The sequence below is a fragment of the Pseudoduganella lutea genome, from assembly GCF_004209755.1.
Lineage (GTDB): Bacteria > Pseudomonadota > Gammaproteobacteria > Burkholderiales > Burkholderiaceae_D > Rugamonas > Rugamonas lutea.
Window position 1 is genome coordinate 1,377,978 of record NZ_CP035913.1, and the last position, 57,671, is coordinate 1,435,648.

The 57,671-nt window shown below is 65.9% G+C and carries 46 protein-coding genes and 2 pseudogenes (2 of these 48 cut by a window edge); 24 read left to right on the plus strand and 24 right to left on the minus strand.

What is annotated here, in order from left to right; all coding sequences use genetic code 11:
• Nucleotides 1–811 (minus strand): annotated as a pseudogene (locus EWM63_RS05810) (patatin-like phospholipase family protein) (it extends 358 nt beyond the left edge of the window).
• 220 nt (nt 812–1,031) lie between these two features.
• Between EWM63_RS05810 and EWM63_RS05815 the strand changes: the two are divergent.
• A complete protein-coding gene (locus EWM63_RS05815) occupies nt 1,032–3,215 on the plus strand; it encodes an ATP-binding protein (protein WP_229487749.1) in 2,184 nt (727 codons plus the stop codon).
• A gap of 1 nt (nt 3,216) precedes the next feature.
• On the opposite strand, the gene ggt is transcribed toward EWM63_RS05815, so the two are convergent.
• The 10 genes from ggt to EWM63_RS05865 all read right to left on the minus strand — a co-directional run bounded on the left by ggt (nt 3,217) and on the right by EWM63_RS05865 (nt 12,871).
• Entirely contained in the window at nt 3,217–5,034 is a 1,818-nt protein-coding gene (gene ggt, locus EWM63_RS05820) for a gamma-glutamyltransferase (protein WP_130185684.1), read from the minus strand.
• 69 nt (nt 5,035–5,103) lie between these two features.
• Nucleotides 5,104–5,862: a 3-hydroxyacyl-CoA dehydrogenase gene (locus tag EWM63_RS05825; protein WP_130185685.1), complete on the minus strand. Its 759-nt coding sequence runs from the start codon at nt 5,860–5,862 to the stop codon at nt 5,104–5,106.
• Between the two features lie 54 nt (nt 5,863–5,916).
• On the minus strand, nt 5,917–6,489 hold the full coding sequence (locus EWM63_RS05830; RefSeq protein ID WP_130185686.1) for a hypothetical protein: 573 nt from the start codon (nt 6,487–6,489) through the stop codon (nt 5,917–5,919).
• Between the two features lie 95 nt (nt 6,490–6,584).
• Nucleotides 6,585–8,738 (minus strand): sodium-translocating pyrophosphatase, encoded by a 2,154-nt coding sequence (locus EWM63_RS05835; protein WP_130185687.1) that lies wholly within the window; start codon nt 8,736–8,738, stop codon nt 6,585–6,587.
• 241 nt (nt 8,739–8,979) lie between these two features.
• Nucleotides 8,980–9,636 (minus strand): adenylate kinase, encoded by a 657-nt coding sequence (gene adk, locus EWM63_RS05840; protein ID WP_130185688.1) that lies wholly within the window; start codon nt 9,634–9,636, stop codon nt 8,980–8,982.
• Nucleotides 9,637–9,759: 123 nt separating this feature from the next.
• Entirely contained in the window at nt 9,760–10,509 is a 750-nt protein-coding gene (kdsB, locus tag EWM63_RS05845) for a 3-deoxy-manno-octulosonate cytidylyltransferase (RefSeq protein WP_130185689.1), read from the minus strand.
• Between the two features lie 28 nt (nt 10,510–10,537).
• A complete protein-coding gene (locus EWM63_RS05850) occupies nt 10,538–10,714 on the minus strand; it encodes a Trm112 family protein (protein ID WP_130185690.1) in 177 nt (58 codons plus the stop codon).
• Nucleotides 10,695–11,735 (minus strand): tetraacyldisaccharide 4'-kinase, encoded by a 1,041-nt coding sequence (gene lpxK, locus EWM63_RS05855; protein ID WP_130185691.1) that lies wholly within the window; start codon nt 11,733–11,735, stop codon nt 10,695–10,697. Before lpxK ends, EWM63_RS05850 begins: the two co-directional genes overlap by 20 nt.
• A 52-nt stretch (nt 11,736–11,787) precedes the next feature.
• A complete protein-coding gene (locus tag EWM63_RS05860; protein WP_130185692.1) occupies nt 11,788–12,210 on the minus strand; it encodes an ExbD/TolR family protein in 423 nt (140 codons plus the stop codon).
• Nucleotides 12,211–12,265: 55 nt separating this feature from the next.
• Nucleotides 12,266–12,871, minus strand: a complete 606-nt coding sequence (locus EWM63_RS05865) for a MotA/TolQ/ExbB proton channel family protein (RefSeq protein ID WP_130185693.1) — start codon at nt 12,869–12,871, stop codon at nt 12,266–12,268.
• A 995-nt stretch (nt 12,872–13,866) separates the two neighbouring features.
• Between EWM63_RS05865 and xseA the strand changes: the two genes are divergently transcribed.
• The 6 genes from xseA to EWM63_RS05895 all read left to right on the plus strand — a co-directional run bounded on the left by xseA (nt 13,867) and on the right by EWM63_RS05895 (nt 21,024).
• Nucleotides 13,867–15,225, plus strand: a complete 1,359-nt coding sequence (xseA, locus tag EWM63_RS05870; RefSeq protein ID WP_130185694.1) for an exodeoxyribonuclease VII large subunit — start codon at nt 13,867–13,869, stop codon at nt 15,223–15,225.
• 52 nt (nt 15,226–15,277) lie between these two features.
• A complete protein-coding gene (locus EWM63_RS05875; RefSeq protein ID WP_229487750.1) occupies nt 15,278–16,303 on the plus strand; it encodes a LacI family DNA-binding transcriptional regulator in 1,026 nt (341 codons plus the stop codon).
• Nucleotides 16,304–16,435: 132 nt separating this feature from the next.
• A complete protein-coding gene (gene sodB / locus EWM63_RS05880; RefSeq protein ID WP_130185695.1) occupies nt 16,436–17,014 on the plus strand; it encodes a superoxide dismutase [Fe] in 579 nt (192 codons plus the stop codon).
• A gap of 203 nt (nt 17,015–17,217) precedes the next feature.
• Nucleotides 17,218–18,261 carry an L-glyceraldehyde 3-phosphate reductase gene (gene mgrA, locus EWM63_RS05885; RefSeq protein WP_130185696.1) on the plus strand — a complete coding sequence of 348 codons (1,044 nt, stop codon included), beginning with the start codon at nt 17,218–17,220 and terminating at the stop codon, nt 18,259–18,261.
• A gap of 118 nt (nt 18,262–18,379) precedes the next feature.
• A complete protein-coding gene (locus EWM63_RS05890; RefSeq protein ID WP_130185697.1) occupies nt 18,380–19,405 on the plus strand; it encodes an SDR family oxidoreductase in 1,026 nt (341 codons plus the stop codon).
• Between the two features lie 269 nt (nt 19,406–19,674).
• Nucleotides 19,675–21,024 carry an MFS transporter gene (locus tag EWM63_RS05895; protein ID WP_165390759.1) on the plus strand — a complete coding sequence of 450 codons (1,350 nt, stop codon included), beginning with the start codon at nt 19,675–19,677 and terminating at the stop codon, nt 21,022–21,024.
• Nucleotides 21,025–21,117: 93 nt separating this feature from the next.
• Here the strand turns inward: EWM63_RS05895 and EWM63_RS05900 are convergent, their stop codons facing one another.
• Nucleotides 21,118–21,516 carry a hypothetical protein gene (locus EWM63_RS05900; protein ID WP_130185698.1) on the minus strand — a complete coding sequence of 133 codons (399 nt, stop codon included), beginning with the start codon at nt 21,514–21,516 and terminating at the stop codon, nt 21,118–21,120.
• A 213-nt stretch (nt 21,517–21,729) separates the two neighbouring features.
• Between EWM63_RS05900 and EWM63_RS05905 the strand changes: the two genes are divergently transcribed.
• Nucleotides 21,730–21,999, plus strand: coding sequence for a DUF4148 domain-containing protein (locus tag EWM63_RS05905; RefSeq protein ID WP_165390760.1), 270 nt, complete (start codon nt 21,730–21,732; stop codon nt 21,997–21,999).
• A 401-nt stretch (nt 22,000–22,400) separates the two neighbouring features.
• Nucleotides 22,401–22,895: a MarR family winged helix-turn-helix transcriptional regulator gene (locus tag EWM63_RS05910; RefSeq protein ID WP_130185699.1), complete on the plus strand. Its 495-nt coding sequence runs from the start codon at nt 22,401–22,403 to the stop codon at nt 22,893–22,895.
• Nucleotides 22,896–23,095: 200 nt separating this feature from the next.
• Here EWM63_RS05910 and EWM63_RS05915 read toward each other — a convergent pair whose 3' ends face one another.
• Together EWM63_RS05915 and EWM63_RS05920 are read right to left on the minus strand one after the other, a co-directional pair.
• On the minus strand, nt 23,096–24,226 hold the full coding sequence (locus EWM63_RS05915; RefSeq protein WP_130185700.1) for a LacI family DNA-binding transcriptional regulator: 1,131 nt from the start codon (nt 24,224–24,226) through the stop codon (nt 23,096–23,098).
• Between the two features lie 149 nt (nt 24,227–24,375).
• On the minus strand, nt 24,376–26,508 hold the full coding sequence (locus tag EWM63_RS05920; protein ID WP_229487751.1) for an alpha-glucuronidase family glycosyl hydrolase: 2,133 nt from the start codon (nt 26,506–26,508) through the stop codon (nt 24,376–24,378).
• A 136-nt stretch (nt 26,509–26,644) separates the two neighbouring features.
• Between EWM63_RS05920 and EWM63_RS05925 the strand changes: the two genes are divergently transcribed.
• Together EWM63_RS05925 and EWM63_RS05930 are read left to right on the plus strand one after the other, a co-directional pair.
• Nucleotides 26,645–27,763, plus strand: coding sequence for an endo-1,4-beta-xylanase (locus tag EWM63_RS05925; protein ID WP_130185702.1), 1,119 nt, complete (start codon nt 26,645–26,647; stop codon nt 27,761–27,763).
• A gap of 241 nt (nt 27,764–28,004) precedes the next feature.
• Nucleotides 28,005–28,583, plus strand: coding sequence for a DUF2939 domain-containing protein (locus tag EWM63_RS05930; protein WP_130185703.1), 579 nt, complete (start codon nt 28,005–28,007; stop codon nt 28,581–28,583).
• 54 nt (nt 28,584–28,637) lie between these two features.
• Here the strand turns inward: EWM63_RS05930 and EWM63_RS05935 are convergent, their stop codons facing one another.
• Genes EWM63_RS05935 through EWM63_RS05945 form a run of 3 tightly spaced genes read right to left on the minus strand, consistent with a single transcriptional unit; the run spans nt 28,638 to nt 34,368 of the window.
• On the minus strand, nt 28,638–31,499 hold the full coding sequence (locus tag EWM63_RS05935; RefSeq protein ID WP_130185704.1) for a glycosyl hydrolase 115 family protein: 2,862 nt from the start codon (nt 31,497–31,499) through the stop codon (nt 28,638–28,640).
• Entirely contained in the window at nt 31,496–33,100 is a 1,605-nt protein-coding gene (locus tag EWM63_RS05940; protein ID WP_207221249.1) for a glycoside hydrolase family 43 protein, read from the minus strand. Before EWM63_RS05940 ends, EWM63_RS05935 begins: the two co-directional genes overlap by 4 nt.
• Nucleotides 33,097–34,368 (minus strand): SGNH/GDSL hydrolase family protein, encoded by a 1,272-nt coding sequence (locus EWM63_RS05945; protein ID WP_229487752.1) that lies wholly within the window; start codon nt 34,366–34,368, stop codon nt 33,097–33,099. Before EWM63_RS05945 ends, EWM63_RS05940 begins: the two co-directional genes overlap by 4 nt.
• 198 nt (nt 34,369–34,566) lie before the next feature.
• Between EWM63_RS05945 and EWM63_RS05950 the strand changes: the two genes are divergently transcribed.
• From EWM63_RS05950 to EWM63_RS05990, 9 genes and pseudogenes are all read left to right on the plus strand, one after another.
• On the plus strand, nt 34,567–35,979 hold the full coding sequence (locus EWM63_RS05950) for an enolase C-terminal domain-like protein (RefSeq protein WP_130185705.1): 1,413 nt from the start codon (nt 34,567–34,569) through the stop codon (nt 35,977–35,979).
• Between the two features lie 43 nt (nt 35,980–36,022).
• A pseudogene (locus EWM63_RS05955) lies at nt 36,023–37,230 on the plus strand (fumarylacetoacetate hydrolase family protein).
• Nucleotides 37,230–38,024, plus strand: coding sequence for a D-xylose 1-dehydrogenase (gene xylB, locus EWM63_RS05960; protein ID WP_130185706.1), 795 nt, complete (start codon nt 37,230–37,232; stop codon nt 38,022–38,024). Before EWM63_RS05955 ends, xylB begins: the two are co-directional and overlap by 1 nt.
• Nucleotides 38,021–38,893: an SMP-30/gluconolactonase/LRE family protein gene (locus EWM63_RS05965; RefSeq protein WP_130185707.1), complete on the plus strand. Its 873-nt coding sequence runs from the start codon at nt 38,021–38,023 to the stop codon at nt 38,891–38,893. Before xylB ends, EWM63_RS05965 begins: the two co-directional genes overlap by 4 nt.
• Complete coding sequence (locus tag EWM63_RS05970; protein ID WP_130185708.1) at nt 38,890–40,656, plus strand: IlvD/Edd family dehydratase; 1,767 nt, start codon at nt 38,890–38,892, stop codon at nt 40,654–40,656. Before EWM63_RS05965 ends, EWM63_RS05970 begins: the two co-directional genes overlap by 4 nt.
• Nucleotides 40,657–40,941: 285 nt before the next feature.
• Nucleotides 40,942–41,940, plus strand: coding sequence for a D-xylose ABC transporter substrate-binding protein (gene xylF / locus EWM63_RS05975; RefSeq protein ID WP_130185709.1), 999 nt, complete (start codon nt 40,942–40,944; stop codon nt 41,938–41,940).
• A gap of 6 nt (nt 41,941–41,946) precedes the next feature.
• Nucleotides 41,947–43,476 (plus strand): D-xylose ABC transporter ATP-binding protein, encoded by a 1,530-nt coding sequence (gene xylG, locus EWM63_RS05980; RefSeq protein ID WP_130185710.1) that lies wholly within the window; start codon nt 41,947–41,949, stop codon nt 43,474–43,476.
• Between the two features lie 22 nt (nt 43,477–43,498).
• Complete coding sequence (locus EWM63_RS05985; RefSeq protein ID WP_130185711.1) at nt 43,499–44,641, plus strand: sugar ABC transporter permease; 1,143 nt, start codon at nt 43,499–43,501, stop codon at nt 44,639–44,641.
• Nucleotides 44,642–44,663: 22 nt separating this feature from the next.
• The gene (locus EWM63_RS05990) at nt 44,664–47,057 is read left to right on the plus strand and encodes a glycoside hydrolase family 3 N-terminal domain-containing protein (protein WP_130185712.1); all 2,394 of its coding nucleotides are present in this window, start codon (nt 44,664–44,666) and stop codon (nt 47,055–47,057) included.
• Nucleotides 47,058–47,069: 12 nt separating this feature from the next.
• On the opposite strand, the gene EWM63_RS05995 is transcribed toward EWM63_RS05990, so the two are convergent.
• The 6 genes from EWM63_RS05995 to EWM63_RS06020 form a co-directional block, all read right to left on the minus strand.
• The gene (locus tag EWM63_RS05995; RefSeq protein WP_130185713.1) at nt 47,070–47,354 is read right to left on the minus strand and encodes a hypothetical protein; all 285 of its coding nucleotides are present in this window, start codon (nt 47,352–47,354) and stop codon (nt 47,070–47,072) included.
• A gap of 24 nt (nt 47,355–47,378) precedes the next feature.
• A complete protein-coding gene (locus tag EWM63_RS06000; protein WP_165390761.1) occupies nt 47,379–48,311 on the minus strand; it encodes an ATP-grasp domain-containing protein in 933 nt (310 codons plus the stop codon).
• Entirely contained in the window at nt 48,308–49,105 is a 798-nt protein-coding gene (locus tag EWM63_RS06005) for a hypothetical protein (RefSeq protein ID WP_130185715.1), read from the minus strand. Before EWM63_RS06005 ends, EWM63_RS06000 begins: the two co-directional genes overlap by 4 nt.
• A gap of 6 nt (nt 49,106–49,111) precedes the next feature.
• Entirely contained in the window at nt 49,112–50,986 is a 1,875-nt protein-coding gene (locus EWM63_RS06010; protein ID WP_207221250.1) for a M6 family metalloprotease domain-containing protein, read from the minus strand.
• A 302-nt stretch (nt 50,987–51,288) separates the two neighbouring features.
• Nucleotides 51,289–51,600, minus strand: coding sequence for a hypothetical protein (locus EWM63_RS06015; RefSeq protein WP_229487753.1), 312 nt, complete (start codon nt 51,598–51,600; stop codon nt 51,289–51,291).
• A 36-nt stretch (nt 51,601–51,636) separates the two neighbouring features.
• Nucleotides 51,637–52,299, minus strand: a complete 663-nt coding sequence (locus tag EWM63_RS06020) for a thiol:disulfide interchange protein DsbA/DsbL (RefSeq protein WP_229487754.1) — start codon at nt 52,297–52,299, stop codon at nt 51,637–51,639.
• 197 nt (nt 52,300–52,496) lie between these two features.
• On the opposite strand from EWM63_RS06020, the gene EWM63_RS06025 reads away from it, so the two are divergent.
• The 3 genes from EWM63_RS06025 to EWM63_RS06035 all read left to right on the plus strand — a co-directional run bounded on the left by EWM63_RS06025 (nt 52,497) and on the right by EWM63_RS06035 (nt 56,402).
• The gene (locus EWM63_RS06025) at nt 52,497–54,611 is read left to right on the plus strand and encodes a M1 family metallopeptidase (RefSeq protein WP_130185716.1); all 2,115 of its coding nucleotides are present in this window, start codon (nt 52,497–52,499) and stop codon (nt 54,609–54,611) included.
• The gene (locus EWM63_RS06030; RefSeq protein ID WP_130185717.1) at nt 54,608–55,459 is read left to right on the plus strand and encodes a hypothetical protein; all 852 of its coding nucleotides are present in this window, start codon (nt 54,608–54,610) and stop codon (nt 55,457–55,459) included. The genes EWM63_RS06025 and EWM63_RS06030 overlap by 4 nt, the downstream gene beginning before the upstream one ends.
• Nucleotides 55,460–55,607: 148 nt before the next feature.
• Nucleotides 55,608–56,402 (plus strand): DODA-type extradiol aromatic ring-opening family dioxygenase, encoded by a 795-nt coding sequence (locus tag EWM63_RS06035; RefSeq protein WP_229487755.1) that lies wholly within the window; start codon nt 55,608–55,610, stop codon nt 56,400–56,402.
• Nucleotides 56,403–56,550: 148 nt separating this feature from the next.
• Here EWM63_RS06035 and ylqF read toward each other — a convergent pair whose 3' ends face one another.
• Nucleotides 56,551–57,498, minus strand: coding sequence for a ribosome biogenesis GTPase YlqF (ylqF, locus tag EWM63_RS06040; RefSeq protein WP_130185719.1), 948 nt, complete (start codon nt 57,496–57,498; stop codon nt 56,551–56,553).
• A gap of 94 nt (nt 57,499–57,592) precedes the next feature.
• Between ylqF and EWM63_RS06045 the strand changes: the two genes are divergently transcribed.
• On the plus strand, nt 57,593–57,671 hold the beginning of the coding sequence (locus EWM63_RS06045; protein ID WP_130185720.1) for a hypothetical protein. Its footprint extends 608 nt past the window's final position; the window shows 79 of its 687 coding nt (coding positions 1–79); it begins with the start codon at nt 57,593–57,595; its stop codon lies beyond the right edge, outside the window.

Here is a 57,671-nt window from a genome sequence, read left to right on the forward strand (position 1 = left end):
TGGCCGGCAATCTGCGCCAGGCTCGGATAGCGCGCATTGGCCACGCCGTTGCGCGCCTTTTCAGTCAGCCGCCCGGCACCGACCACCAGCACTTTCGCCGCGCCCAGGTGGATGGCCGGCGAAATCGGCGCCAGCTGGCGCATCGAGCCGTCGCCGCAATACTCCCGCTGGCCATCCACGTACAGCGGCGTGGCCGGAAAGATGAACGGAATCGCCGACGACGCCAGCAGGTGCTCGACGCCGATCTGGTCCTGCAGCGCCACCCGCTGCATGCGCATCCACGGCGCGATCTCGGCCGCGGTCTGGTAGAACGTGATGTGCTGGCCGCCGGTGTACGACGACGCGGTGACGGCCACCGCGTGCAGCAGGCCTTCCTGCAGCACGCCGTCGAGGCGCGGCAGGTCCAGCATCCGGTGCAGCAGGCTGACGAGCGGCGTGTTGTTCAGCAGCGACGTCGGCGGCGCCGCGCGCCACTTGCGCAGCAGCCAGCCGAACGACAGCAGCGACAGCCAGCGCGCGCCGGAGCGCAGTACGCCCAGGGAATCGGCGCGGTACACCTGCTCGACGGTGATGTGCGACCACACGTCCATCAGCTTCGCCACGCTCTCGCCGAAATTGTCGGCCCGGCAGGCCAGCGCCGTGGCATTGATGGCGCCCGCCGAGGTGCCGCAGATGATCTGGAACGGACTGCGCGCAGGCGCCCAGCCTTCATCCCACAATATCTCCGCGATTGCCTGCAGTACCCCGACCTGGTAGGCGCCCCGCGCGCCGCCCCGGTCAGGATCAGGCCGGTCTTTTTTTTCATTCCCATTTACTAAGGGTAACACGGCGGAAGGCACCTTTGAACAGGCCCGGGCGTGGATGATATGATGCCGGAGAGTGGTCCGGCGGCCTGGCGACCACGGCGCGAGTGTGATGCGGGGCCGTGCAGGCGCTGGCGGCGCCTTCGGCAGCCCAGCCATTTCTCCCGGCGACCCGACGTCCCGAGCCGATCCCTGGTCCGCCGGTCATCCATCGATGAGAGGTGCACATTGAACACGGACACACAACCGGCAGCGCTGGACGCCTCGAGCGAGGCGGCGCATTTCGTGCGGTTCTACAAGGACGAGGTCGTGCTGCTGGCCGAAGTGTCGGAGTTTCTCGACCAGGGACTGCGCGCGGGCGGTGCGGGGATCGCCATCGCGACGGCGGAACACCTGGCCATGCTGCGGCAGCAACTGGCGGGCCTTGGTGGGCTGGAAGGCGAGCCCGGCTGGTTTCCAGGGGAGCTTGTCATGCTCGATGCGGCCGATCTGCTCGCGCGTTTCATGGTCGATGGCTGGCCCGACGCGCGGCGCTTCGACGAAGTCGTGGGTACCGTCGTGCGCAAGGCGGCGAACACCGGCAGGCCGGTGCATGCGTTCGGCGAAATGGTGGCGCTGCTGTGCGAACAAGGCCGGTTCGACGCCGCGGTGCGCCTGGAAGAGCTGTGGAACGGGTTGCGCGTCGAATGCCGGTTCACGCTGTTCTGTGCCTATCCATGGCAACTGTTCCCCACCGATGGCGAAGCGGCGGCCTTTCGCCGGATCTGCTGCGTGCACGACCATGTGCGTCCGCACGGCCACGCCGCCATGCCTGCGCAGCGCGAGGCCTCCCTGCAACTGGCCCTTCTCGAGCAAGACAATCTCGCCCTGCGGAGCGAAGTCGCCCGCGCCCGCGCGTCGGAACAGACGCTGCTGCACCGCGAACGCGAGCTGGCGGACTTCCTGGAAAACGCCGCCGAAAGCCTGCACCGGGTCGGCCCGGACGGTATCATCCTATGGGCCAACAAGGCCGAGCTGGCGCTGCTGGGCTACCGGTGGGACGAATATGTCGGCCACCACGTCGCCAGGTTCCATGCCGACAGGCCCGTCATCGAGGACATCCTGCACCGCCTGCAGGCCGGGGAAACGCTGCACGACCAGCCCGCGCGCCTGCGCTGCCGGGACGGATCGATCCGGCATGTTGTCATCAGCACCAATGCGTGCATCGACAATGGCCGCCTGCGCTACACGCGCTGTTTCACGCGCGATGCGACCGAGCGTCATCTGCTGGAACTGGCGCACCGGGAACGCGAAGCGCTGGTGGCGGAGCTGTCACATTCCAATCGGGCCAAGGATGAATTCCTGGCCATGCTCGCGCACGAACTGCGCAACCCGCTCGCACCGATCAGCGCCGCGGCGCAGTTGCTGGCGATCGCCGGCGGCGATCAGGAGCGCATCGGGCAGGCCAGCGCCGTGATCCTGCGCCAGGTCGGCCACATGAAAGGCCTCATCGACGACCTGCTCGACGTGGCCCGTGTCACGCGCGGGCTGGTCGCGCTGGCGAAAAACCCGGTCGACCTGCGCGACGTCGTGGCCGAGGCGGTCGAACAGGCAGCGCCGCTGGTGCAGTCCCGCCGCCACCGGCTCGTGCTCGACGTCGGCGCCGCCCCGGCGATGGTGAGCGCGGACCGCAAGCGCATCATCCAGGCGATCGCCAACATCGTCACGAACGCGGCCAAGTTCACGCCGAATGGCGGAGAGCTCGCCATCCGCCTGGCAACGACGGCGAACGATGTTGTCCTGGAAGTGACGGACAACGGCATCGGCATGGAAGCCGGCCTGGCCACGCGGATCTTCGACCTCTTCGTGCAGGGCCAGCGCGGCCCCGACCGCACCCAGGGCGGCCTGGGCATTGGCCTGGCGCTGGCCAGGAGCCTGGTCGAATCGCATGGCGGCACGATCGCCGCGCGCAGCGTTGGCGCGGGCAAGGGCAGCACGTTCACGGTGCGCCTGCCGCGCGTGGATGGCGCCCTGGCCGGCGCGCCGGCATCGCCCGCGCAAACGTTACCAGGGCGCTCGCTGCGCATCGTGGTGGTCGACGATAACCGGGACGCGGCCGATTCCCTGGCCGGGTTGCTGACGGCCAGCGGGCATGCGGCCAGCGCCGTGCATTCGAGTGTTGCCGCGCTGGAGGTGGCCGCCTCGGCGTGCCCGCAGGTCTTCGTGCTCGACATCGGGCTGCCCGACATCGACGGCATCGCCCTGGCCGGCCGCCTGCGCGCCATGCCCGGCATGGCAGGCGTGATGCTGGTCGCCGTCACGGGCTACGGCCAGGACAGCGACCGGGAGCGGACACGCGCCGCCGGCTTCGACCACCACCTCGTCAAGCCCGTCGATACGGCCGAACTGCTGGCGCTGCTGACCCGGCCCTGACTCAGTCGCCGCGCACGATGCCTTCGCGCCGCGGATCGGCGCCGCCGAACCACAGCTCCCTGCCGTCGCGTCGAACCCGTCCAATGCCCTGCAATCCCGAGTTCTGCTCGAACTCGCGCACGTCATGGCCCTTGGCCTTCAGCCGGGCGATCACGTCGGCGCCCACGCGGCCCGCTTCCAGTTCGGTCGGTCCGTTACGGCTGCCGAAGTTGGGCAGGCTGATCGCCTGTTGCACGTCGAGGTTCCAGTCCAGCGTGCCGACCAGCACTTTCATGACGTAGTTGATGATCGACGAACCGCCCGGCGAGCCGGTTGCCAGCACCAGCTTGCCGGGTTCGCCGTTTGCCTTGCGTTCCAGTACCAGCGTGGGCGACATGGCGCTGCGCGGCCGCTTGCCCGGCTGCACGCGGTTGGCGATCGGGCCGTTGTCATCGGCCGCGTCGAACGAGAAATCGGTCAGCTGGTTGTTCAGCATGAAGCCGGCAACCATCTGGCGCGAGCCGAACGCGTCCTCCACGGACGTCGTCATCGACAAGCCGTTGCCGTACTTGTCCACCGCCACCAGGTGCGATGTGGACGGGCGGTCCAGCGCCGTATCCGTGCCCCACGCCACCTGCATGCCCTGCGGCGTGCCGGCCTGCGCGCTGCCCATCGACTGCGCGCCGATCAGCGCCGCGCGCTGGGCCAGGTAACCCTTGTCGAGCATGGAGGCGATGCCCTTGCCGGGCAATGGAACGAAATCGGTGTCGGCCACGTAGCGGTTGCGGTCCGCGTAGGCCAGCCGGCCCGCCTCGGAAAACAGGTGGATCGCTTCGGCATCGAGGTTGCCAGCCACCGGCGGGTGCGCGGCGATTGCCGTGTTCTCGAGGATGCCCAGCATCTGCGCGATGGCGATGCCGCCGGACGATGGCGGCGGCGCCCCGCACACCTTCCACTTGCGGTAATCGGCGCACACCGGATCGCGCTTCTTCGGCCGGTAATCGGCGATGTCGCGCACCGTCAGCAGGCCCGGATTGGTCGGATGGTTCGCCACCTTCGCGGCGATGTCACGGGCGATGCGGCCCGTATAGAACGCGTCGGCGCCGCCACGCGCGATCTCGCGCAGCGTCTTCGCCAGCTCGGGATTCTTCAGCAGGTAGCCCACCGGGTGCGGTTCGCCATCCTTGCCATAGAAGTAGGCCGCGGCGACCGGATCGCGCGGCAGCCGCTTCTGGTCGTACCGCAGCAGCGCGTTCAGCCGCGGGCTTACCGCGAAGCCCCTGTCGGCCAGCTCGATGGCCGGTTCGAACAGCGTGGCCCAGGGCAGCTTGCCGTGCTTCGCATGCACCAGCGCCAGCATCCGCACCACGCCCGGCGCACCGGTCGAGCGGCCGCCGACGATGCCTTCCGCGCGCGACATCGGCTTGCCGTCCTTGTCTAGGAACAGCCGCTCGGTGGCGGCCTGCGGCGCCGTTTCACGGCCATCGTAGGAATGCACTTTCTTGCCGTCATACAGCATCAGGAAAGCGCCGCCGCCAATGCCGGACGATTGCGGTTCCACCAGCGTCAGCACCATCTGCGTGGCGATCGCCGCGTCGATCGCGCTGCCGCCCGCCTTCAACATGCGGTACCCGGCCTCGGTGGCCAGCGGGTTTGCCGCCGCCACCATGTAGTGCTGCGCGGCGACGCCCTGCTTCTCGGTATAACCGGTGGCAATTTCGGGAGCGCGCTGCAAGGCAGCTGGTTCTTTCACCGCCTCCTGCGCCAGCACCGGGGTCGCGGCACACAACGTCAGCGCGGCAAGCGACATGCTCTGTGCCCAAGAATAAAGTCGGGTCATCGGTTCTCCCTGAAATGCAAAACGCGCGACCATGCGCGCGTTTCTGATGAAAAGTAGCTAAATCCTACTCTATTTCGGCTGCATCCGTATCGCGCCATCGAGGCGGATCGTCTCGCCATTGAGCATCACGTTCTCGATGATCGCCTTCGCCAGGTGGGCATATTCGACCGGCTTGCCCAGCCGCGGCGGGAATGGCACCATCTTGCCGAGCGCCTCCTGCACCTCGTCGGGCATCCCCAGCAGCATCGGCGTCTCGAAAATGCCGGGCGCGATCGTCATCACGCGGATCCCGCTCCGGGCGAGGTCGCGCGCCATCGGCAGCGTCATGCCGGCCACGCCCGCTTTCGACGCGGCATACGCGGCCTGGCCCATCTGCCCGTCGAACGCGGCCACGGAGGCCGTGTTGACGATGACACCGCGCTCGCCATGCTCGAGCGGCTCCAGCCGGCCCATCGCATCGGCGGCGAGCCGGCACATGTTGAACGTGCCAACGAGGTTGATGCCGATCGTGCGCGTAAACGCGTCCAGCGGATGCGGGCCTTCCTTGCCGACCGTCTTTGCCGCCGGCGCCACACCCGCGCAGTTGACGATGCCTCGCAACGGGCCCAGTTCACGTGCCGCGGCCACGACCGCGAGGCCATCGGCTTCCTGCGTGACGTCGCAGCGCACGAACCTGCCGCCCAGTTCCGCGGCGAGGGCCTCGCCCGCCGCCGCCTGCAAGTCCGCCAGCACGACCTTGCCGCCCGCCGCCGCCAGCGTGCGCGCCGTGGCCGCGCCCAGCCCGGAAGCGCCTCCCGTGATGATGAATATGTTGTCCTGAATCTGCATGCCGTCTCCCTGGTTTACGTTTACGTAAGCGTCAATTGGAGCATTGTAGCGGAATCACATGCAGCGGACAAAGCCTCCCGTGGTCGTGCAATGCCGGCCCGCCGGGCCGCGGGTCACGCCGGTGCCGCCGCCCTGGAATGTGTTGCCCGCGGCGTCGCGGCAGGTGCTGCCCACGCAGGTCGTGGGCGAAGGCCGCGTCGGCGTGGGGGCGGCATACGTGCCCGGCGGCGGACTCGCATACGGGGAACGGGGAGCAGGATTGACAGCGGGTGGCACCGGGGCGACGGGCGCCGCCGGATACGGCGCACGCGGCTCGAGCGTGGCCGATGGCAGCACGGGCCGGGTGTCGGGCGTCACTTCGGGCGTGGTGTCGGGAATGCCGATGTGCGTGCCGCGGTAGTCCTGTTGCGGAACCGGTCGCCGCGGCATGGGGCGCTGCGCGGGTGCCGTGCGGCATGGCTCGATTTCCAGGCTGCGGCCATCCGCGCCGAGCCGGCAGACGGGCAGCTTCGCGTAAGCTTCGCGGTCGGCGGTGGCGTCTTGCCGTGCCAGCGCAAGCGCCGGCAACAGCGAGGCCATGAAGGTAGCGAGAGCGGTGGCGAGAACGATGGAACGGCACGGCGGCATGATGGAATCCGGGCAAGGCGGCGCATTCATGATACGCCGCCCTGCCGGGGAGCCGCCGCACGGCACGGATGGCGCCGGCCGATGCCGGCGCCGGCTCAGCGTTCCGCGGCCGGTGCCGCCGGCAATGCCTGGGGCACCCCGGTGGCCACGTGGGTCTGCACCTTGGCCCGGGCGTGCACCGGTTCCTGCGTCACGGCCAGCCAGCCCGTCGCCGGCAGCAGCGGCACCAGCAGCAGCGCGACGATGTTGATGATCTTGATGAGCGGATTGACGGCCGGGCCGGCCGTGTCCTTGTACGGGTCGCCCACGGTGTCGCCGGTCACGGCCGCCTTGTGCGCCTCGGAGCCCTTGCCGCCGAAGTTGCCATCCTCGATATACTTCTTGGCGTTGTCCCACGCGCCACCGCCGGTCGTCATCGAGATTGCCACGAACAGGCCGGTGATGATGGTACCCATCAGCATGCCACCCAGGGCGGCGGGCCCCAGCAGCATGCCCACGAGGATCGGCACGACCACCGGCAGCAGCGATGGCACGATCATCTCGCGGATCGCCGATGCCGTCAGCATGTCCACTGCCTTGTCGTATTCGGGCTTGCCGGTACCGTCCATGATGCCCTTGATCTCGCGGAACTGGCGCCGTACCTCGATGACCACCGCGCCCGCCGAGCGCCCCACCGCTTCCATCGCCATCGCGCCGAACAGGTAGGGAATCAGGCCGCCGATGAACAGCCCCACGATCACCATCGGGTTCGACAGGTCGAACGCGATATCGATGCCACGCGACTCCAGCGCATGCGTGTAGTCGGCGAACAGCACCAGCGCGGCGAGGCCCGCCGAACCGATCGCATACCCTTTCGTGACGGCCTTGGTGGTGTTGCCGACCGCATCGAGCGGGTCGGTGATCGCCCGCACCGATTCCGGCATGCCGGCCATCTCGGCGATGCCGCCGGCATTGTCCGTGACCGGTCCGTAGGCGTCGAGCGCGACGACGATGCCGGCCATCGACAGCATCGCCGTGGCGGCGATCGCGATGCCGTACAGGCCGGCCAGCTCGAACGACACGAGGATCGCCACGCACACCGCCAGCACCGGATACGCGGTCGATTTCATCGACACACCCAGGCCCGCGATGATGTTGGTGCCGTGGCCGGTCGTCGACGCTTCGGCGATGTGGCGCACCGGCTTGAAGTCGGTACCCGTATAGTACTCGGTGATGTACACCATCAGCCCGGTGAGCACGATGCCCACCACGGTCGCGCCCATCATCTGCCAGCGCATGTCGTAGCTGTCCCACACCAGCCAGGTCACGACGGCAAAGCCGACCAGCGACAGGATCGCCGACCACCACAGCCCCGTGTACAGCGCCGACATGATCTTCTTGCCCGGCTTGGCCTTGACGAACAGGCAGCCGACGATCGATGCCAGGATCGACACGCCGCCCAGCAGCAGCGGGTACAGGATCGCCTCGCGCGGCGCATCCGCGATCATCAGTGCGCCCAGCAGCATCGTTGCGATCAGCGTCACCACATAGGTCTCGAACAGGTCCGCCGCCATGCCGGCGCAGTCGCCCACGTTGTCGCCCACGTTGTCGGCGATCACGGCGGGATTGCGCGGGTCATCCTCGGGAATGCCCGCTTCCACCTTGCCGACCAGGTCCGCACCGACGTCGGCCCCCTTGGTGAAGATGCCGCCGCCGAGCCGGGCGAAGATCGAGATCAGCGAGGCGCCGAACGCCAGCCCGATCAGCGGCTTGATCACATCGTGGTGGTTCAGATCGGGCGCCGGGTAGGCGGTGCTGGCAAAGGCGGTCAGCATCCAGTAGAACAGCGCCACGCCCAGCAGGCCCAGGCCCACGACCAGCAGCCCGGTGATCGCGCCGCTCTTGAAGGCCACGTCCAGCGCCTTGTCCAGGCTGATCGATGCTGCCTGCGCCGTGCGCACGTTGGCGCGCACCGACACGTTCATGCCAATGAAGCCGCAGGCGCCGGACAATACCGCGCCGATCAGGAAACCCAGCGCCGTCTGCACGCCGAGCAGCAGGAAGATGGCAACGAGGAGGATGACGCCGACGATGGCGATGGTGCGGTATTGCCGCGCGAGATAGGCACTGGCGCCCTGCTGGATCGCCGTGGCGATTTCCTGCATGCGGGCATTGCCCGCATCCTGTGCCAGGATCCAGCTGCGCGAGTACAGACCGTAAATCACTGCGATGACGCCGCACGCCACCGCAAACCACAGACCTGCTGCCATAAGTTCCCCCCTTTGTGAACCAACGTTATCGAATTGGAGCAAATCGGACTTCATCACGCCGCATCAGCGGCAAGCGAAACGAAGGTAACGAAACAATGCAACGAAACGATGCAGACATGACGATGCAGACAAGACGATGCAGACAAGACGAAGTACATCAGACTGTCGTGGAAGCCTGTGCGGCTGCGGCCAAGGGGGCCGGCAAAAAAAAACGGACCGTTGCGGTCCGTTCGTTGTTTTCTTATTCCGCCAGCGCGTTGAACGCGCGGTCTCGGATCTGATCGACGGCACCGACACCTTCGATCTTGCGGTATTTCGGGGCTTCGGCGGCGCCCGATTTGGCCCACTCGTTGTAATAACCTAACAGTACCTCGGTCTGGGTGTGGTACACATCCAGGCGCTTCTTCACGGTCTCGGCCTTGTCGTCGTCGCGCTGCACCAGCGGTTCGCCGGTAATGTCGTCCTGCCCTTCTACCTTTGGCGGGTTGAACTTGACGTGATAAACGCGGCCCGAGCCGGGGTGGCAGCGGCGGCCATCCATGCGCTCGATGATCTGTTCATCGGGCACGTCGATTTCCAGCACATAGTCGATCTTCACGCCGGCATCCTTCATCGCATCGGCCTGCGCGATCGTGCGCGGGAAACCATCGAACAGGTAGCCATTGGCACAGTCGGCTTCTTTCAGGCGGTCCTTCACCAGGCCGATGATGATGTCGTCGGAAACCAACTGGCCAGCGTCCATCACTTTTTTTGCGGCCAGGCCCATCTCGCTGCCGGCCTTGATGGCCGCGCGCAGCATGTCACCGGTCGAAATCTGAGGAATGTTGTATTTTTCCTTGATGAAGTTGGCCTGGGTGCCCTTGCCGGCGCCGGGTGGTCCTAACAGAATGAGACGCATGAAATTTCCTAAAACGATTTTAATAGTTTGGTGGTAAGTGTGTCATTAGTGACGAAACTTACCACAAAACGCCGGCCCAACGCCACTTCGAGAGGCCGTTCGCCGCGCAAAAACGTCAAACGCTCAACCGAAGTGAGTGCGGACCCGCGCCAGGTCTTCCGGGGTGTCCACGCCGGGCGCCGGCGCCGCGTCGGTGACGTGCACGGCGATAGGATGGCCGTGCCACAGCACGCGCAACTGTTCGAGCGCTTCGATGGTCTCCAGCGGCGAGACTTCCAGCTGCGGATATGCCTGCAGGAAATCGTTGCGGTAGGCGTACAGGCCGATGTGGCGCAGCGGCGCGTAGCCATCGGGCAGACCCTCCTTTGACTGCGCGAACGCATCGCGTGCCCAGGGAATCGTGGCGCGGCTGAAGTACAGCGCGCGGCCGGCCTTGTCCAGCACCACCTTCACCACATTGGGATTGAAGGCATCGACCACGTCGTGCAGCGGATGCGCGCACGTGGCCATCGGCACGTTCGCGCCGATGCGCGTGGCGCAGGCGGCCAGCAGCGCCGGGTCGATCAGCGGCTCGTCGCCCTGCAGGTTGACGACCACGGCTGAAGGCGCCAGGCCGAGCGCGAGCGCCACCTCGGCGATGCGGTCGGTGCCGGAAGGATGGTCGGCGCGCGTCATCACCGCTTCGATGCCGTGCGCCGCGCAGGCTTCCAGGATCGAGGGATGGTCGGTGGCCACGACGATGCGGCTGGCGCCGGACAGCGCGGCACGCTCGGCAACGCGCACGATCATCGGCTTGCCGGCCAGGTCGGCCAGCGGCTTGTTCGGCAGCCGGGTCGAGGCCAGCCGCGCGGGAATGATGACGGTAAAACTCACGGTTTCTCGCTTTTCAGTCCGCGCGCACTCAGTCGACATGATCTTGCAGCGTGCGGGCCTCGTCGGCCCACATGATCGGGATGCCGTCGCGGACCGGATACGCCAGGCGGTCGCCGCGGCAGATCATTTCCTGGGCTTTCTTATCGTATTCCAGCGGCCCCTTGCAAACGGGGCAGACCAGGATGTCAAGCAAACGTGCGTCCACGGCATTTCTCCACAATGTGTTCGACCAGCGCCACGTCGAGCTGCGCGCTGACCGGAACGACCCACAGCCGCGGATCGTTTCTCAGTTCTTCGATTTGTGCGCATTTTACTGCATCCTTCTCCGTCATCAAGATCGCGTCGGCGTCGATGCGGGCGAAGGGCCGGTCGAGGAAATCGTGGTGGTCGGGCAGCGGCAGTTCCTCGAACGCCAGGCCGGCATCGGCCAGCATGCCGAAGAAGCGCCGCGGATTGCCGATGCCGGCAGCCGCGGCGAGGCGCCCGCGCGCCGCCATGCCGGACAGCGGCACGCGCTCGCGCCGGTCGGCCAGGCGCTCGGCACAGGCGCCGGCAAGGAGCATCTGGAATGGCGTGCCGCCCACGCTCGCGGCCAGCCGCGGCGTCAGCGTCGGCGCATTGACGACAGTGACGTCGCGCCGGCGCGAGGCCGGCTCGCGCAGCGGCCCGGCCGGCAGCGTCCAGCCATTGCCGACGCCACGCCCGTCGAACAGCATGACTTCCACGTCGCGCTGCAAGGCATAGTGCTGCAAGCCGTCGTCGGTGATGATCACGTCCACTTCCGGGTGTGCGGCCAGCAGCGCCCTGCCCGCCGCGGCGCGGTCGCGGCAGACGAACACGGGGCACGCGGCCCGGGTGGCGATCAGCACCGGCTCGTCGCCCACCTGCGCCGGTGTCGACAGCGCGGTCACGGGGCGCGGCCCGGCGGAGTCAGGCCCGCCACCCTTGCCACCGAAGCCGCGCGAGATCACGCCCGGCCGCAAGCCTTTCGCACGCAACTGTTCGACCAGCCAGATCGTCAGCGGCGTCTTGCCGGTGCCGCCGATGAAGATATTGCCGACCACGATCACCGGTACCGGCAAGCGGCTCGAGGCCAGCACGCCGGCACGGTACAGCAAGCCGCGCAGTCCCGTGAGGGCGCGGACCAGCAGCGACACGGGATACAGCGCGCACGCCAGCGGGCCGCGTCGCAGCCAGGCGCGGGTAAGGGTCGATTCGAGGGTCATCGGCTGCGTGCGGGCTCGCGGAACGGGCTTCGGAACCGGCTCTGGAACGGGGCTATTTCCCGCTCCCCGTCTGCGCCGCGAACGTCAGCTTGCCGAAACCGGCGATGCGCGCGGCTTCCATCACGTTCACCACCATCTGGTGCATCGCGAACTGGTCGGCATTGACCACCACCACCGGGTCGCTGCCCGGACTGGCCGCGGCCTTCAGCACCGAGGCCAGTCCCGCCACGTCGCGGAACGATACCGGCTCGCCATTGATCGTGTAGTTGCCCTTGGCATCGACGGTCACATCGATCTGGTCCGGCTGGTCCACGGCCTTTTGCGCGTCCGCCGTCGGCAACGTGATCTGCAGTTCGGTGAACTTGCTATAGGTCGTCGATACCATCAGGAAGATCAGGATCACCAGCAGTACGTCGATGAACGGGATCAGGTTGATCTCCGGATCTTCGCGGCGCCGGCCCTTGCGAAAATTCATGCGAGGCCCTCCTGCGCGCTCCAACGCGCGGTCATACGCGTGCTCATCTGCGTGCTCATTTACGTGAATCGTGGACGATGTCGACGAAGCGCACGGCCTGCTGCTCCATCTGGATCACGTAGCTGTCCACCAGCGCGCGGAAGTGCCGGTAGAACACCAGCGTGGGCATGGCGATGGCCAGGCCGAAACCGGTGTTGTAGAGCGCCACGGAAATCCCGTGGGCAAGCTGCGCCGGATTGGCGCCGGCCGGATTCTGCGAGCCGAAGATCTCGATCATGCCGACCACCGTGCCGAACAGGCCCATCAGGGGCGCCAGCGTGGCGATCGTGCCCAGCGTCGTCAGGAAGCGCTCCAGCGTGTGCGCCACGCCGTTGCCCGCCTCTTCGATCGATTCCTTCATGACCTCGCGCGGTGCGTTCACGTTGCGCAGCGCGGCCGACAGCACCACGCCCAGCGGCGAACTCGTTTCCAGCTTGCCGGTGATGTCCGGGGTGATGCTGCCGCTGCGGTAGACGCGCACCACTTCATCGAGCAGGTTCGGTGGAACGATGCGGGCCCGGCGCAGCGTCATCAGGCGTTCGATGATCAGCGCGGTGGCAACGATGGAAGCGATCAGCAGCAGCCAGATCGGCCAGCCGGCGGCTTGAAAGATGGCGAGCAAAACATACTCCTTGTATTGGCACAGACATTAACGCAGACGCGCAATGTAGCGTGTTGCCGGGGCGGCGGCAAGTGCGGCCAGGCGCGTTGTCCCGGGCGGGCGTTCTGCACAGATTCTGTGGAGAAGATTGTGAGCAATGTCAATTCAAGAGCGCAACTCATTGAATGCAAAGGGAATTCGTCTAATGCACATTTTTTGGGCAGAGATCTGTGACCGCCGCCCTTTGTCATTCTCAACAGTTTCTGTGGACAATATTGTTGGCAACGCCGGCGAGCAGCATGTAAGTCGTTGATATTGCTATCAATTCACATCTTGCGCAAAAAAATTGCAGCCGTGCTGGAAGCACCGGTACAGCCGGCATGCCTTCTGCACAGTAACTGTTGATAAGATTGTTGGCAAGACTCGCTAATCACACCAAAGCCATTGATTTATAAGGATAAAATAAGACTGCACAATAATTGCGCAAACATGGCCGCGCAGCGTGCAAGGCTGCCTCCGGAGTGCCTGCCCTGCTTTCTGCACAAAATCTGTGGACAATATTGTGCGCAAGGCCCGCAAGCGGCATGGAGACTATTGATTTATAAGGATAAACCTTCAACGCTCAAATAATAGGCAGTCGCTACCAACCCTGGCGGCATTCCCTTCGCAGGGTTGCATTGCGCGGCTTCTGCACAAGTTCTGTGGATAAAATTGTGGGGAAACATGAGCGACACCGGCCAAGTCCATGATTTGCAAAGAATTAGTTTTCCTGCGGAAATTTACAGCAATCATGTTTAAGAGTTGCAAGGTTCCCCACAATTTCTGTGGATATCTTTGTGTGTAAGAACGCTGCCCATCAGTGAAGTCTTTGATTTGTAAGAATATTCTTACGCTGCCCACGAATGCGGCAAGTCTTTTTATCTTTATAAATCAGTAGCTTGGAAAAACACCTTGCTGTTTTAGGCGAGATATGACATAAGCATGACCGCTTGATGACTCTGTGGACAGTCTTTCCGATGACGACCTTCGACCGCCCCGATTCTGACCCCGGCCAGAACGCCGTAATGACCGTGAGCGCGCTGAACCAGGCCGTGTCGCGCCTGCTGGAACGGTCGTTTCCCCTGACATGGATCGCTGGGGAAATCTCCAATTTCACGCGCGCCGCGTCCGGCCACTGGTATTTCACTCTCAAGGATGATGCTGCCCAGGTGCGCGCCGTGATGTTCCGCGGCCGCGCCCAGTATGCGGGCTTCATGCCGCGCGAAGGCGACAAGGTCGAGGTGCGCGCCCTCGTCACGCTGTATGGGCCGCGCGGCGATTACCAGATCAACGTGGAAGCGATCCGCCGTGCCGGTGTCGGCGCGCTGTTCGAGGCGTTCATGCGGCTGAAGGAAAGGCTGTCCGCCGCCGGCCTGTTCGACGAGGAGCGCAAGCGCGCCATTCCCCTGTTCGCCCGCACGATCGGTATCGTCACCAGCCCGCAGGCGGCGGCATTGCGCGACGTGCTGATTGCGCTGCGCCGCCGCGCGCCGCATGTGCGCGTGGTGCTCTACCCCACGCTGGTCCAGGGCCAGCTGGCCGCCGGGCAGATCGCGCAGGCGATCCGCACCGCGTCGGCACGCGCCGAGTGCGACGTGCTGCTCGTCTGCCGGGGCGGCGGCAGCATCGAGGACCTGTGGTCCTTCAACGAGGAAGCCGTGGCATACGCGATCGCCGAGTGCAGCATGCCGGTGATTTCCGGCGTGGGCCACGAGACCGATTTCACGATCGCCGATTTTGCCGCCGACCTGCGCGCGGCCACGCCGACCGCCGCCGCCGAGCTGGCCGCCACGCCGCGCGGCGACTGGCTGGCTTCGCTGCGCGCCGACGCGGGCGACCTGCGCCGCGCCATGCGCCGCACGCTCGATGACGCCGCCCAGGCACTCGACCTCCATGGGCGCCGGCTGCTGAGCCCCACCGCGCGCATCCGCCAGCAACGCCTGGAATTGCTGGCGCTTTCCACGGCGATGATGCACGCCAACCGCACGCCGCTGAACCAGGCGCGCCACGCGCTGGAACGCCTGGCCGGGCGGCTGGCCGCGCAGCGACCGGACACCCGCCCGGTGCGGGCCCACCTGGCCGCGCTGCAGCACCGCTGCGCCGTCAACATCGGTGCGCGCGTGCAGCGCGAGCGCGAAGCGCTGGGCGCGCTGGCCGCGCAGCTCGAACTGCTGAACCCGCAACGCACGCTGGAACGGGGCTACGCGATCATCACCGACAGCAAGGGGGCGATCCTGCGTTCCCCAAGCCAGCTGCAGCCGCGCCGGAAACTGACCGTGCGGCTGGCCGAGGGCAGTGCCGATGTCACCGTGTCGGGGGTACAGCCGGCGCTGTAATGGTACTTTTTATATGTTAATCTTGCCCGTCGGTACACCCACGGGATAACAATTGAATAAAACAACCGAGCCAACAGTGGCCGCCGGGCCCTCGACCCTGCTCGACGTCGCCCGGGAGGCGGGCGTCTCGCCCTCGACCGTGTCGCGCATCCTGAACGGCACCGCGCGCGTCTCCGACGACAAGCGGCAAGCCGTCATGAAGGCGATCGCACGCACCAACTTCGCACCGAACCTGATGGCGCAAGGCCTCAAGAAGGGCCGCACGCACACGATCGGCATCATCGTGCAGGATATCTCGTCGCCGTTCTTCGACGAAATACTGCACGGCGTCGACGATGGCCTGAAAGGCACCGGCTATGCCTCCGTGATCGTCACCGGCCACTGGAGCGCCCTGGAAGAAGCGGACCGTATCCGCCTGCTGCTGGCGCGCAAGGTCGACGGCATCATCCTCCTTTCCGGCAACCTGCCGGACGACGAGCTGCTGCACTTCGCCACCCAGCGCCCGATCGTCGTCACGGGCCGCCCGCTCGATGCGCCGAATGCGCTGGGCTTCACGATGGACAACGAGCACGGCGCCTTCCTGGCCGTGCAGCACCTGATCGAACTGGGCCACCGGCGCATCGCCTTCGTGTCCGGCCCGCCCAGCCACGCCGACGCCTCGAGCCGCTTGCGCGGCTACCGCAAGGCGCTCGAAGGCGCCGGTATCCCGGTCGACCCGGCGCTCGTCGTCGAGGGCAACTTCCATGAAAACAGCGGCCTCATCGCGATCAACCACCTGTTCGAGACGCGCCAGGAATTTTCCGCCGTGTTCGCGGCCAACGACCAGAGCGCCTATGGCGTGCGCCTGGCGCTGTACCGCAAGGGCGTGCGCGTGCCCGAAGACGTGTCGCTGGTGGGCTTCGACGACCTGCCCGGCTCCGCGTTCACGACGCCGCCGCTGACCACGGTGCGCCAGCCGCTGTACGATATCGGCCTGACGGCGATGAACGCACTGCTGCGGCTGATCAGCGGCGACCGCGTGCCCACGCGGGTGCCGCCGGTGGAACTGGTGGTGCGCGAAACAACGCGGCCGAGGTAGTGATCCAGGCGGTATGTACTTTCCCGTAGCATCACTATTTACGGGGGATTTCGGCAGGGCGGCAGGCAACGCATTACAATGATGGGCGTTTTGAAAACGTTGATTCTTTAGTCCCCTCATAAGGAAATGCACATGGAACATACCCTGCCTCCGCTGCCGTACGCGAAAGACGCACTGCAACCGCACATCTCGGCTGAAACGCTGGAATACCACTACGGCAAGCACCACCAGGCCTACGTGACGAACCTGAACAACCTGATCAAGGGCACCGAGTTCGAGAACCTGTCCCTGGAAGAAATCATCAAGAAATCCTCCGGCGGTATCTTCAACAACTCCGCCCAGGTATGGAACCACACGTTCTTCTGGCACTGCATGGCACCGAACGCCGGCGGCGCACCGACCGGCCCCGTGGCTGAGGCGATCAACGCCAAGTGGGGTTCGTTCGACAAGTTCAAGGAAGAATTCAGCAAGTCGGCCGTCGGCAACTTCGGTTCGGGCTGGACCTGGCTGGTGAAGAAGGCCGACGGCTCGGTGGATATCGTCAACACGTCCAACGCCGCCACCCCGCTGACCACCGAGAACAAGCCGCTGCTGACCGTCGACGTGTGGGAACACGCGTACTACATCGACTACCGCAACGCCCGTCCGAAGTTCGTGGAATCGTGGTGGAACCTGGTCAACTGGGAATTCGTGAACCAGAACTTCGCCTGAAGATGACCATGCTCCGCTCGCGGAGCATGGCAGGCAATCACGGCCCGCGCTACGCGGGCCGTTTTCTTTGCTGCCCTTGGTACTGCTGGCGGTGCCTGTCGCAGCATGGCCCGCGCAAGTGCCATCGGGCGCGCCCGATGCCGATGGGTGCTTTATCATCTGCAAGCCTGCCACCCGGCGGGCTTTTCCTTGCAGGAGACAGCATGACCTACACGGCATCCCGCCAACGCTATGAAACGATGCAGTACCGCACGTGCGGCCGCAGCGGCCTGAAACTGCCGGTGCTGTCGCTGGGCCTGTGGCACAACTTCGGCGACACCACGAGCACGGCCACGCAGCGCGACATGCTGCGCACGGCGTTCGACCATGGCATCACGCACTTTGACCTGGCCAACAACTACGGCCCGCCATACGGCAGCGCCGAAACCAACTTCGGCCGCCTCTTCCGCGACGACTTCCAGCCTTACCGGGACGAACTGATCATCTCGACGAAGGCTGGCTGGGACATGTGGCCCGGCCCGTACGGCCAGGGCGGCGGCTCGCGCAAGTACGTGCTGGCCAGCCTGGACCAGAGCCTGCGGCGCATGGGCCTGGACTACGTGGACATCTTCTACTCGCACCGCTTCGACCCGGATACGCCGCTGGAAGAAACCATGGGCGCGCTGGCGCACGCGGTCCAGCAGGGCAAGGCGCTGTACGTGGGCGTATCGTCCTATTCCGCGGAAAAGACCGAGGAAGCGCAGCGCCTGCTGGCGGAGTGGAAAGTGCCGTGCCTGATTCACCAGCCGTCGTACAACATGCTGAACCGGTGGATCGAAAGCGAAGGCCTGCTCGACACGCTGGGCCGCCAGGGCATCGGCTGCATCACGTTCACGGCGCTGGCCCAAGGCATTCTCACCAACAAGTACCTGGACGGGATTCCGCAGGATGCGCGCATCAACCGCCCCGGCGGCGGCTCGCTGCAGGCGGCGCACCTGTCCGAGGACAACCTGCGGCGCGTGCGCGGCCTGAACGACATCGCCCGGACACGCGGCCAGTCGCTGGCGCAGATGGCGCTGGCCTGGGTGCTGCGCGATCCGCGCATCACGTCCACGCTGATCGGGGCATCGAACAGCGCGCAGATCCGCGAGAACATCGCCGCGCTGGACAAGCTCGCGTTCAGCGACGACGAGCTGCGCGCCATCGATGCGCTGGCCCGGGAAGGCGGCATCAACCTGTGGGCGGGGTCGTCGGGCAGCGCGGCCTGACCTGCCCGGGCCATGCACGCAGGTCTTGACTGCCGGAATGGTGTGCGCTTTAAAAATGCTGCCGGGTACGATAGCGCGTCAACCAATTGTCAACCTGTACACAGTGAAGGAGCCCAGCATGCGTTTGAAACGACTCTCGGACCAGGTCATCGTCATCACCGGCGCCACCAGCGGCATCGGCCTGACCACGGCCCGGATGGCGGCCGCGCGCGGCGCGAAGGTGGTGCTTGCCGCCCGCGGCGAGGAAGCCCTGGAACAACTGGAACAACAGCTGCGCCAGCGCGGCGCCGAGGCGCTGGCCGTGCCCACCGACGTGGGCAAGAAGGATGAGGTGCATGCGCTGGCGCAGGCGGCGCTGAAACGCTTCGGCCGCATCGATACGTGGGTCAACAATGCCGGCATCTCGATCTTCGGCCGCGCCGAGGAAGTGAGCGAGGAAGACAACCACCGCCTGTTCCAGACCAATTTCTGGGGCGTGGTCAACGGCTCGCTGGAAGCGGTCAAGCACCTGCGGCAGAGCGGCGGCGCGCTGATCAACCTGGGCAGCGAACTGTCCGAAGTGGCCGTGCCCCTGCAGGGCATGTACGCGGCATCGAAGCACGCCGTGAAGGGCTACACGGATGCGCTGCGGATGGAACTGGAGCACGACAAGCTGCCGATCTCCGTCACGCTCGTGAAACCGGCGGCGATCGACACGATGTTCCCAGTACACGCCAAGAACTACATGGACGTGGAACCGACGCTGCCGGCACCGGTCTATCCGCCGGAAATGGTGGCCGAGGCAATCCTCGACGCGGCCCAGCATCCGCGGCGCGACGTTTTCGTCGGCAACGCGGCGAAAGCCAACGCCATCGGCGGCTTCACGCTGCCCAGCCTGTTCGACAAGCTGGGCGCGTCGGCCATGTGGGACCAGCAGCGCACGAAGAAGCCGTCGCGTTGGTTCCGCAGCGACGCACTGCATTCGTCCGATCCCACGCAGGAACTGCAGACCAGGCTCGGGATCCAGACAACGGGCGCCGACACGAGTTACCGCCCCGTGACCCGTTCGCCACTGAAACTGGCGCTGCTGGGTGGCGGCATGCTGGCGGCCGCGTGGATGCTGACCCGGCCAGCCGGTACGGGCGAACAGGGTCGCACGGACTAACGCTTCACTTTCCTGAAATGGGCTGCTGAGGCAGCCCTTTTTTTCGTCCGCCGACTTCTTGCAGCGTCATATCAGTTCGCCAAAGCGAGCATTTCAAACCCCTGCGCCCGCAGAATCTGAAAACGCTGTCATGGGTTGCGGGCCACCATGGATGTTGACCGATAAACCACTTGCGCGGGCCGGAATTTGCTCGCTATACTGCGCACGGTTGTATGACGACTGACAACAACTCAGCCATAACGATCACAACTGGAAGCTTTGGAGACACCATGGGCAAGCACATACCGGCCATCAAGGCCACCCGCACACGCTGGACGATCCTCGCGATCCTGTTCATCGTCACCACGATCAACTACGCCGACCGTGCCACGATCTCGATCGCCGGCCCGGAACTAAGCAGGGAACTGGGGCTGACGCCCGTGCAGATGGGCCTGATCTTCTCGGCCTTCTCCTGGTCCTACGTGCTGTGCCAGTTGCCCGGCGGCTGGCTGCTGGACCGGTTCGGCACCAAGATCGTGTATTTCTTTTCGATTTTCCTGTGGTCGCTGTTCACGGTGCTCCAGGGCTGGGTAGGCTTCTTCAGCGGCGGCGCCGCCGTCGCCATGCTGTTCACGCTGCGGCTGATTGTCGGCGCGGCCGAGGCCCCATCGTTCCCGGGCAACAGTCGTCTGACGACTTCGTGGTTCCCGACATCCGAGCGTGGCACGGCGGCCGCCATCTTCAACTCGGCACAATACTTCGCCACCGTGCTGTTTGCCCCGCTCATGGGCTGGCTGGTGCACACCTACGGTTGGGAAAGCGTGTTCTTCGTGATGGGCGGTCTCGGCATCGTGATGTCGCTGGCGTGGCTGAAATTCGTCCATGGCCCGCGCCAGCACCCGAAGGCCAACGCGGCCGAGCTGCTGCACATCGAACGGGGCGGCGCGCTCGTCGACCTGGAAACCATGGGCGCAGTGAAACAGCAGATCGACACCTGGTCGTGCCTGAAGCAGTTGCTGTCCTCGCGCATGCTGCTGGGAATTTATATCGGCCAATACTGCATCAACACGCTGACCTACTTCTTCCTCACGTGGTTCCCGATCTACCTGGTCAAGGAACGCCACATGACGATCCTGAAGGCCGGCTTCATTGCCGCACTGCCCGCGATCGCGGGGTTCCTCGGCGGTGTACTCGGCGGCATCATCTCGGACCGCATGATCAAGCGCGGCTACAGCACGTCGGTGGCACGCAAGACACCGATCATCGGCGGCCTGCTGCTGGCCACCACGATGGTGCTGTGCAATTTCGTGGAATCGGACCAGGTGGTGGTCGCCGTGATGGCGCTGGCCTTCTTCGGCAAGGGCATCGGCGCACTGGGCTGGGCCGTCGTTGGCGACACGTCGCCCAGCCAGGCCGGCGGCATGAGCGGTTCGCTGTTCAACATGTTCGGCAACGTGGCCGGCATCACCACGCCGATCGTCATCGGCTTCATCCTGCAGGCCACCGGGTCGTTCTACGGCGCGCTGGTGTTCGTCGGCGCCAACGCGCTGGCGGCGGTGCTGTGTTACCTGTTCCTGGTGGGCGAGATCAAGCGCTTCGAGTTTTCCAGGCCGGTCGTAAAAACCGCGGCCGCCGCGTAACGCGGTTCGCCGCACCATGGAAAACGGGGCCTTGCGGCCCCGTTTTCATTCGCTGCAGGCCTTGTTGCAGGCCTTCTTCGTTCGCTGCGCCGTTCAGGCGCCCCGCTCGATATCGTCCGCTTCCCGCTCGCCGGTCAGCGGTATCGATTCGATGTGGTCGACATTGATGTCGCCCCCATCCGGCGACGTCGTGTCGCGGCCCACGGTGGCGCGCTCGCCGGTGCCACCGGCATCCGTATCGCTGTCCAGATCGGCATCGCCGACATCCGGCCCGGCCGTGCCGCCCGCCGTGTTCTCGTCGAGATCCTCGTTGGTGCCGCCATCGAGATTGTTTTCCTCGATCTGCTGGGCCAGTCCCGAACCGCCCTGCACGTCGCTGCCGGAATCGGACGTGTCGCTCGGGCCGAGCGCCCCCGTGCCATGGCCACGACCGAGCACGCGGTCCGGTGCCGTCGGGAAGTTATCGGGATCGAGTGTGCTGGTACCTGACATAAAGCCTCCTGTGATTGCATCGCCGCCAGTGCGGCCTTGCAAAGACTGTAACAGCCTGTGCCGAACGGCGTCGCACATGAAGAAATCGTCAAGAACCTTGGCGCCAGGAAAGCAGGCCGAGTCATTTCGCTGTCGAATCTCCGATATCAAAACACTTTATTTCACAAATGAATATTTCATGTCTATAATTAGTGCATCCTACAGGAGAACATTATGAAAACTGCTTACTACCTCATCGCCGCCCTTACCCTTGCCACTGCTGGTGCCGCCTTCGGCGCGGAAAACACCGATGCGGCAAACGCCACGACCGCGGGCACCGCTTCCGCCGCCTCGGCAGTCGCCACGGTACAGGTACCGAAGCAGCGTGGACTGACCCGTGCCGAAGTACGGGCGCAAGTCGTCGAAGCGCGCAAGAACGGCACGCTGATCGAAACCGAAGCCGACATGGACGTTGCGCAGACCCGCAAGCACTACGCGCAGTAACGGCACCTGTCGGCGCCACGTCGCGTGTCGTGCCCTGCCGCCCTCGTCGTTGCCAGGGCGTTGCCGAAGGGACTAATGTTGTAGCAAAGACACACTTTCCGAATGGCCGGCCGTGTCTGGCGGAATGCTATCGATCGCTACCGGCCGGAATCGTTTTCAGGGTGCCAGGCAGCCAGGCCGGCATCGCGGATGCAAGTGACACCCAGCGTACACGGCAGGTATTGCCGGGTTGGCGTGGCCGTTGATTGCGTGCAGAACGGACGCGGCCGGACAATACTGCAAGCCTGGTGGCGTTGGGGACGGGGCATTCGCCTGGGTCAAGGCATCTAAAAACAATTTACCTTTGTGCAACCACTAGTACAATCCATGTATTGACAGACCTATTGCACAGGAGTGCGCCGATGAGCAGTTTTGACGCGACGAACAAGCGCCTGAAGAATATCCATGAGCGGATTCCAGCCTTCCCGGAAGACCTGATGCGCCTGCTCCGCATGACGTACCACGTGCAAAAACGGATGAAGGATATCTCGAACGCCGTCTTGCGCAAGTACGACCTCGTGGACGCCAGCTACATGGTCCTTGCCGTGCTGTACGGCTCGGAGAACGAAACGTCGACGGCATCGACGCTGGGCGAAGCCTGCATGGAAAAGCCGGCCAACCTCACGCGCGTGTGCAACGACCTGGAAACGCAGGGCCTGATCACGCGGGGCAACCGGCCGGGCGACCGCCGCTGCGTGATGATCTCGCTGACTGACAGCGGCCGCAGCCTGATTGAACAGGTGATGCCCGAAGTGTGGAGCCGCACCACGCGGGCCTACGACGGGTTGACGCCGCAGGACCTCAAGCTGCAGGAACAGCTGTTTGCCCGGCAACTGGAAAACCTGGACAACCTGTAACGCGACACGCGCTGACGTGTACAGTGACGATCACCGCAACGTCGTCACGCAATAAAGTTGCCTGTATTCAGGGCCAAAACCGGTGACAGACACCGATTCTTTTGGAACGCAAGTTCCAGGAAAAACGGTGTCTGTCACCGGTTTTGCCGCTTCATGGGAGAACCGGTGTCCGACACCAGGCGCTTCTGGCGAGCCCCGGTCTAGGCCTCGGACGACTTGCCGGCCAGCTTCGGCCGGCGGCGCGGGGCGGCGTCGGACTGGCGCCGGATGAGGGAAAAGTCCATCACGATGTGTTCGGGCGCCTGCACCACGCCGTCGCGCTGCGTGCGGATCTGGCGGACGAGGAACTGCACCGCCATTTCCGCCATCTGCGCGATGGGCTGGCGCACGGTGGTCAGCTCGGGCCAGATCGTGGTCGCCAGCGCAGTGTCGTCGAAGCCGGCCACGGTGAGGTCGCCCGGCACGTCCAGGCCCAGGCGGTGGGCAATGGCTACCGTGGCCGCGGCCATGTCGTCGTTGCTGGCAAAGACCGCGGTCGGGCGCTGCTCGAGGCCCAGCAGGATCTCGGCCGCGTCGAGGCCGGAACGGTACGTGAACATGCCCTGCACCACCAGCTCGGGCGAGGCATCGCCGCCCCTGTCGGCGATCGCGGCCTTGTAGCCTTCGAGCCGGCGCGCGGAGGCGGTCTGGTTCGGATGGCCGATGACGAAGCCGATCCGGTGGTGGCCCAGCGAGATCAGGTGGCTCGTCATGTCATACGCGGCGTGATAGTCGTCGATGGACACGGCGCCCACGCGCGGGTCGGGCTGGCCGCAGGCCACGGTGGCCGCCGGCATATCGGCCTGGGCGACCAGTTCGATCAGTTCCTGCGTATCGCACAGCGGCGGCGGCAGGATGATGCCGTCGACGCCATTCTCGATCAGCCGGCGCGCATGGGCTTCCCACGTGACCCCGTCTTCGCAGTTCTCGACCACGAGCTGCACGTTGTGGATACTGGCCTGGTTCAGCAGCCCGACGAGGAATTCGCTCAGGTAGCCGGCAGAGGGATTCGAATACAGGAAGCCGATGCGGATCGCGCGCGCGCCGGCGAGGCGCCGGGCGGCCTGGTTCGGCACGTAGTTCAGCGCGGCCACGGCCTCGTCCACCTTGCGGCGCGTGGCCGGGCGCACGTTCGGGTCGCCGTTCATCACGCGCGACACCGTCATCGGCGACACGCCGGCCAGCTTGGCGACGTCGGACATCGTCGGCACGCCGGGCTTGTCGCCCCGACCCACCGGTTGCGCGCTCTTTTCCCCGGGCGAGATGGGCGCTTTCGCCTGTATTTTCGTCATCGGACTGTACTTATCGAATAGTTATTTGGCGGACTCTAACATACCGTGCCACGGCATGTCCCCATCTGCCACGCATCTACCACGCATCTGCCATTCTAGCACCGGGGTCGGGCCGATGTTAGCGCACACATCGGCCCTTCGCGGCACGCTCAGTGGTGTCCGGCGGCGTACGGGAACTTGATCGCCTTGTACTGCTCCAGCGTGCGTCCGGGCTTCTTTGCACCCGGCGGCAGCGGCAAGCCGGACACGGACTGGAAGTACGCCACCGACGCGTCGCGCCACCAGCGCGCCTCCTTCACCTGCGTGTCCAGCCGCTGGGCCACCTCGTCGTAACGGCGCTCGTCCACGAGCGGTTTCAGCTTTTCCCAGCGGGCGCGCAAGCTTTCCGCCTCGGCCACGCCGCGGTCGTAGCGGGCCACGAGCTCGGTCCACAGCGTGCGCCCGGATGGCATCGCGTAATCCCACGGCAGGTGGTGGAACCACAGCAGCAGCTCGTCCGGCGTGGTGCGCGGATCGGCCCACCGTTTCGCCACGCCCGGCGCATACTGCGCCAGCGCATTGCTGCCGGTTGCCGTGCGGTCGAAGCCGATGCCCTTCTTGTCGGCCTTGTGATAGTAGGTGGGGTTCCAGTCCGGGCGGCCGAGATTGTCCACCCAAGGACCGGGGCCGTGATGGTGGCCCGTGTCCATCAGGTGGTGCAGGCCGAGCGGCGTCATGTAGTCGACGACGGCTTCGCGCGAGCGCATCATCATGTCGACGATCTGCGTGACGGCCTGCGGTTCGCGGGAAAACGTCTGCGTCGCCCATTCGCGGGCGAAGGCGCGCGAGTCGCCCTGCGGGTCCCACGCGAAGCGGCCGTAGGCATACCAGTTGGCCTGGTCGAAGTGCGAACCGCTCCACGTGCGCGAGCTGCCGATGTTGGCCACGCCGGCCATGCCGGTCAAACGCTGGCCATGCTCGGTGTCCTCGAGCACCTGCGCGACGGTGAGACCGTTCGGCCGCTGCATCGTGTCGGCCTTCAGCACTTCCTCGAACAGGGGGCCGAGATAGGCCATGTGCATGGCGAAGCCCAGGTATTCCTTGGTGATCTGGAATTCCATCATCAGCGGCGTGCGCGGCATGGCGCCGAACAGCGGGTGGAACGGTTCGCGCGGCTGGAAGTCGATCGCGCCATTCTTCACCTGCACCATCACGTTCGGGGCGAACTTGCCATCCAGCGGCTTGAATTCATCGTAGGCCTGCTTGGCGCGGTCGTCCGGCTTCTCGGCCGCGTACACGAAAGCGCGCCACATCACGATGCCCTTGTGCGGCGCCAGCGCGGCGGCCAGCATGTTGGCGCCATCGGCGTGGGTGCGATGGTAGTCCTGCGGGCCGGGCTGGCCTTCCGAGTTGGCCTTCACGAGGAAGCCGCCGAAGTCGGGAATGGCGCGGTAGATCTCGTCCGCCTTGGCGCGCCACCATGCCGCCACCTCGGGCGCCAGCGGGTCGGCCGTCGTCGTTTCCTTCAATTCCAGCGGCGTGGACCAGCGTGCCGACAGGTAGACCTTGATGCCGTAGGGGCGCAGCACGTCGGCCAGCGCGGCCACCTTGGCGATCCATGGCGCCGTGAGGATCTCGGCCTTGGAATTGACGTTGTTCAGCACCGTGCCGTTGATGCCCAGCGAAGCGTTGGCGCGCGCGTAGTCGACATACTGGCGCTCGCGGATATCCGGCAACTCCCACCAGTTCCAGATCGACTGGCCCGAGTAGCCGCGCTCCACCGTGCGGTCGAGGTTGTCCCAGTGGTTCAGCACGCGCAATTGCAGCTTCGGCGCCGAGCGCTCGTCCAGCGCGGCGAGCCCCTTGCCGGTATCGAGCGCGCGCAGCAGCCCGAAGGCACCGTACAGCAGGCCGATGTCGTCATTGGCGGCGATCACCGTCACGCGCTTGCCATTCACGGAGGCGCTCTTGAGCAGGTAGCCCTCGCGGCCCAGGTCCGCCAGGCCGTCCGCACTGAACCCTTGCGGCAGTGCGCCGGCTTTCGCCAGCACGATGGCACCGCTGGCGACCGTCGTGGCGACAGCCGGTGCCTTGCCCGTCATGCCCTGCAGGCCGCGGCGCAGTTCGTCGATGGCTGCCCGTACCGTCGGCGAGGCCTTGCCGGCATAGCTGATCGTCTGCGCCTGCTGTTGCGCCTGGCCAGTCTGCTGCAGGGGACGGTACCGCAACCAGAGCTGGTAACCATCTTCTTCCACGGCGTGCGCTGGCGCCAGCACGACGACCAGCGACACGACTGCCGCCAAGGCTCCTTTTAGAACTCGCAAATTCGTCTCCGTTGTTTTTTGGTAGCGCAACCGTTTGCACCATTTCCGATGTTAGCGTAACCTTCTATCGCACGCCACAAATAAAACCCGGCCAACGAGCCGACATGGAGACAAGATGACCACGACCCGCCGCGACATGCTGCGCCTGCTGGCCGGCACGGCCTGCGCCGCCACCCTGCCCCCGCTGTTCGCCGCCGCCCAGGAGCCATTGAAGGCGATCGCCGCCGCCAAGGGCCTGCGCTTCGGCAACGCGCTCGGCTACAAGTACTTCAAGGATCCGGCGCACCGCGCGCTGATGGCGCGCGAATGTGCCGTCATCGTGGCCGAGAACGAAACCAAGTGGCCGGCGCTCGAACCGAAACGCGGCCAGCACAACTTCGCCCCCGCCGACGAGATGTTCGCATGGGCGCGCAAGGAAGGCATGCAGGTGCGCGGCCACACGCTCGTCTGGCAGCCGGCCAAGTGGCTGCCGGCATGGGTCAATGCCCACGACTTCGGCCAGGGTTCGCGCGAAGCGGAACGGCTGCTGCGCGAGCACATCACGACCGTCTGCAAGCACTACGGCACCGGCATCTACAGCTGGGACGTGGTCAACGAAGCGGTCGACCCGGCGACCGGCGACATGCGCAAGAACGTCTTCACGGAGCGGATGGGCGCGACCGAACAGATCGACTTCGCGTTCCGCGTGGCGCGCGAGCAGGCCCCCCACGCACAGCTGGTCTACAACGACTACATGCGCGAGGATGCGGGCAGCGCGAAACACCGGGCCGGCGTGCTGAAGATGCTGGCCGAACTGAAGAAGCGCGGCACGCCCGTGCAGGCGCTGGGCATCCAGAGCCACATCGGTTCGTGGGACGATGAAAAGCAGAAGACCGACCCCGTGCGCGACTGGCGCGCTTTCCTCGACGAAGTCACGGGCATGGGCTACGACCTGTTGATCACGGAGTTCGACGTCAACGACCGCATGTTGCCGGCCGACTTCCCGATGCGCGATGCCGGCGTGGCCGCGATGGCCAGGGATTACCTCGACGTTACCTTGTCCTACCCGCAGCTGAAGGATTTCCTGCTGTGGGGACTGTCCGACAACGTGAGCTGGCTGCAGACCTGGGACGAGGCCCCGCGCAAGGACAAGCTGCCGCAGCGCCCCTGCCCTTACGATGCCCAGCTGCGCGCCAAGCCGCTGCGCGACGCCCTCGCCGCCTCGCTGCGCGCCATGCCGCAACGCAAGGCGTAGGCCCTCAGCCTTTCCCAGCAAACAAACTGGGGACAGACCCTGGTTTCCGGGAAATTTCGCGGCAGGTGTCCCCGCCGCTTGCTGGCTCCACGTCAGTTGTCGGTAGTTAGTTGCCTATAAACAGGGGTACGTCCCCTGTTTTTCTGGCTGGCAAGGTCTCGCGCCCGGCACCGGGACACGGGCACGGCCGGTCCGACATGTGCGGTTATAGTGGCGATCCCTTGCAACCGGAGCCCTCATCATGTCCCGCCGCCGTCTCCTCGTCACATCGCTTTTCCTGTTGCTGTCCGCGCTGGCAGCCTTCTGGTACTTTTCCCCTTACCTGACGCTGCATGCGATGCGCAACGCCGCGCAGGCGCACGATGCGGCGGCACTGGCTAAGCACGTCGATTTTCCCCGCGTGCGGGAAAGCCTGAAGGGGCAGGTGCGTGCGATGACGGAGCGCCGCGCGCGGGAAGCGGCCGGCGATAGCGGCCTGGCCGATGTCGGTGCCGCCTTCGGCGCGATGCTGGGCAACCTCGTCGGGGGCGGCCTGGTCGACGTGATGGTCACGCCCGAGCGGCTGGCCGACGCCATGCGTACCGGTGAAATGAACGATGCCGGGGACGGGGAACCCGATACCCGGCACGAGAAAAAGCGGGAAGGCAAGCACGAAGAACGGCCCGAGGAAAAACGGTGGACGTCCGAGCGCCGCGGCATGAACGTCTTCGTTGCCAGGGCCCTCGCCCCCGACGGCCAGCCGGGCATCGCATTCGTCCTCGAACGCGAAGGATTCGCGACCTGGAAGCTTGTGGGGGTCGAACTGCCACGGCTGCGCTGATGCGTGCCGGTGCCGGATACCTCCGTGGTATCCGGCACGGCGTACGGCCATTCCTTACTTCACCCGCGGGCTTTCCGGCGGCCCCAGATAACTGGCCTTCATCCCGCCCGTATCGACGACCACCTTCTGAAGCACCACGGCCGGATCGAGCGCCCAGATCTTCAGCACGTGCGCCCCTGGCTTGCCGACCGCATGGCGCGTGGTGAACACGGCGGCACCATCGCCAACGATCTTTTCCCAGTGTTTTTCCGACGCATCGGCATGCAGGTTGACGACCTGCGGGGGCTCGCCATCGAACGCCACCGCGAAGTGCAGGCCCTGCCCTGGCTGGAATTTCAACGTCGGGGCCACGGTGACATGTACCTTCACGTTGCCGCTGCTGAACAGGTGCATGTCGTACTCGAGCCGCATGCCGTCGCCCGGCGCCAGGGCCGGCGCATCGACCGGCAAGGTTGTCATGCCCGACAGCGTGCGGCCATGGCCGGGCACGTTCAGCCACTCGCGGCCTGGCGCTGCGACCGCCCGGGCATAGTGCTCGGCCTCGATCGACACCACGCCGTGGGCTTCAACGAACCCTCGCGCCGGCTGCTCACCGGTCGGCTTGTGAACCAGCACCTCGATCCTGGCCTCCCCGTTCGGGCCGGTGACGAACAACGTGGCGGCCGTGACGCCGGCCGGCACCTGGTCCCAGCGGGCATCCACGGCGATGCGCTGCACCTTGTCCACCGTGCCGGACGGTTTATCCAGCACGATCCACGGCGCGCTGGCACGCACCGCATACCGGAACGGCGTGCCGCCCCGGTTGAACAGTTCCACCGTGCGCGGCTTGCGCTCGAACGCATCGAGCGCGGGAAGCTTCAGGCCCTGCGCATCCGGCCATGCCCCTTCGCTGCCCTCGATGGCGATGCCCAGCTCACCGGCCTTCGACACCTGCACTTCGCTCACGGCCGGCATCACGTTGCGCGGCGGCTGCTGCCAGTACGTGTAGCCCAGGTGCGTCTGCGCCATCATGTGGTTCCACTTGCCGCCATTGATCGCATGGTAGCGGCGCGTCAGCGCGGCATCGTCGGCGAACAGCGCGCGGGCACGGCCGGCCATGTCGTTGGCGGCGGCCCTGCCCTGCTTCGCGTACAGCCGGTTCAGGCCCGCCGTTGCATACAGCTCATTGACGACGGCGCCAGCCTTCACCGGATGCAGCACCAGCTGGTAGAACGCATCGCGGCGCTCCTTCGGCAGGCTGGCGAAGATCTTCTCCGCGCGTGCCTCGAGCTCGCGGTACTCGGCCACGATGCGCGCCGATTCGCCATAGTTCACAAAACTGTACGTGTCCGGTTCCAGCATTTCCGGGCGGCGGCGGCCGTTGTACTGCGCGTACTTCGCGACGATGTCGGCAATGTCCGCCGCATGCAGGGCGCCGAACTCGCGCGTTGCCCACAGCCGCTGGTATTCCTGCAAGTGGTCGGCCGGCCACGCGGCGGGGTTCCATGCATAGGCCAGGAAGAATTCCATCGGCACTTCCATTGGCTTCAGGTCGCCCACGTTGACGATCCACATGCGCGTGGCCTCGTGCTTCCACGCCAGGTGCATCTGCTCCCACACCTTCGGCAGCGGGGTCACGTTCAGCCACTTGTAGTTGCGCGGGCCACCCACGTAATCGAAGTGGTAATAGACGCCCGCGCCGCCGGCGCGCTGGCGCTCTTCCCTCGTGGGCAGGCGGCGGATATTGCCCCAGTTGTCGTCGCACCACAGCAGCAGCACGTCGTCCGGCACGCGCATGCCCTGCTCGTAGTAATCCTGCACTTCCTTGTACAGCGCCCATGCCTGGGGCACTTTCGTGACATCCGCATCCAGTTCCCCGGCGATCGTCTTGCGCTGGTCGCCGACGATCCGTTCGAGCAGCGCCACGTTGGCATCGCGCGACATCGGCTCGTCGCCATCGCCGCGCATGCCGAGCGTGATGACTTTCTCGTAGTCGCGCGTCTTCTTCAGGCCATCGCGCCAGAACGCCTTGAGTACGGCTTCATTGCGGCTGTAGTCCCACGGGCCCTTCCCGTAGCGCGACCATTCCTTGTGCGCACGCATCATCGGTTCATGGTGCGACGTGCCCATCACGATGCCGTATTCGTCGGCCAGGCGGCCGTTTTCGGGATCGTCGTCGAAGAATGCCGCATCCCACATCGCCGGCCACAGGTAGTTGCCGCGCAAGCGCAGGATCAGTTCGAACACGCCCTTGTAGAACTTGCTGTTGTAGCCGCCGTAGCGCTCCTTCGCCCACCCGGTCAGCGCCGGCGCCTCGTCGTTCAGGAAGATGCCGCGGTATTGCACCACGGGCGCATCGTGCAGCGCCGTGCCGGCCTGCGCGTACAGCGCCTTGCGTTTCACCGGCGGCACGTCGGCCCACCAGTACCACGGCGACACGCCGATCTGCTCGGACACTTCATAGATGCCGTAGATCGTGCCGCGCTTGTCGCTGCCGGCAATCACCAGCGCGCGCTGCACGCCCGGCATCGGGTTGCGCACGGTGCGCACGAGGTAGCCTTCCCACTTGCCGCGGATCGGTGCCACGTCGAGCATGCCGCTGTTCGCCAGGCCGTCGATCAATGCGCTCTTGCCGAGCGTACCGACGATGACGATGTCGATGCCGAGCGCCGCGTCCGGGCGTGACACCGTGCGCAACGCCGGCTTCACGCCACCGACACGGGCGATATCGGCCTGCAGGTCGCCGGCCGCGCGCAGCACACCCGCATGGTCGCCGGCATCGATGAAGATCGGCGCAGCCCTGCCCCGGGCCAGCAGCTCGACGGCGTTCAGCGAGTCGCGCTCGAAGGCGATGAAGGGCTTCTGGCCCAGCGCATGCGCGGCACCGGCCAGCTGGAGCAGCACCGCCAGCAGGATCAAGCGAAAGGCGTTCATCATTCCCCCAGCGCTTCGTAGTCGAACCAGTCGACGTCGGCTTGCGCACCGGTCGCGAACACGCCGGCGAACACGCCGGTGAAACCGCCCGCGTCTTCCGACGACAGCGCGGCCGTCGGCGCGGCACCCAGCAGCACGGGCGCCTTGCCATCCTGTGCGTAGCTGAATTGATAGCGGTCGGGCCAGGCGCGCACCTGCAAGTCCACGGGCCCCGGCCGCAAGGCGGCGGAGGCGACGACTTTCGTTTCACCTTTCACGCGCGTGACGAGCTCGACACGGCGCGCAGCCTTGCTGCCGGCGACCCGCAACTGATAGTGGTTGGCTTCGTTCTGCCGCAGCGCCAGGCCCGCATACTGCCCCGGGCCATCCGGCGCGAAGTCGATGCGCGCCGCAATGCGGGCATCGAGGTGCTGCTGGCGGCGCGCCACGAAGGCCGGCGTAGCGATGTCGTCGAGCGTTGCCTTGCTGCCGTTCAGGCGCAGGAAGCCGAGCCGCGCCGACAGCGAATACAGGCCGGTGGACGGCCCGCGCACGAACGTCCAGTGCAGGTCCAGCTTCGGCTGGTCGAAGTGCGTGCGCACCGGTTCTTTCGGCCAGGGCGCCGCGGTTGGCAGCCCGGCCGCGCTCATTTCCAGCGCCAGCGGTTTGCCGCCGTTGACGACGGGCCAGCCATCCTGCCATGTCACCGGCGCCAGCAGCGTTTCGCGGCCCAGGTGGTGCTTGCGCTCATTTGGCCCACCTTGGGGCCGCACGCCGAGCAGCACCATCCACCACTTGCCGTCTTCAGCCTGCACCAGGTCGCCGTGGCCGGTGGCCTGCAGCGGCAGTGCCGGGTGGTTGCGATGCGACAGGATCGGGTTGCCCTTGTGCGCCTCGAACGGCCCGGAGGGCGACTTCGCGCGCGCCACGGTGATCATGTGGTCATAGGACGTGCCACCTTCGGCGATCATCAGGTAATACCAGCCATCCACCTTGTACAGGTGCGGCCCCTCCGGCCAGACGCCACCGGTGCCGTTCCAGATCCGCTTCGGTTCCTCCAGCAGCTTGCCGGTCTTCACGTCGATGCGGGCCTGCACGATGCCGCCCTTCTCGCCGCCGTCGTGCCGCGTGTAGTACACGGTGCCGTCGTCGTCGAAGAACAGCGAAGGGTCGATCCATGGCGTCTTTTCCTTCAGCCATACGGGTTCCGACCATTCCCCGGCGGGGTCCTTCGTGTGGACGATGAAATTGCCGCCCGTTTCCACGTTCGTCGTGATCATGTAGAAGGTGCCGCCTTCGCAGCGCAGCGTGGGCGCATAGATGCCGCGCGATGCGCGCTGGCCTTTCAGCGGCAGCTGCGATTCTCGCGTCAGCGCATGGCCGATCAGCTTCCAGTTCACCAGGTCGCGGCTGTGGAAGATCGGCACACCCGGGAAGTATTCAAAAGTGCTGTTGGCCAGGTAGTAATCCTTGCCGACGCGGCAGATGCTGGGGTCCGGATGGAAGCCCTTGATGACGGGATTGCGGTAGGTTCCGGTATCGGCCGCGGCCACGATCGCCGGCATTGCCGTTGCCGCCGTCAGCACGGCTGCAAGCAGGGTCGACGGCAGCAGGGCGGCCCTCATTTCGCACCGCCACAGCGCGTCCGCAGCGCCTTCAGTGGCACGGCGTCGGCCATCGCGCGCAGGCCCGCGATCGATGGGTGCAGGCCATCGTTGTCGTACTCCTTGCGCAGCCGGTCCGGTGCCTGCGGGTCGCGCAGCGCCGCGTCGAAGTCGGCCACCGCATCGAACACGCCGGACTTGCGGATCCAGTCGTTCAGCTGCTGGCGGTCGGCCTCGTTGGTGGCGGCGGGCCGGTAGTAATCGCTGCCGGCATACGGCGTGACGGTGCCGCCGATCACGCAGATGCCATGCGCATGGGCGCGTTCGACGAGTTGCCGGTGCGCCTGCTGCAGGTCTTCGACCAGCTTGGCCCGCGCAGCCGGGATATCCTCGCCGTTGCGGTGCTGTCCACCCAGGTCGTTCACGCCGATCATCACCACGGCGTGCGTCACGCCGGCGCGGGCGATCACGTCGCGGTCGAAGCGCGAGGCCAGGTTCGGGCCCAGGCCGTCGCGCAGCATCCTGCCGCCGCCGATGCCCACGTTGACGACGCCCATCGCCTTGCCGCCCTGCGCGATGCGCCCGGCCAGCACGTCCGGCCAGCGGTCGTTGCCATCCGTCGTGGTGCCATAGCCATCGGTGATCGAGTCGCCCACGGCCACCACGGCGCCCACGTCGCGCGGCGCCTGCACTTCCACGTCGGCCAGCATGTACCAGCGGGGGATCTTCTCGACATCGGTCCAGGCCGCGTCGAGCGTGCGCTGGCCTTTCGCCACGAAGCTGGTCGCGCGCGAACCCGGATGGCCCGTCTGCTTCGATGGCGCGGCGTTGAAGTACAGCGATACGGCAATGTCCGCACCGGCCTTGTGGGGCATGGCCACCACGTCGCTGTAGTACTCGGCGCCGGCCGGGATCATCACGGAAGCACGGCCGCCGAACGTCAGCGCCCTGGCCGATTGCGGCTCGATATCCGGATGGCCGGGTGCCCTGGCCAGGCCGATGCCGGCCGCCTCCACCGTCAGCGGCGTGGTGCCGAACGCATTGCTGATACGGACCCGCAGCTTCTCGCCGCCCAGGGCCACGTGCGCGACCTGGCGCAGCGTCGCGTCGCGCCAGTGTTCCTGTGCCAGTTCGTTCTGCGGCTCGGGCGCCATCTGGGCGGCGCCCCACGAGGCGACCCAGTGCCAGTTTTTCGGTGTTTCAGCGGCCGTGGCGGATGCAGCCGCCATCATCGTGGCCACAAGGGCAGCCATGCCGCGGGCGCGCAGCCCGGTGTGCAGTTGTCGCATGTCGTCTCCGTTTTTATCGCGCGTTGAATTGAATTCAACGTAGTTTGCGTGCGTTTTTATGCTTGCTGCTCAGGGCGGATGTTGTAGCGCTACCGCCGCCATTCTTTTTGCCAATCTTTACAGTGCCGATCTGTTGACTTGCCACGTTAATTCGCGCAAACTGCAAAATGTTAGCGCTATTCATTTTAGGTTAAGCCGATGGTACAGGCAACATATAATAACGAGACGAATGCAGGCTCCAAAACACCCGTGATCACGGCGATGCAGGTGATTCCGGTGGCCGGCCACGACAGCATGCTGTTCAACCTGTGCGGTGCGCACGGCCCGTATTTCCTGCGCACGCTCGTGCTGCTGACCGATAGCGCGGGCAATACCGGCATGGGCGAAGTGCCGGGCGGCGCCGGCATCACGAAGGCGCTGGAAAACGCGATCCCGCGCGTCGTGGGCACGCAGATCGGCCGCTTCAACCGCACCCTGAACGCGGTGCGCGAAGGCATCGCCGGCAAAGCCAGCGGCCCGCAGACGCTGCAGCACCAGGTCACGTCGGCTGCCGAGGCGGCCGTGCTGAAGCAGCCCCATGAAATCAACCTGCGCCTCGAGAACGTCGTCACGGCGATCGAGGCCGCGCTGCTCGACTTGCTCGGCCAGCACCTCGGCGTGCCCGTCTGCGAACTGCTCGGCAGCGGCCAGCAGCGCGACAAGGTGCCGATGCTGGCCTACCTGTTCTATATCGGCGACCGCACGCGCACCGACCTGCCCTATCTCGAAGGCCCGGCCGGAAAGGACGACTGGTACTCGTTGCGCCACCGGGAAGCCATCACGCCGCAAGCCATCGTCGAACAGGCCGAGGCCACCGTGGCCCGCTACGGCTTCCGCGACTTCAAGCTGAAAGGCGGCGTGATGCGCGGCGAGGAGGAAATGGCCGCCGTCACCGCCATCAAGAAGCGCTTCCCCGATGCGCGCGTGACGCTCGATCCCAACGGCGCCTGGTCGCTGGACGAGGCGATCCGCCTGTGCCGCAACCAGGGCCACGTGCTGGCTTATGCCGAAGACCCATGCGGTCCCGAAAACGGTTACTCGGGCCGCGAGACCATGGCCGAGTTCAAGCGCGCCACCGGGCTGCCCACCGCCACGAACATGATCGCCACCGACTGGCGGCAGATGGCGCATTCGCACCTGCTGGGCGCCGTGGACATCCCGCTGGCCGACCCGCACTTCTGGACGATGCAGGGTTCCGTGCGCCTGGCCCAGCTGTGCCAGGAATGGGGCATGACATGGGGCTCGCATTCGAACAATCACTTCGACGTGTCGCTGGCAATGTTCACGCACGCGGCGGCCGCCGCGCCGGGCCGCATCACGGCGATCGACACGCACTGGATCTGGCAGGAGGGGCAGGAGCGCCTGACCCGCGAACCGCTGCAGATCATCGGCGGCGAAGTGGCCGTGCCCGATCGCCCCGGCCTGGGCATCGAACCGGACCTGGATCGTATCGCCGCCGCGCATGCTCTGTACCTGAAGGTGGGCACCGGCGCGCGCGACGATGCGATGGCCATGCAGTATTTGATTCCCGGATGGACCTATTCGCCGAAGCTGCCCAGCCTGGGCCGCTGACTCGCCCCGGATCCATCCATAACCAGAACAAGAGGAGACTCATATGAAGGAAGCGCCAGCCCTGTCCTTGTTGCCTGCCGATCTGCCGCAGGCTTTGCTCGTAGGCCGCGTATGGCGGAGCGGTAACGTCGACGGCCCCGCCGTCGTGGCCGTCCGTAACGGCGAAGTGTTCGACATCACGCACCATGTGTCGACGGTCTCCGAATTGCTGGAACGCGATGACCTCGTGGCCATCGTGCGCTCGGCGCCGGGCGAATCGCTGGGCCGCGCCGAAACACTGATCGAGAATGCGCTGTCGGCCAACCCGGCGGCGGACATCCCCCGCCTGCTGGCCCCGAACGACCTGCAGGCCATCAAGGCCTGCGGCGTGACGTTCGCCGTCAGCCTGCTGGAACGCGTGATCGAGGAACAGGCCAACGGCGACCCTGCGCGCGCCGAACAGCTGCGCGGCGAGCTGCTGGCATCGATCGGTGCCGACCTCTCCAGCATCAAGCCCGGTTCGCCGCAGGCGGAACAGCTCAAGAAGGAATTCATCAGCCGCGGCGCCTGGTCGCAGTACATGGAAGTGGGCATCGGCCCCTACGCCGAAGTGTTCTCGAAGTCCCAGCCGATGTCGGCGGTGGGCTTCGGCGCCGACGTGGGCCTGCACCCGGAATCGAAGTGGAACAACCCGGAACCGGAAATCGTGCTGGCCGTGACGAGCCAGGGCAAGCCGGTCGGCGCCACGCTGGGCAACGACGTGAACCTGCGCGACATCGAAGGCCGCAGCGCCCTGCTGCTCGGCAAGGCCAAGGACAATAACGGTTCCACCGCGATCGGCCCGTTCATCCGCCTGTTCGACGACAAGTACTCGCTCGACACCGTGCGCAATGCCGAAGTGCGCCTGACCATCGAAGGCGTGGACGACGACTTCGTGCTCGACGGCGTGAGCCTGATGAAGCAGATCAGCCGCGATCCGCTCGACCTGATCGGCCAGACCTGCGGCGCGCACCACCAGTACCCGGACGGCTTCATGCTGTTCCTCGGTACCATGTTCTCCCCCATCAAGGACCGCGACGCCAAGGGCGGCGGGTTCACGCACCACAAGGGCGACCGCGTCACCATCGCGAGCCCGGCGCTGGGGCCCTTGTCAACCACGTCCACCGCAGCGATGAAATCGCGCCATGGACGTTCGGCGTTCGCGCCCTGTACAACAACCTGGCACGCCGCGGCTTGCTGGCAAATGTAACTGCAGCAACTGGAGAAAAATGATGGCTGGCGAAAGAGTGCAACCGTTTGAATATGCCACCTATCCGGATCTGAAGAACAAGCGTGTCGTCGTCACCGGCGGCGGCACGGGCATCGGCGCGGGCATCGTGGATGCCTACGTCAGGCAGGGTTCGCAGGTGGTGTTCCTGGATATCGCCGATGAACCGTCGCAGCAACTGGCGGCCAGCTACCCGCAGGCGCCCCACCAGCCGCGCTTCCTGCACTGCGACATGACGAATCTTGAAGAGCTCAAGAAAACGTTTGCAGAGATCGAGCGCGACGGACCCGTCGACATCCTGATCAACAACGCGGCGAACGACCATCGCCACGCCGTGGCCGACGTGACGCCGCAGTACTGGGACGACAGCCTGGCCGTGAACCTGCGCCACCAGTTCTTCTGCGCACAGGCCGTGGCGCCGGGCATGAAGCGCAATGGCGGCGGCGTGATCCTGAACTTCGGTTCGATCTCGTGGTACCTGGCCCTGCCGCAGCTGACGCTGTACATGACCGCGAAGGCGGCCATCGAAGGCCTGACGCGAGGCCTGGCCCGCGACCTGGGCAACGACGGCATCCGTGTCAACACCGTGATCCCCGGCTCCGTCAAGACGCCGAAGCAGATGGCCCTGTGGTACACGCCGGAAGGCGAAGCGCAGATCATGGCTTCGCAACTGCTGAAGGAGCGCATCGAGCCGGAAGACGTGGCGGCGCTGACGCTGTTCCTGTCGTCGAACCAGGCATCGCGCTGCACCGGCCGCGATTACTTCGTCGACGCCGGCTGGTACGGGGACGGCAAATGACGACGACACCCCAGTGCATCTGGCCGCTGGCCGCCACGCTGGGCGAAGGTCCGGTCTGGCACCCGGTGGAGCAGATGCTGTACTTCGTCGACATCAAGGGGCACAAGCTGCACCGCTGCGACGCGCAGGGTGAGCACCGCCAGACGTGGGACATGCCCGACGAGACCGGCTTCGCCCTGCCCGCGCAGGCGGGCGGCTTCGTCTGCGGCCTGGCCGGCAAGCTGGTGCACTTCGATCCCGCGACCGGCGAGTTCACGTCCGTCACGCAATTCGAAGCGGACCGCCCCGGCAACCGCCTGAACGACGGCCACGTCGCGCACGACGGCGCCGTGTGGTTCGGCTCGATGGACAATGCCGAGGCGGCGGCCAGCGGCGCGCTGTACCGCTATGACGGCACCGCCCTCACGCAGCACGACGACGGCATCATCATCACCAACGGCCCGGCGTTTTCCCCGGACCGCCAGACCTTCTACCACACCGACACGTTTGGCAAGACCGTGTACGCGTTCGACGTGACCGCCGACGGTACACTGGCCAACAAGCGCGTGTTCGCCACGATCGAGGCGCCGGGCTGGCCGGACGGTTCCGCCGTCGACAGCGCCGGCAACGTATGGGTCGCTGTCTTCCGCGGCGCCCGCGTGCTGTGCTATTCGCCCGCCGGCGAACTGCTGCAGACCATCGCCTTCCCGGTGCCGAACATCACGAAGATCGCCTTCGGCGGTCCGGACCTGAAAACCGCCTTCGCCACGACCGCCACGAAAGGCCTCACCGACGAGGAACGTGCCGTCGCCCCGCTCGCGGGCGGCGTGTTCGCGTTCCCGGTCGACGTGCCGGGCCTGCCGCAGCACATGATTGGATTTATCAAATGACCCGCCGTTACCGTTCCCAGGACTGGTTCGACAACCCCGACCACATCGACATGACCGCGCTGTACCTCGAGCGCTTCATGAACTACGGGATCACTCCCGACGAGCTGCGCAGCGGCAAGCCGATCATCGGCATCGCCCAGTCGGGCAGCGACATCAGCCCGTGCAACCGCATCCACCTGGACCTGGCCAAGCGCGTGCGCGACGGCATCCGCGATGCGGGCGGCATTCCGATGGAATTCCCGCTGCACCCGATCTTTGAAAACTGCCGCCGCCCCACCGCCGCGATCGACCGCAACCTGGCCTACATGGGCCTCGTGGAGATCCTGCACGGCTACCCGATCGATGCCGTGGTGCTGACGACCGGCTGCGACAAGACGACACCATCGCAACTGATGGCGGCCGCCACGCTGGACCTGCCGGCCATCGTGCTGTCCGGCGGCCCGATGCTGGACGGCTGGCTCGACGGTGAACTGGTCGGTTCCGGCGCGGCGATCTGGAAAGGCCGCCGCCGCCTGGCCGCCGGCGAAATCGACAACGAGAAATTCCTCGAGATCGCCGCCGCGTCCGCGCCATCGGCCGGCCACTGCAACACGATGGGCACGGCGTCGACGATGAATGCCATCGCCGAAGCGCTGGGCATGTCGCTGACCGGCTGCTCGGCCATTCCCGCACCGTACCGCGAACGTGGCCAGATGGCCTACGAGACCGGCCGGCGCATCGTGGCGCTGGCCGAGCAGGACGTCCGCCCCTCGTCGATCCTGACGCGTGAAGCGTTCCTCGATGCGATCGTCACCAATGCGGCGATCGGCGGTTCCACCAACGCGCAGCAGCACATCATGGCGATGGCCCGCCACGCCGGCGTGGAAATCCACACGGAAGACTGGATGAAGTACGGCCACGACGTGCCGCTGCTGCTGAACATGCAGCCTTCGGGCAAGTACCTCGGCGAGCGCTTCCACCGCGCGGGCGGCGTGCCCGCCGTGATGTGGGAACTGGAGCAGAACGGCCTGCTGCGCTCCGACCGCGCCACCGTCACCGGCAAGACCATGAAGGAAAACCTGGTCGGCAAGGAGACGAACGATCGCGAGATGATCTGGCCGTTCGCGGCGCCGCTGAAGGAAAAGGCGGGCTTCTTCGTCCTGTCCGGCAACCTGTTCGACTTCGCGATCATGAAGACGTCCGTGATCTCGGACGAATTCCGCGCACGCTACCTGAGCCGCCCCGGCAGCGAAGGCGTGTTCGAAGCCCGCGCCATCGTGTTCGACGGTTCGGACGACTACCACAAGCGCATCAACGATCCGGCGCTGGACATCGACGAAGACTGCATCCTGGTCATTCGCGGCGCCGGCCCGATCGGCTGGCCCGGCTCGGCCGAAGTCGTCAACATGCAACCGCCCGATGCGCTGATCAAGCGTGGCGTGAAGAACCTGCCCACGCTGGGCGACGGCCGCCAGTCCGGCACGTCCGACAGCCCGTCGATCCTGAACGCGTCGCCGGAATCGGCGGTGGGCGGTGGCCTGGCCTGGATCCGCACGGGCGACACCGTGCGCGTCGACCTGAACAACGGCACCGCGAACATGCTCGTCGACGAGGCGGAGATCGAACGGCGCAAGGGCGATGGCATCCCGGCCTTCCCGGCCAGCCAGACGCCATGGCAGCAGATCTACCGCTCCACCGTGGGGCAGATGCAATCGGGCGCCTGCATGGAACTGGCGCTGGAGTACCGCAATTTGCGCGACGTGGTGCCGCGGCATAACCACTGACCACGGGTTTGACGGCGCGAGGTTGATCCGCTGGTGTCTGACACTTTTTCCGGGCGCATTATCCGGAAAAGGTGTCGGACACCGGTTTTCTTCAGCGATCGCCGACTACGGCCGGGAAAACCGGTGTCTGACACTTTTTCGCGAGCGAAAAAGTGTCAGACACCATTGAATCGGCGCCTTTGCGCCAGTTGCAAACGAATTCGAGCACGATGAGTTAAACAAGCACCTTTAACGATCCAAGATAACAACAACAGGCCACAGGCCACCCATCTTAGGAGACACACCATGAAGTTGAAGATCGCCATCGCGAGCGCCCTGCTCGCCCTTACCTCCACCGCCGCCCTGGCGGATGCGAAAAACCCGAAAATCGGCTTCTGCATCGACGACCTGCGCCTCGAGCGCTGGACGCGCGACCGCGATTACTTCGTCAAGGAAGCGGAGCGTCTCGGCGCCAAGGTGTACGTGCAATCGGCCGATGCCAGCGAACAGCGCCAGATCTCGCAGATCGAGAACCTCATCTCGCGCGGCGTGGACGTGCTCGTGATCGTGCCCTACAACGCCACGGTGCTGAACAACGCGATCCGCGAGGCGAAGAAGGCCAAGATCAAGGTGGTGTCGTACGACCGCCTGATCCTGAACTCCGACGTGGATGCCTACATCTCGTTCGACAACCAGAAAGTGGGCGAACTGCAGGCCGAGGCGATCAAGGCGATCAAGCCGAAGGGCAACTACTACCTGCTGGGTGGCGCGCCGACCGACAACAACGCCAAGATGCTGCGCGAGGGCCAGCTGAAGGTGCTGCAGCCGCTGATCGACAAGGGTGACATCAAGGTCGTGGGCAAGCAGTGGGTCAAGGACTGGAGCGCTTCCGAGGCGATGTCGATCGTCGAGAATGCGCTGACCGCCAACAACAACAAGATCGACGCCATCGTGGCCTCGAACGACGCCACGGCCGGCGGCGCGATCCAGGCGCTGACGTCGCAGAAGCTGCAGGGCAAGGTGCCGGTCTCCGGCCAGGATGCCGATCTCGCCGCGGTGAAGCGCGTGATCGCCGGCACACAGGCAATGACCGTCTACAAGCCGCTGAAGCTGATCGCCACCGAGGCGGCCAAGCTCTCCGTGCAACTGGTGCGCAACGAGAAGCCCGGCTTCAACTCGCAGTACAACAATGGCGCCAAGCAGGTGCCCACGCTGCTGCTGAAACCCATCCCGCTGACGAAGGCCAATGTGCAGGTACTGGCCGAGGACGGGTTCTATACGAAGGCCCAACTGACCGCCAATTAAGACCGCATGAGCGATTACCTTCTTGAAATGCGCGCCATCGTCAAGCAGTTCGACGGTGTGCGCGCACTGAATGGCATCGACATCAAGGTGAAGGCCGGCGAATGCGTCGGCCTGTGCGGTGAGAATGGCGCCGGGAAATCCACGCTGATGAAGGTGCTGTCCGGGGTCTACCCGCACGGCACCTACGACGGCGAGATCTACTGGAACGGCGCGCCATTGAAAGCCACCTCGATCCGTGAAACGGAAGCCGCCGGCATCGTCATCATCCACCAGGAACTGATGCTCGTGCCGGAACTGTCGGTGAGTGAAAACATCTTCCTCGGCAACGAGATCACCCTGCCCGGCGGGCGCCTCGACTACGACACGATGAACCGCCGCGCCAACGAATTGCTGGCCGAACTGAACATCCGCGACGTCAACGTGGTGCTGCCCGTGAAGCAGTATGGGGGCGGGCACCAGCAGTTGATCGAGATCGCCAAGGCCCTGAACAAGAATGCCCGGCTGCTGATCCTCGACGAGCCGTCGTCGTCGCTGACCACGTCCGAGATCCGCATCCTGCTCGACATCATCCACCAGCTGAAGTCGAAGGGTGTCACCTGCATCTACATCTCGCACAAGCTCGACGAAATCGCGGCGATCTGCGACACGATCGTGACGATCCGCGACGGCCAGCACATCGCCACCACGCCGATGCGCGAGATGAGCGTGGAGAAGATCATCGCGCAGATGGTCGGCCGCGAAATGAACCAGCTCTATCCCGAAAAGCGGCATACGCCCGGCGACGTGGTCTTCGAGGCGAAGCACGTGACGTGCTGGGACCCGGACAACCCGCAAAGGAAGCGCGTGGACGACGTGTCGTTCACGCTGCGCCGTGGCGAGATCCTGGGTATCGCGGGCCTCGTCGGCGCCGGCCGCACCGAACTGGTGTCCGCGATCTTCGGTTCTTACGAAGGCTCGTATGAAGCCGAGGTGTATTACGAGGGCCGCCGCTGGCACACGACATCGCCATTGCAATCGATCCGCACGGGGCTGGCCATGGTGCCGGAAGACCGCAAGCACCACGGCATCGTGCCCGATCTGTCGGTGGGCCAGAACATGACGATGGCCGTGCTGCAGCAGTTCTCGCATGGCAGCCGCATCGACCAGGACGAGGAGCTGAAGGTGATCCGCGGCGAGATTGGCCGGCTGAAGCTGAAGACGGCCAGCCCGTTCCTGCCGATCACAGGGCTTTCCGGCGGCAACCAGCAAAAGGCCGTACTGTCGAAGATGCTGCTGACGAAGCCGAAGATCCTGATCCTCGACGAACCCACGCGCGGCGTGGACGTGGGCGCCAAGTTCGAGATCTATCAGCTGATGCTGAACCTGGCCAGCGAAGGCATCTCGATCATCATGGTGTCGTCGGAACTGCAGGAAGTGCTGGGCGTTTCCGACCGCGTGCTCGTGATCGGCGAAGGCCAGCTGCGCGGCGACTTCGTCAACGACAACCTCACGCAGGAAACCCTGCTGGCCGCCGCCCTGGCGCAACCGCTCCACTGACGGGCTCTATCGAAAAATACTCATGAAAAGCAATCAATTCAAGAAGCTGTTCACGCAGTACAAGATGCTGGCCCTGCTGGTCGCGATCGTACTGATCTGGGGTTTCTTCACGTGGATGACGGAAGGCGGCTTCCTCACGCCGCGCAATATGTCGAACCTGATGCGGCAGATGGCCGTCACGGGCATCCTGGCCTGCGGCATGTCGCTGGTGATCATCGCCGGCGAGATCGACCTGTCCGTCGGTTCCCTGCTTGGCCTGCTGGGCGGCGTCGCGGCCGTGCTGGACGTCACGCACGGCATGGGCCTGCCCGTCAACATGATCGCCGTGCTGGCAGTGGGCCTGTTCATCGGCCTGTTCAACGGTTACCTCACGGCCTACCTGCACATCCCGTCGTTCATCGTGGGCCTGGGCGGCATGCTGGCCTACCGGGGCATCCTGCTCGGCGTGACCGACGGCGTGACGATCGCGCCCGTGTCCGAGGAATTTGTCTATATCGGCCAGGGCTACCTGCCGCCGCAATGGGGCATCGTGCTGGGCGTGACGCTGTTCGTGATCGCCATCGCGCTGACCTTCCGCCAGCGCAAGAGCCGCGCCCATCACGGCCTGGAACAGGCGCCGCCGTGGCGCGACGGCCTGCGTCTCGGCATCATCGCCGCGGTGCTGTTCGGCTTCGTCACCACGCTGAACAGCTATGAAGGCATTCCGCTTCCGGTGCTGCTGCTGCTCGCGCTGCTGGGCATCTTCACCTACATGACGACGCAGACCGTGTTCGGCCGCCGCATCTACGCGGTGGGCTCGAACATGGAAGCCACGCGCCTTTCCGGCATCAACGTGAAGGCCGTGAAGCTGTGGATCTTCGGGATCATGGGCCTGATGTGCGCCCTCGCCGGCCTGATCAACACGGCCCGCCTCGCGGCTGGCGCCCCATCGGCCGGCACGTCGGCAGAACTCGATGCGATCGCCGCCTGCTTCATCGGCGGCACGTCGATGCGCGGCGGTTCCGGCACGGTCTACGGCGCGCTGATCGGCGCACTCGTGATGGCCAGCCTGGACAACGGCATGTCGATGCTGGACGTGGACACGTACTGGCAGATGATCGTCAAGGGCGGCATCCTCACGCTGGCCGTGTGGGTCGACGTGGCTACCCGTGCCGGCAAGCGATAAACACAAAAAACAAAGGAGACACATGCAACACGATTCGAACAACGGCCGGCGACGATTCCTGGCCACGATGGCGGCCGCCGGCGCGGCGCCCACGCTGTCGATGGCCGCGACGGCCCGCCCCACGTACAAGAATCCGGCCGCGCCGGTGCCGAAGCGGGTGGACGACTTGCTGAAGCGGATGACGCTGGAAGAAAAGATCGCGCAGATGGATTGCGTCTGGATCGAAAAAGGCAAGGTCGAAGACAATGGGGCCTTTTCCGCGGCCAATGCAGTGAAGGCTTTTCCAAACGGGATCGGCATGCTGGCGCGGCCTTCGGACCGGCAAGGCAAGTCGGAAGCCGGTGCCGCCGCGGCGGCCGGTGACGATGGCGCGCGCCCGAACCGCGGCGCTCGGGAAACGGCGGAGTATGTGAACGCCGCGCAGAAATGGGCGCTGGAGCAGACCCGCCTGGGCATTCCCCTCTTCATGCACGAGGAAGCGCTGCACGGCTACGCGGCGCGCGATGCCACGTCATTCCCGCAGGCGATCGGCCTGGCGTCGTCCTTCGATACGGATCTCGTCACCCGGGTGTTTTCGGTGGCGGCACGCGAGATGCGGGCACGCGGCGCAAACTTCGCGCTGGCGCCCGTGGTGGACGTGGCGCGCGAGCCGCGCTGGGGCCGCATCGAGGAAACGTACGGAGAAGACCCGCACCTGTCCGCGGAAATCGGCAAGGCCGCCGTGATCGGTTTTTCCGGCACGTCGCGCCAGCTCGCCAAGGACAAGGTGCTGACGACGCTGAAGCACATGACCGGCCATGGCCAGCCCGAGTCGGGCACCAACATCGGCCCGGCCGAAGTGTCCGAACGCACGCTGCGCGAGGAGTTCTTCCCGCCATTCGAGCGGCTCGTGAAGGAAACCACGGTGGCCGCCATCATGCCCTCGTATAACGAGGTCGGCGGCATACCCTCGCACGCGAACCGGTGGATGCTGAACGACGTGGCCCGCAAGGAATGGGGCTTCAAGGGCGTGATGGTGTCCGACTACATGGGCATCCGCGAACTGGTCACGCGCCACAAGATGGCCGCCACGCCGAAGGAGGCCGGCTACTACGCGGTGAAAGCCGGCGTCGACATCGAAACGCCGGATGGCCATGGCTACCGGCACCTGGCGGAACTGGTGAAGGAAGGCCGGGTCTCCGAAAAGGAGATCGATACGATCGTGCGCCGCATCCTCGAACTGAAGTTCCTGGCGGGCCTGTTCGAGCAGCCGTACGCCGACGTCGCGCAGGCCGATGCGCAAACGGCGACGACTGCCGACGTGGCGCTGGCGCGCGAAGCCGCGGGCCGCTCGGTCGTGCTGCTGAAGAACGACAAGGGCGTGCTGCCGCTGCGGGCAAACAAGACCGGCAAGTTGCTGCTGCTCGGCACGCACGCGAAGGACACGCCGATCGGCGGCTATTCCGACATTCCCCGCAAGGTCGTATCGATCCACGACGCGCTGCAGGCCGAGGCAAAGGCCCAGGGCTTCGGCTTCGATTACCGGGAAGGCGTGCGCATCACCGAGGAACGCATCTGGGGCAAGGACGAGATCCGCTTCACCGCCCCGGAAGTCAATGCGCGCCTGATCGCGGAAGCGGTGGCGGCGGCGAAATCGGCCGACACGATCGTGATGGTCCTGGGCGACAACGAGATGACGAGCCGCGAAGCCTGGGCCGACAAGCACCTGGGCGACCGTGCCACGCTGGACCTGATGGGCCAGCAGAACGACCTCGCAAAAGCCATCTTCGACCTGGGCAAGCCGACGATCGTGTTCCTGCTGAACGGCCGGCCCATGTCGGTCAACCTGCTTGCCGAGCGGGCCGATGCGATCATCGAGGGCTGGTACATGGGCCAGGAAACGGGCAACGCCGCGGCGGACGTGCTGTTCGGCCGCGTCAACCCGGGCGGCAAGCTGCCGGTATCGGTCGCGCGCAACGTGGGCCAGCTGCCGATCTTCTACAACCACAAGCCTTCGGCCCGGCGCGGCTATATCGACGGCAGCACCGCGCCGCTGTACCCGTTCGGCTTCGGCCTGTCGTACACCACGTTCGACATCTCGGCGCCACGCCTGACGAAGGCGACGATCCGGCCGGACGGCGCCACGCAGGTGGAAGTCGACGTCACCAACACCGGCGCGTTGGCGGGCGACGAAGTAGTGCAGGTGTACATCCGCGACGACATCTCGTCCGTGACGCGCCCCGTGCTGGAGCTGAAGGCGTTCCGGCGCGTGACGCTGCAGCCGGGCGAGAAGAAGACACTGGTGTTCGACATCAAGCCAGCCGACCTGGCGTTCTACAACGTGGACATGCGGCGCGTGGTCGAACCAGGCAGCTTCACGATCCACGCGGGGCCGGACAGCGTGCGGCTGAAGTCGGTGAAACTGATGGTGGCCTGACGGGGGCGCGCGTCAATCGGCAGCGGCGACCGTGTCGGCGCTGCCCCAGATGGCATGGGGGCCGGCAACGCGCGCCTTGATCCTGAACCGGCTTCCCGGCGGCAGGTGCGGCCGCGTGCCCAGCCGCGTGCCCAACCTGATACGCACCCGCTCGCCGACGTACCGGGCAAGCAGGTCGGGAAAGCCCTGCACCGGGCCGGTCGATTCGACAGTCACCTCGAGTTCCGTGACCTGCCCGGCATCGTGCACGGCTTCGAGCCGGCACGTCACCCAGGCCCAGTTTTCCACGACCTGCATGGTGGCCTCCTCCGTCAATAGTGGTCATGCCTGCGCATCCAGGTACCGCACGAGCGCGTCCGACATCGGCAGGTCTGTCTGCTCCTGGTAGTAACTATACGCCGGTGACGGATTCACCTCGAAGCACACGTACTCGCCACCGGGGGTGCGCTTGAAGTCGATGCCGCATAACGGCAGGGCCAGCTCCCTCGACAGGGCACGGCAACGGTCGCTTTCGCGAGCGGGGAGCGCGAATGGCACCATGTCGACATCGAGACCATCCCTGCCGGCATACCGGTAGTCGACGGCGTCGCTGATGATGCGCACGGCGAATACGCTGTCGCCCACCACGTGCACCCGGATATTTTCCCCATCGATGAATTGCTGGAACTGCGTGGGCAATGCGCGGATGCTTTCCAGCTGGGCCAGCGCGGCATCGTCGAGGACGCGCACGATGGAGCGTACCGCGCTGGTGGATTTGTAGATGACCCGCCCATGCCTGGCGCGAAACGCGTGCACGCACGCCGGTTCGCTGGTCACGATCGTTTCGGGCACGGCGAATCCGGCTCGCCGGATGACCTGCAGTTGAAATGGCTTTGAATAATTGGACAACGTCGCGGAAAGGCGGTTGGCCACGCGCTGCGGTGCGATCTCGGTCCACTGCACCAGTATTTCGCTCCAGGCGTGCGCGCGCGCCGCCAGCGCCGCGCCATCCCAGGCCCTGCCCATCCGTGACAGCTCCGGCAAGGTCGACGCATCGGTCGTGCGCAGGTAGATGCCGCGGAAACGTTCGAGCGGGTAGACCTGGCCGCCGATGGTCATCGCCCCCGTGCAGGTGCCATCGGCATAGTCCAGTTCCATCTCGTCGTGGGCGAACGATCGCTGGTTGAGCAGCACGCAGGGGATGCCGAGCGCCTCGGCACTGGCCAGTGCCATGGCAACGGGCGGTTCGGAAGGAATGCCGGCCAGGAGGATCATGCGACCGCTCCTTCGGCGCCGGGTGCCGGCTGGCGTTCCATGTGCTGGCGCAGCGCGCCGATCACCGCGGCGGGCGCCGCCATCGGCGCGGCGTCGAACCCCGACCATAGCCAGTCGCCATCCGGGCCGCGCACGAACTGCACCACGCCAAAACCGAGACCCGTCGACCGGGCGAATGCGAGGACGGCTGCGTGCCCGACACCCTGCAGTTCGCCCACCACGGCATTTCCGACGACCCAGAGCATGCCCCGTTCGCCATCGGCAGGCTGGCAGGCGAACACCGGGGCACCCACGGCCGGCACAGGGCCGCCCGCGTTCCCCACCGGCTCGAGCGTGCCGGGCTCCCCCAGGCGCGAGCGCGTCGACATGCGCAGCACGCGGGTGCGCAGGCCAGCGCGCGCGGCGTGGCCGGCGGCGGCGAGCCCCGGCCTGCCGTGGCCCGCCATGTGCAGCCGGGCCATGTCGTTCAGCACCGGGCAGTCCAGGCCTTCGAGACAGCTCCAGAACGCGGCCGTCGCCTCGGCGCTCGCATACTCGCGGTCGGGCTGGCTGGACCGGTGGAACGCGGGCACCGGCACGTGGCGCACCCGGTTGAGCACGATGGCGGTCGCGCCATCGAGCAACACGGGACCGCCCCGCGCGCGCACCTCGCTGGCGACCCCGCCCTGCCCCACCGAATGGGTGAACGTGCACCCGGCAAGCCAGGTTTCGATCGTCAGGCTGCGCAGCCGCGGCCCGAGTGCGCCCGCAAGCGTGTCGGCGACCGGGTCGAAGAGGTGGCGTATGACCAGCATGGCCGCTCAGACGTCGCCGGGCTTGGTGTCGTACGAGCGCTTGCCGGCAGCATCGCCGCGGCGCATGGCCTCCTGCCGCGTGTCATCCTCGCCGGCCAGCGCGCCCTGGCTCAGGTCGGGGCGCAATCCCGCGCCGATGAAGGGCTGCGGGGCTTGTTGCGCCTGCTGCCCGCCCGGTTGCCCCAGCAGGGTGCCGACGATGGCCTCGAGCTGCGCCATGCGTGCCTCCATCATGCCCCCGCCCCAGCCCCCGCCAAAGCCGCCGGGCAATCCGCCGCCATCGACTGGCTTGTCGCCCTGTTTCTCGAAGGGCTTGTCAAAGGGTTTGTCGAAGGAGGCCGACTTGTCGATCACCGGTTTTTCCGGCCGCTTGTCGAGGATCGGCTTGTCGAAGTTCTTGTCCAGCACGGGTTTCTCGGGCTGCAGCTCTTTCGCGAACTCCTTGTCCTTCGTGAATTCCTTGGCCGGCTTGAGGCCGCACTTGACCTTGACGTTGGCGGTCATCACGGCCCCGGGCGCGCTGATGCTGGTGACGGAGACGCAGGTCTTCTGGCCGCCATACGACTTCGAGTTCGGTGCCGACGTGTTGGTGAACGACGAGTTGCCGGTGGAGCCGGGATACGGATCGCCGGCGTCGCCGCGGTTGTTGGAATTTTCCAGGTCGCGCTGGTTGTCGGCCTGGACCAGCGCCACCTTGTAGCGCGCCTCGTTGGTATTGGTGGCAACCGATTCGTCGATATGCCAGATGAGCAGGCCGCCGCCGGGCAGGGAGGCATCGAAGCCCGTCTGCTGCCGGTTCTCGACCAGGAAATACTCGGCACCCGAAGCGCCATCCTTCCACAGGCGCAGCACCGACTGGCTGTCCTTCACATCGGCGATGGAACGCATGCCGTTGACCGTGACGTTGTCGACGGTGGCCCAGCCCTGGTTGGCCTTGCACCAGGCCGAGGGATGGGTCGGCGTATCGCCGCCGCCGCCCCAGCTCCCCGCGGCCATCAGGCAAAAGCGGCCGATGCCTTCGGAACTGCCGTCGGTATCGTACAGGTCCGGGAAACCGAACAGCAGGTGGCCGAGTTCATGGGCGCACACGCCGATCTTGCAGTCCTCGGGCACCGTGAGGTAGCCGAACACCTTGGTCCCGTCGGTCGTCACGGCGCCCGACGGCAGTGTCCACTTGTGCGACCAGATGTCGCCGCTGCTCCCTGTTTCTTCCGCGCCGGCCCCGGCGTGCACGACGACGAAGGCATCGACGAAGCCATTGCCATCATTGTCATAGGGCCCGAAATCGACGCCCGGATCGGCCGCGCTCAACGCATCCCTGGCCATCGTGCGCGCATTCGGCAGCGCATTGCCGGTACCCGAGTCGCCGTTGCAGTAGGCGGCCAGCGTCTGTGGCAGCCGGAAAGGCCCGACGACCTGGCCCTGCAGGTCGACGAGGCCATGCGTGACCTCGGTGAAGTATTCGCGCACGCTTCCCGTGGGAACCACGCCGTCGGAAAAGAACAACTGGTCGAGGTCGCTCGCCGTCCGGGCCATCGGCTGATCGCTGAAATCGACCAGCACCACGATGACCCGCACGGTGCCGTGCAGCGGCGCCCTGTCGAGCGCCTGGTTCCGGATGACGCTGGGCGACGTGCCCAGCGGGAATTCGCTGGGAGGAATGATCATCCCGTCGTTGAAGCCTTCCGCCCTGGGTTCGGTCGCGCGCAGGCGCAGGCCGCTGCGGCTCGTGAACTGACTGCTCAGCGCTGCGATTTCCTTGCGCAGCCGCTCATTGAGTTCCGGTGACGGAGCAACCATGCAGCGGTCCGGATCGGGCGCCCGCTGGGCAGCCGCATAGACACGGGAAACATTGGCATAGACATCGTGGTTATTACACATGGCAGTTCCAATCATGGATTGCGCTGAACAGTACTGCGCAACAAGATCATATGGCTGCGGAAATCGCATTGGCTGGCCGCGCAACGCCGGTGCACCGACCCGCAGACTGTTCCCAGGAAAACAGCTTTGGCTTCACACCTCCCCCTTGCATCAGGCATGTCGCTTGTTCAATGCTGCGCTTGCGAACAGGGGACGTCTGTCGTCATTTGTCGGGCAGTTGTAATCGAATGTCGGGGCAGGTCCTGAAAACAGAAAAGCCCGCATCGGCGGGCTTTTCTGTACGTTGGTCACATGGCGCGGTGCTACTTTTCAGGGGTCAGGTGCCCCAAGCCGTAGCCGAGATGCTGCCACCAGTGTTCGCGCGAGCGCACGGTCAGCAGGCACATCTTGTCGACCTCTTCCTTGAACACGCGGTCCTGGCATTGCTTCGTCATCAACGCGTGGCGCTGGTTCTCGGCATTGACGAGCGACGCCGCCAGCCAGCACACGAGGATGGCCAGCAATACCACCAGGCTCCACGCAAGGTGGTTGACGTTGCTGGCGTTGAAGAGCCGCCGTTCGTCGGGTTCCAGCGCGTCGAACGCTTCCATGATGCCTTTTTCGCGATCGGTCATGACGATACTCCTGCTTCCTTGCGGTGACGTTTATTGTTACTTCTTCTCGGCCGCAGCCTTGGCGACCAGTTGATCCAGCACGGCCATCGTCTGGCGGCCGGCCTGCGTTTCCGACGTGCCCGGGGCACCGGCGATCGAGGGCGACGTCATGTAGCGGCCATCCACGACCAGCGTGGGCGCAGAGCTGACCTGATACTTCGCGACCGTGCCGGCCAGTTGCTTCATCTTAGTCTGCACGCTGAAGGAATTAAAGAGCTGTTCGTAGCGTGTCTTGTCGATGCCGTTCTTGACGAGGAACTGCTTCATTTCCTCATCGCTGCGGTAGATGCGCTGGCGCTCGCCATGAATGGCGCGCAGGATCTTGCCGTGCACGGCCTCGGTCTGGCCCATCGCCTCGAGCGTCACGTAGGCATGCGCCAGCGGATCGGTCGGGCTCTGCGCGAAGTGCATCCGCTTGAACACGATGCGGTCGCCCTGCTTCTTGACCCATTCTTCCAGCAGCGGATCGAGCGAGTAGCAGTGCGGGCACGTGTACATGAAGAATTCGATGACCTCGACCTTCTTGCCCGGCGCGGTCGCGGGAACCGGCGTGCTCAGGGTCGTGTACCCCGGCCCGGCGGCGTGGGACGTACCCGCAAACGTGGCGGACAACGCCAGCGTGGCGGTGGCGGCAAGCATGAAGCGGCGCATTGGACGCATGTATCTTCCTTCCTGGTTGATTCGCATGAGATGACAAACGCCGCGAGATTACCATTTTTTGCGCCAGCGTAAGTAACGTAGTGCGAGCGCAGTATGGGCGCATCGTGAAATTAAGCTCCTTTTAAGAGGACAAAAGCGTTGCCGGACATGCATGGGTCTCGCTATAGTGGCCCCATCGTCCCCGCACAAGGATCAGCATGCGCGTCCCGCATTCCCTCATCGTGGCCGCGGCGGCGGCCGTGGTCGCGCTGGTCCAGCCGGCGCTGCTGGCCCAGGGCAGCCCGCCCGCCGCCCGCCAGGAGATTCCGTTCGCGCCGCCGCACGCCGCGGCCGTGGCCACGCCCAGTGCCGCCACGGCGTGGGGCGGCCCGCGCACGGGTACGGAGCCGACGTTGTCCAACCGGGTGGCGAACTACCGGATCGAGGCAAGGCTCGACCCGGTCCGCCACACCATCGAAGGCCGGCAACAGCTCACCTGGCGCAACCGCAGCGACCGCGCCGTGCATAGCGTCTACCTGCACCTGTACCTGAACGCGTTCCGCAACGGCGACAGCACCTTCATGACGGAGCTGCGCGCGCAGGGCCTGACCGACGGCATGGGCGAAGGCGAATGGGGTTACATCGACCTGCGCCACGTGCGCCAGGGCGCCACGGACGTGCCATGGACATTCGTGCAACCGGATGGCGGACCGCACACCGACCGCACGGTGGTGCGCCTGGACCTGCCGCAAAGCGTGGCGCCCGGCGCCAGCACCACGCTCGACATCGCCTTCTTCGACCAGTTGCCGCGCGTGACGGCGCGCACCGGCCACTTCGGCACGTTCCACCTGGTGGCGCAATGGTTCCCGAAGATCGGCGTGCTGGAACTGCCGGGCGAACGCGGTGCCACGGCGCCGCGCTGGAACGTGCACGAGTACCACACCGATTCCGAGTACTACGCCGATTTCGGCCATTACGACGTGAAGCTGACGGTGCCGAAGGGGTATACGGTGGGCGCCACGGGCGCGCTGCAGGGCAAGCCGGTGGAAAGCGGCGGCCATGTGACCCATCACTACGCGCAGGGCGACGTGCACGACTTCGCATGGACTGCGGACAACCGCACGGCGCCACCGCTGCGCGCCACGTGGACCGCGCCCGGCGGCAAACCCGTCGACATCACCGTGCTGTACCCGCCCGACTATGCGTCGAACGCGGCACCGGCGCTGGAGATGACAAAGAAATCGCTGGACTATTTCGCGGGCAAGCTGGGGCCCTACCCTTACGACACGCTCACCGTCGTGATCGCGCCGTTCAATGCCGCCCACGCGGGCAGCATGGAATACCCCACGTTCTTCACCACCGACAGCGTGCGCGATGTGTCGCCCGGCACGCGCGATCGCTACGACCTCGACTTCGTCACCGTGCATGAATTTGCGCACATGTACTTCCACGGTATTGTGGCCAGCAACGAGTTCGAGGAACCGATGCTCGACGAAGGCGTGAACGAATACTGGAACGTGCGCATGCTGGGCCAGCGGCCGGCATCGCTGCCCGTGCTGGCATCGCTGCTGAAGGGCGGCGGCGCTTTCGCGTTCGGCGGGTTTCCCGGCGAGCGCTTCGATGCGCCGCGCGAGGAACCGGCGGACCCCATTGGCGCCAACGCCTACGACCGGCTCGAAGGCGTGGGCCCTGCCTACTCGCGCACGGCCGTGATGCTGCACGACCTGCAGGCGCAGCTGGGCACGGAAGTGATGGACCGCGCGTTCAGGGAGTACTACCGGCGCTGGCAATTCCGCCACCCGAGCGCGGCGGACCTGCGTGAAACGATCGCCGAGGTCAGCGGCCAGCGCGCACTCGTCGAAAGGGTGTTCGCGCAGCAGGTGTACGCCGTGCAGAAAGTGGACGACCGCATCGCTTCGCTGACCAGCGAGGAAGTGGCGCCGCAGCCGGGCCTCGCGGCGCGAGGCGGCAAGCTGGTGGAAGTAACGCCGGCCATGCTCGCCACCGCGCCGTCCACACCGCCGCGGTACCGGACAACGGTCGTGGTGCGCCGCCGCGGCGCCGCCGTGCCGCAGGTACTGGTGGTGAAATTCGCCGATGGCGGGCGCGAAACCGTGCGGTGGAACGGCGACGCGCCATGGCGGCGTTTCGAGTGGGTCAAGGGCGTGCCGGCCGTGGCGGCCGAGCTGGACCCGGAACGCCGCCACCTGCTCGACACGAACAAGCTCGATGACACGCGCACGCTGGAGGCGGATGCGCAAGCCACGCGGCGCTGGACGATGGATTTCGCGGCCGTCTTCCAGGCCCTGCTCGCACTGGTGGCGGCAATATGAGGCGCCTGCTCGATGCTGCCCGCGCGGCGCTGCAATGGCGCCTGCTCCTTCTGTGGCTTGCCTTGCTGCTGCTGCCGGCCGTGCTGGCCTCCCTGCCTGTATGGACGCTGCTGGCGCGCGAACTCGATCATTCGGTGCACGTGGCGGCGTTGGCGCGCGCGCTCGACATGGTGGCCCTCGCCGACCTCGGCGCGGCGTTCGAGCGCGAACGGGACACGATGGCGGCCACGGGGCTGGGCGCCTTGCTCGTCACGCTGCTGCTGTCGCCGCTGCTCACCGGCGCGGCGGTGACGGCGGCGCGCGCGCCGCAGCCGCCGCGGCTGCGCGAGCTGCTTGCCGGTGCCGGCGAACAGTATCCGCGCATGGCGCGCATGCTGGCCTGGGCCGTGGTGCCGCTCGGCGCGGCCGCCCTGCTGGGAAGCTGGCTGGCGGACGCCGCGCGCCAGCATGCCGACCGCGCCATCACCTATGCCGACACGCTGCCGTGGCAGCTCGCCGCGGCCACCGCCGCCGTGGTGGTGGTGGTACTGGCGAACGTGACGGTTGATGCGGGCCGGGCCATGCTGGCCATCGACCGCCGGCGCACGGGCGCGGTCCGGGCGTGGGGCGCGGGGCTGCGCCTGCTGGCGCAACGGCCGGGCGGCGTGCTGCTGGCGTGGCTGGTACCGACCGTGGCGGGCCTGACGCTGGCCGCGCTGCTGGGATGGTGCCGGCTGCACGTGCCGGCCATCGGCCCGGTGGGCACGCTCGGCGCGCTGCTGCTGGCGCAGCTCGTCGTGCTGGTGCTGGCATGGATGCGCGTGACGCGGCTGTTCGCGCTGGTGGCGCTGGCACAGAAGCAGGAGTAGATGCGGCAGGTCCGCCACGCCTGCATTGAAAGGCGCCTGCATCGGCCACCATGTAGCGAATCCTTCGAACGTCAGTATCGATTTTTTGGCCGTTGCGGCGACAGGCAGGCCGCCGTATAGTCGTCGCGTTCAAACGATGGAGCTCGGCATGTTGCCCACCTATTTCCTGTCGCATGGCGGCGGCCCGTGGCCGTGGATGAAAACCGAATTCGGCGGCGCCTACGACGTGCTGGACGCGTCGCTGCGCGACATCGAGCGGCAGATCGGCGGCAAGCCAAAGGCCGTGCTGGTGGTGACGGCGCACTGGGAAGGCGGCGACTTCACGCTGTCCTCCGGCGCGCAACCCGACATGATCTACGACTATGGCGGGTTTCCGCCGCATACCTACGCGATCCGCTACGGCGCGCCAGGGTCGCCCGAGCTGGCGGCGCGCGCGCAGGCGCTGCTGCAGGAAGCCGGCATCGCCGCCGGGCTCGATGCGCAGCGTGGTTTCGACCATGGCACGTTCTCGGCGATGTACCCGGTGTTCCCGGAAGCGGACGTGCCGATCGTGCAACTGTCACTCAAGCGCGGGCTCGATCCCCTGGCCCACCTGGCGGCTGGCCGTGCACTGCGGCCGCTGCGCGACGAGGGCGTGCTGATCGTGGGCAGCGGGCTCAGTTACCACAACCTGCGCGCCTTCAACGGCGCCGGCGCCGCCGCGTCGCACCAGTTCGACGGCTGGCTGCGGCAGGCGATGGCATTGGCGCCGAAGGAGCGCGCCATCGCGCTGATGAACTGGGACCGTGCTCCGGCCGCCCGCGCCGCCCACCCGCGCGAAGAACACCTGCTGCCGCTGATGGTGGCACTCGGCGCCGCCGAGGACGATCCGGCCACCGTCGTCTACCATGAGGACGCCTTCATGGGCGCGCTGGCGGTGAGCAGTTTCAGGTTCGGCAACTGATCAGTTCGTGTCCACCTTGGGGTCAACCCCATTTTCGGACACGAGCTCGGCAGCTCCTCCGGCTGGGGTCGTGTCCGATTTGAGGGTTGACCCCATGGTGGACACGAGCTCAGCCGCGGAATGCTGCCGTGGAAATGGCTGCCGTTGATCAGGTGCCGCGCTTGCCCTTCATCCGCTCGGCTTCCTTCTCGGCAGCTTTCGCGGCGACGGCTTCGGCCTTGATGCGCTCCTGCTCGGCGAAGACGGCCAGCGCGGCGGCGCGGGTCTCGGGCGTTTCCAGCGAGATGCGGCCCAGCGCACCGCTGCGGTAATCCTGCAGCAGCATGTGCGACGCCTTTTCGTAGTCCCAGTCGCCGCCGCGGATGCGGAAGCCGCGCCGTTGCGCGATGCCTTCGACGACGGCGATGGCATCCATGCCCTCCAGCTTGAAGCCATAGCGGGCGGCGAGCAGTTGCGGGTAGCGCGCGAGCAGCTCGGCGGCCAGCCATTCGGCCACTTCTTCCTCGATCAGCGCGTTGGCGCCGATCGCGTGACTGGCGGCCAGCGCCAGGCCGTCGCTCGGCATTTCGATCTTCGGCCACAACAGGCCCGGTGTGTCGATGATGGCCGTGTTCATGTCGAGGTAGATCTTCTGCTGTGTCTTCGTCACCGCCGGTTCATCGCCCACCTTGGCCACGCGGCGCTTGAGCAGCGCGTTCATCAGCGTGGACTTGCCCACGTTGGGAATGCCCATGATCATCATGCGCAGCGGCTTGGTCGGCACGCCGCGGTGCGGCGCCAGCGCGCGCGCCTTGTCGATCACTTTCGCCACGTCCGACGGTTTCTTCGTCGTCATTGCATACGCGGTTACCGTCGCATCCTGCTCGAAATGGCGGATCCAGGCGTTGGTCGCGTCGGGATCGGCCAGGTCGATCTTGTTGAGCACCTTCAGGCATGGCTTCGAACGGAACTTGCGCAGCTCCTCGACCAGCGGATTGGTGCTGGCTTGCGGCAGGCGGGCATCGACGACTTCGATGACGACGTCGACGTCCGCCATCTGCTCGGCCGCCTTCTTCTTGGCGGCGTTCATGTGCCCGGGGAACCATTGGATGGCCATGCTGTTACCTTCTGAATGTCTGGAACAATCCGCTATTTTACCGGCACCGGCGCTGCTGTTACCATTTGCGTTTTGCCCGGATGTCGGCTCTTCCATGAAATTCCCGCTCTTCTTCCTTGCCTTCGTGGTGCTTTCGGCAACGGCGCAGCCCGTCGTCGAAGTCAGCAACGTGC

What these genes read in the sequence shown, in the direction of transcription:
- EWM63_RS06015 (WP_229487753.1), bottom strand. Translation starts at nt 51,600, where the DNA reads ATGACCGATCGCGAAAAAGGCATCATGGAAGCGTTCGACGCGCTGGAA.
- EWM63_RS05905 (WP_165390760.1), top strand. Translation starts at nt 21,730, where the DNA reads ATGAAAACTGCTTACTACCTCATCGCCGCCCTTACCCTTGCCACTGCT.
- EWM63_RS05990 (WP_130185712.1), top strand. Translation starts at nt 44,664, where the DNA reads ATGCAACACGATTCGAACAACGGCCGGCGACGATTCCTGGCCACGATG.
- xseA (WP_130185694.1), top strand. Translation starts at nt 13,867, where the DNA reads ATGACGACCTTCGACCGCCCCGATTCTGACCCCGGCCAGAACGCCGTA.
- EWM63_RS05995 (WP_130185713.1), bottom strand. Translation starts at nt 47,354, where the DNA reads ATGCAGGTCGTGGAAAACTGGGCCTGGGTGACGTGCCGGCTCGAAGCC.
- adk (WP_130185688.1), bottom strand. Translation starts at nt 9,636, where the DNA reads ATGCGTCTCATTCTGTTAGGACCACCCGGCGCCGGCAAGGGCACCCAG.
- EWM63_RS05965 (WP_130185707.1), top strand. Translation starts at nt 38,021, where the DNA reads ATGACGACGACACCCCAGTGCATCTGGCCGCTGGCCGCCACGCTGGGC.
- EWM63_RS05945 (WP_229487752.1), bottom strand. Translation starts at nt 34,368, where the DNA reads ATGCGACAACTGCACACCGGGCTGCGCGCCCGCGGCATGGCTGCCCTT.
- lpxK (WP_130185691.1), bottom strand. Translation starts at nt 11,735, where the DNA reads ATGACCCTCGAATCGACCCTTACCCGCGCCTGGCTGCGACGCGGCCCG.
- EWM63_RS05985 (WP_130185711.1), top strand. Translation starts at nt 43,499, where the DNA reads ATGAAAAGCAATCAATTCAAGAAGCTGTTCACGCAGTACAAGATGCTG.
- EWM63_RS05895 (WP_165390759.1), top strand. Translation starts at nt 19,675, where the DNA reads ATGGGCAAGCACATACCGGCCATCAAGGCCACCCGCACACGCTGGACG.
- EWM63_RS05970 (WP_130185708.1), top strand. Translation starts at nt 38,890, where the DNA reads ATGACCCGCCGTTACCGTTCCCAGGACTGGTTCGACAACCCCGACCAC.
- xylG (WP_130185710.1), top strand. Translation starts at nt 41,947, where the DNA reads ATGAGCGATTACCTTCTTGAAATGCGCGCCATCGTCAAGCAGTTCGAC.
- EWM63_RS05825 (WP_130185685.1), bottom strand. Translation starts at nt 5,862, where the DNA reads ATGCAGATTCAGGACAACATATTCATCATCACGGGAGGCGCTTCCGGG.
- EWM63_RS05925 (WP_130185702.1), top strand. Translation starts at nt 26,645, where the DNA reads ATGACCACGACCCGCCGCGACATGCTGCGCCTGCTGGCCGGCACGGCC.
- EWM63_RS05890 (WP_130185697.1), top strand. Translation starts at nt 18,380, where the DNA reads ATGCGTTTGAAACGACTCTCGGACCAGGTCATCGTCATCACCGGCGCC.
- mgrA (WP_130185696.1), top strand. Translation starts at nt 17,218, where the DNA reads ATGACCTACACGGCATCCCGCCAACGCTATGAAACGATGCAGTACCGC.
- EWM63_RS05935 (WP_130185704.1), bottom strand. Translation starts at nt 31,499, where the DNA reads ATGATGAACGCCTTTCGCTTGATCCTGCTGGCGGTGCTGCTCCAGCTG.
- sodB (WP_130185695.1), top strand. Translation starts at nt 16,436, where the DNA reads ATGGAACATACCCTGCCTCCGCTGCCGTACGCGAAAGACGCACTGCAA.
- EWM63_RS06005 (WP_130185715.1), bottom strand. Translation starts at nt 49,105, where the DNA reads ATGCTGGTCATACGCCACCTCTTCGACCCGGTCGCCGACACGCTTGCG.
- ggt (WP_130185684.1), bottom strand. Translation starts at nt 5,034, where the DNA reads ATGACCCGACTTTATTCTTGGGCACAGAGCATGTCGCTTGCCGCGCTG.
- EWM63_RS05835 (WP_130185687.1), bottom strand. Translation starts at nt 8,738, where the DNA reads ATGGCAGCAGGTCTGTGGTTTGCGGTGGCGTGCGGCGTCATCGCAGTG.
- EWM63_RS05940 (WP_207221249.1), bottom strand. Translation starts at nt 33,100, where the DNA reads ATGAGGGCCGCCCTGCTGCCGTCGACCCTGCTTGCAGCCGTGCTGACG.
- ylqF (WP_130185719.1), bottom strand. Translation starts at nt 57,498, where the DNA reads ATGGCCATCCAATGGTTCCCCGGGCACATGAACGCCGCCAAGAAGAAG.
- EWM63_RS06025 (WP_130185716.1), top strand. Translation starts at nt 52,497, where the DNA reads ATGCGCGTCCCGCATTCCCTCATCGTGGCCGCGGCGGCGGCCGTGGTC.
- EWM63_RS06010 (WP_207221250.1), bottom strand. Translation starts at nt 50,986, where the DNA reads ATGTGTAATAACCACGATGTCTATGCCAATGTTTCCCGTGTCTATGCG.
- EWM63_RS05910 (WP_130185699.1), top strand. Translation starts at nt 22,401, where the DNA reads ATGAGCAGTTTTGACGCGACGAACAAGCGCCTGAAGAATATCCATGAG.
- EWM63_RS06020 (WP_229487754.1), bottom strand. Translation starts at nt 52,299, where the DNA reads ATGCGTCCAATGCGCCGCTTCATGCTTGCCGCCACCGCCACGCTGGCG.
- EWM63_RS06035 (WP_229487755.1), top strand. Translation starts at nt 55,608, where the DNA reads ATGTTGCCCACCTATTTCCTGTCGCATGGCGGCGGCCCGTGGCCGTGG.
- EWM63_RS06000 (WP_165390761.1), bottom strand. Translation starts at nt 48,311, where the DNA reads ATGATCCTCCTGGCCGGCATTCCTTCCGAACCGCCCGTTGCCATGGCA.
- EWM63_RS06030 (WP_130185717.1), top strand. Translation starts at nt 54,608, where the DNA reads ATGAGGCGCCTGCTCGATGCTGCCCGCGCGGCGCTGCAATGGCGCCTG.
- EWM63_RS05950 (WP_130185705.1), top strand. Translation starts at nt 34,567, where the DNA reads ATGGTACAGGCAACATATAATAACGAGACGAATGCAGGCTCCAAAACA.
- EWM63_RS05915 (WP_130185700.1), bottom strand. Translation starts at nt 24,226, where the DNA reads ATGACGAAAATACAGGCGAAAGCGCCCATCTCGCCCGGGGAAAAGAGC.
- EWM63_RS05830 (WP_130185686.1), bottom strand. Translation starts at nt 6,489, where the DNA reads ATGCCGCCGTGCCGTTCCATCGTTCTCGCCACCGCTCTCGCTACCTTC.
- xylF (WP_130185709.1), top strand. Translation starts at nt 40,942, where the DNA reads ATGAAGTTGAAGATCGCCATCGCGAGCGCCCTGCTCGCCCTTACCTCC.
- xylB (WP_130185706.1), top strand. Translation starts at nt 37,230, where the DNA reads ATGGCTGGCGAAAGAGTGCAACCGTTTGAATATGCCACCTATCCGGAT.
- EWM63_RS05930 (WP_130185703.1), top strand. Translation starts at nt 28,005, where the DNA reads ATGTCCCGCCGCCGTCTCCTCGTCACATCGCTTTTCCTGTTGCTGTCC.
- EWM63_RS05860 (WP_130185692.1), bottom strand. Translation starts at nt 12,210, where the DNA reads ATGAATTTTCGCAAGGGCCGGCGCCGCGAAGATCCGGAGATCAACCTG.
- EWM63_RS05900 (WP_130185698.1), bottom strand. Translation starts at nt 21,516, where the DNA reads ATGTCAGGTACCAGCACACTCGATCCCGATAACTTCCCGACGGCACCG.